Source organism: Jannaschia pohangensis (assembly GCF_900113875.1).
Taxonomy (GTDB): Bacteria; Pseudomonadota; Alphaproteobacteria; order Rhodobacterales; family Rhodobacteraceae; genus Jannaschia; species Jannaschia pohangensis.
Genome location: NZ_FORA01000003.1, coordinates 110,841 through 164,673, shown reverse-complemented (window position 1 = coordinate 164,673; position 53,833 = coordinate 110,841). Strand labels below are relative to the sequence as shown.

Below are 53,833 nucleotides of genomic sequence, written 5' to 3'. Positions count from 1 at the left end.
GATGGCCATGCCGTCGAAAAGGGCCTGTTCAAATGGTCCCTTGTCTATCTGTTCGCGCATTTCGCCGTCTTCGTGGTCGAGGTCGCGCTTGGCCCCTGGGGAGGTTGGTGATGCACCAGGATCATGAGATGCATATCCGCCGTCGCGGCCGGAACTTCGGCCTTTTGGCGGTGCTTCTGGGGTTCATCGTGATCATTTTCGGGGTGACCGTGGTCAAGATCCGGACCGGCGGCTTCTCCGAAGGTTTCGACCATGTCGCGCGCCCCGCGCTCGTTCCAATCGAGGAGGCCGATCAATGAAACGTTGGTGGCGCAGCTTGACCGACAATGGACGTGTCGTGGCCATGACCGTGGCGACCGTGCTGGGCATGGGATCGCTCGGTTGGGCATCCGTTCCGCTCTATGACCTCTTCTGCCGGGTGACCGGATATGGCGGCACCACGTCGCGCGCCGACGCGGGCGTGGACCGGGTGCTGGAAGAAACCGTGCTGGTGCGGTTCGACGCGTCGAAGGAGCGGGGCATGCCCTGGGACTTCAAGCCGGTCCAGACCAGCATGCGCGTCCGCATCGGCGAGACGAACCTGGCCTTCTACGAGGCGCACAATCCCACGGATGCGCCCGTGGCGGGCACGGCGAGTTTCAACGTCGCCCCCTTTGTGGCCGGTCCGCATTTCGTCAAGATCGCCTGCTTCTGCTTCGAGGAGCAGATCCTGCAACCCGGCGAGACCATCTCGATGCCCGTGACCTTCTTCGTCGATCCAGAGATCCTCGACGATCCCGAAGCCAAAGGCATCCCCGAAATCACCCTGTCCTATACGTTTCACGTAACGGACTTGCCCGACGATTACGCCGCGCTTAACAGCAATACTGACGCGGCGACGCAGACCAACTGAGAGGCGACGACATGGCCCACGCCAAGAACCACGATTACCACATCCTTCCGCCCTCGATCTGGCCGTTCCTGGGGGCGGTTGCCGGTTTCATCATGCTGATCGGCGCGGTGTTCTGGATGAAGGATCATTCCAACCCTTGGATGTTCGCCGTGGGCTTCGTCGGCGTCTTGGGCGTGATGTTCGCCTGGTGGGCCGATGTGGTGCGCGAATCCAACATGGGCGACCACACCCCGGTCGTCGTGATCGGCCTGCGATATGGCTTCATCTTCTTCATCATGTCCGAAGTGATGTTCTTCGCAGCCTGGTTCTGGAGCTTCTTCAAGCACGCGATCTATCCCATGGGTCCCGCGTCGCCTTCGGTTGACGGCGTCTGGCCGCCGGTCGGGATCGAGACGTTCGACCCCTGGCACCTGCCGCTGATCAACACGCTGATCCTGCTCTGCTCGGGCGCGGCGGCGACCTGGGCGCACCACGCCCTGGTGCACGAGAACAACCGTCAGGACATGAAGTGGGGCCTGATCCTCGCCATCGCCTTGGGCGCGCTCTTCACCGGTTTCCAGATCTATGAGTACAGCCACGCGGCCTTCGGCTTTGCGGGCAACATCTATGGCGCCAACTTCTTCATGGCGACGGGCTTCCACGGCCTGCATGTCGTGATCGGGACGATCTTCCTGGCCGTCTGCCTGCTGCGTCTGCAGGCCGGGCATTTCACGCCCGAAAAGCACGTCGGCTTCGAAGCCGCCGCCTGGTACTGGCACTTCGTGGATGTCGTCTGGCTGTTCCTCTTTGCCGCGGTCTACGTCTGGGGCGGCTGATCCCCCCGACATCCGGTTTTCGACGGCGCGGGTTGCCCCGCGCCGTTTCCCGTTCTGAGAGGTCTCCATGCGCCTGATCCTTCCCCTTCTGTTCGGTTTGGGCGGCTTTGCCGTGCTGGTGGCGCTCGGGCTGTGGCAGGTGCAGCGGCTCGACTGGAAGGAAGGCGTCATCGCCGAGATCGAGGGACGGATCGGGGCCGCACCTGTCGCACTGCCGGCCGAGCCTGACCCCGATGCCGACAATTACCTGCCGGTTGTCCTGACAGGGACGGTCGCGGGCCCGCCACTCAGGGTTCTGGGGTCGTGGCGGGGTGCGGGAACCGGGTTCCGCATCGTCGTCCCGCTCGAGACCGACGGGCGGCGGATCATGGTGGATCTGGGCGTCGTGCCGCTGGACTTCGGTGAGACGATCGATTTGCCGGACGAGCCTCTGGCCATCACCGGCAACCTGAACTGGCCCGACGATCAGAACGATGGCACCCCCCCGCCCGAAGGCGACCTGTGGTATGCGCGCGACCTGACGGCCATGGCCCCGGTCCTGGGGACCGAACCCGTGATGGTCGTGGCGCGCAGCGTGGCACCCGAAACAATCCCCCTGCCGACACCCGTGGGCGTCGAAGGGATACCCAACAGCCACTTGGGCTATGCGATCCAATGGTTCGGGCTGGCGCTCGTGTGGTTGGGGATGACAGTCTTCCTGCTGTGGCGTATCAGGCGCCGGACCATCTGACATGCCCCAAGCGACCGAAGGCTGACATGCGCTATATCTCTACACGTGGACAGGCTCCGGTTCTGGGCTTCGAGGACACGATGCTGACCGGGCTGGCCCGGGACGGTGGCCTCTATGTGCCCGAGGAAGTTCCGGCGCTCAGCCATGGGGACATCGCGGCGCTGGCCGGCCTGTCCTATGAAGAGGTCGCGGTCCGCATCATGGCCCCCTTCGTGGCCGACGCCTTCGACGAGGCGACCTTCGCGGATCTGGTGGCCAAGGCCTATGCCGGGTTCGGGCACGATGCGCGCGCACCGCTCAAGCAACTGGCCCCCAATCACTTTCTCCTGGAGCTGTTTCACGGGCCGACCCTGGCGTTCAAGGATTTCGCCATGCAGCTGATCGGGCAGATGTTCCAGCACAGTCTGGCGAAGCGCGGCCAGAAGGTCACCATCGTGGGCGCGACCAGTGGCGATACCGGATCGGCGGCGATCGAGGCATTCCGGGGTCTCGAGGCGGTCGACGTCTTCATTCTCTATCCCCACGGCCGGGTGTCGGATGTGCAGCGCCGCCAGATGACCACGCCGTCCGAATCCAACGTCCACGCGCTGGCCCTCACGGGTCATTTCGACGACTGTCAGGCGCGGGTGAAGGACATGTTCAACGACTTCGACTTTCGCGACCGGGTCGCGCTGGCCGGGGTCAATTCGATCAACTTCGCCCGGGTTCTGGCGCAGGTTGTCTATTTTTTCACCGCCGCGGTCAGCCTTGGGGCGCCGCATCGCAAGGTGTCCTTCACCGTGCCCACGGGCAATTTCGGCGACATCTTCGCCGGGCACATCGCCAAGCGCATGGGCCTGCCGATCGAACACCTTGTCGTGGCGACGAACCAGAACGACATCCTGCACCGCTGCCTGACCACCGGGGAATATCGCACCGGAGAAGTGCATCCCTCGATCAGCCCGTCGATGGACATCCAGGTCTCGTCGAATTTCGAGAGGGCGCTGCATCTGGCCTATGACGGCGACGGCTCCGCGATTGCGCAGCTGATGGCGGAACTGAAGACCGGCGGTTTCACCGTCAGCCAGGGTGCGTTGCAGGCCCTTCGGGAGGTCTATGCCTCGGGTCGGGCGTCCGAGGCCCAGACATCGGCGGCGATCACCCGGACGCTCGCGCACGGGGCCGAGCTTCTGTGCCCGCATTCCGCCGTGGGGGTCGAGGTGGCCGAGGCGCATCTGGGCACGACACCCATGGTCACGCTTGCCACCGCGCACCCGGCCAAGTTCCCCGACGCGGTCGAGGCCGCGACCGGCATCCGCCCCCCCCTGCCGCCGCGCATGGCCGACCTGTTCGACCGCCCCGAGCGGATCACCCGGGTCGACAACGACCTGACCGATATCGAGACGCTGATCGACGAGGCGCGCGCCGCATGACCACCCCCCAGTTGCACCGCCTGTCGAACGGCTTCCGCGTCGTCACCGAACACATGCCGGGCCTTGAATCGGCCAGTGTCGGCGTGTGGGTCGGGGCCGGTTGCCGTCACGAAGCCATCGAGCAGAACGGCATCGCCCATTTCCTGGAACACATGGCCTTCAAGGGCACGGCCCGGCGCACCGCGCTCCAGATCGCCGAACAGATCGAGGACGTGGGGGGCTATATCAACGCCTATACCTCGCGCGAGGTGACGGCCTATTACGCGCGCGTTCTGGCGGGCGACGTGCCATTGGCCGCCGACCTGATCGCCGACATCGTGCTCAACCCGACCTTCGATCCGCGCGAGATCGAGGTGGAGCGGGGCGTCATCTTGCAGGAGATCGGTCAGGCCCTCGATACGCCCGACGACATCATCTTCGACTGGCTTCAGGAAGCGGCTTACCCAGAGCAGCCCATGGGCCGCACGATCCTGGGTCCGACCGAACGGGTCGCCGCCTTCGACGAGGCCGACCTGCGTCATTTCACCGGGCAGCATTATGGCCCCGGCCAGATGATCCTGTCGGCAGCGGGGGCGGTCGATCACGACGCGATGTGCCGCATGGCCGAGGATCTGTTCGGGCACCTTGCCCCAAGTCCGCAGGCCCTGCCGGACCCAAGCCGGTTCCGGGGCGGCGAATACCGGGTCGAGAAGGCGCTGGAGCAGGCGCATTTCGCGCTCGGCTTCGATCAGCCGGGCTACCGCGACGACGACATCTATGTGGCGCAGATCTTTTCGAGCGTGATGGGCGGCGGCATGTCGTCCCGCCTGTTCCAGGAAGCCCGCGAAAAGCGCGGCCTGTGCTATTCGATCTTCGCCAGCGTCGGGGCCTATTCCGACGCCGGGATGCTGACCGTCTATGCGGGCACCGGCGGCGAGGATGTGGGCGATCTGGCCCGGCTGACCATCGACGAGCTGAAGCGCGCCGCCGACGACATGACCGAGGTCGAGGTGGCCCGCGCCCGGGCGCAGATGAAGTCGGGCATGCTGATGGGGCTGGAAAGCCCGTCGAGCCGCGCCGAACGTCTGGCCCGTGTCGTCGCCATCTGGGACCGGGTTCCGCCACTGTCCGAGGCGATTGCCCGGATCGATGCCGTCGATTGCGCCGCCGTCCGCGCCCATGCGGGCAAGCTGATCGGGGCCAACCCGGCTCTTGCGCTCTATGGCCCGGTGGGGCGCGCGCCCGATGCGGCGACCCTGCGCGACAGGCTGGCCGCGTGATCTTCGGGTCGCTGCGCAAGCCGCGGATCGAGACGGAGCGGATGCTGCTCCGCCTGCCGCAGCACAGCGACTATCGCAATTGGGCGGCCCTGCGCGAAAGCTCCGCGCGGTTCCTGAAACCCTGGGAGCCGGAGTGGGCGCCCGACCATCTGGGCCGCAAGAGCTTCACCAACCGGGTGCAGTGGGCCAGCCGCAGCTTCGGGCAGGGGGCGGCGCTGGCGCTGTTCCTGACGCGCAAGTCCGACGGTGCGCTTCTGGGGGCGCTGACGCTCGACAACATTCGGCGCGGGCCGTCGCAGACCGGGACCCTGGGCTATTGGATCGGCGAAAGCCACGCGCGGCAGGGTTACATGCGCGAGGCGATCCTGGCGGTGTCGCACCACGCCTTCGCCCGCCTCGACCTCAGCCGACTGGAGGCCGCCTGCCTCGAGGAGAACGCGCCGTCGCGCGGTCTGCTGGAGCGGTCGGGTTTCAAATACGAAGGTGTCGCGCAAAGCTATCTCCAGATCGGCGGCCGCTGGCGCAACCACGTCCTCTACGCGATGCTGCGGTCGGATCGCCGGGGGCGCACGGACGCGGGCTGACGGGATTGGCGCGCCGCGCCTTCGTGCTACCTTCCCCGAGGTAACAGGAGGACCGACATGCTGCGACTGACCCTTGCCCTGCTTGCCCTCGCCGCGCCCGCCGCCGCGCAGGAGCGCATCCCGAGCCATTGCATCGCCCTGGCCCAGGCGCCGGGCGTGGAATACCTGCATCGCGCCAGCTTTGGCACGCCGCTGCCCGACGCCAATACCGTGCGGCTCAACTACATCGACCATTCCATGTGGATGCTCGAGACGGCGGGCGGGTTGCGGGCCGTGACCGACTACAACGGCTTCATCGGATCGGTGCCGCCGCCCGATGTGGTGACGATGAACCGGGGTCACATCACCCACTGGACGCCCGACCCGGATGCGTCGATCCCCCACATCCTGCCCGGCTGGTCCGACCGCGCGGGTGAGCCGGTGGATCACTACGTCGATCTGGGCGAGATGCTGGTCCGCTCCGTCTCGACCGACATTCGCCCGGGGCGTGGCGGCGAGCAGAACGGCAATTCCATCTTCGTTTTCGAGGCGGGCGGCCTCTGCATCGGCCATCTGGGCCACCTTCATCACGAGCCGACGCGGGAGCAGTACATCGCCCTGGGTCGTCTCGACGTGGTCATGGCGCCGGTCGATGGCGGGCTGACCCTGCCGCACGAGACGCTGGCCCGGGTGCTCGGGCGGTTGCGGTCGTCGGTTGTCTTGCCGATGCATTGGTTCGGCGAGGGGACGTTGACGCCGTTTCTGGACGCGATGGAAGGCTACGACTTTGAGGTGGACCGCCGCGACGCATCGTTTATCGAGGTGTCGCTGACCACCCTGCCGCGCCGTCCGACCATCGTCGTGCTGCGCCCGAGTTTCCTGTCTGGATCCGAATGACCCCTGCCACGACGATCGAACCCGCCCTGCGCCGCGACCTGCCCGAAGCCGCATTCCGCCCGCTGGAGGCCCGCTATCTGGAGGAGCCGCGCGGGCGTTGGTCGGGGCAGGGTGGTCTGCTGCTTACGCCCGCCACGACCCAAGAGGTGTCGGTGATCCTGCGCGCGGCCTCTGCTGCCGGGGTGCCGGTCGTGCCCTACGGCGGCGGGACGGGTCTGGTCGGGGGGCAGATTTCGGGCGATCTGACCACGCCCGTCATCCTGTCGCTGGAACGCATGACCCGCATCCGCAGCGTAGACGCGACCGAAAACGCCATGACGGTCGAGGCCGGCGTGATCCTGCAACAGGTGCAGGAGGCCGCCAAGGAGGCCGGTCGCCTGTTCCCCCTGACCATCGCGGCCCAGGGGTCGGCGCGGATCGGCGGCATCCTGTCGACCAACGCGGGCGGCGTGAATGTCCTGCGCTACGGCAATGCGCGCGACCTGTGCCTGGGTCTGGAGGCGGTGCTGCCCGACGGCTCGGTCCTCAATGGCCTGAGCCCGCTGCGCAAGAACAACACCGGTTATGACCTGCGCCACCTTCTGATCGGCGCCGAGGGGACATTGGGCATCATCACGGCGGCTACGCTGAAACTGCTGCCGCGTCCGGTCCACACCGGGGCGGCGATTATGGCGGTGCGCGACCCTGCGGCGGCGCTCGATCTGTTGAACCTCGCACGCGACCGGATCGGCGAGGGCGTGTCCGCCTTCGAGTTGATCGGACGGATGGGACTGGAATTCCTGGCAGAGACGATGCCGGATGTGCGCCTGCCGATCGGGCGGCCCGACTGGTCCGTGCTGATCGACCTTGGGCTTGGCGCGTCCGGCGATCCGCAGTCCGCGCTGGAAGACCTGTTCGCCGCCGCGTCCGAGGCCGGGCTGGTCAGCGACGGTGTCATCGCCCAATCCGAAGGCCAGCGCCGCGATTTCTGGACCGTGCGCGAGTCGATCCCCGAGGGGAACCGCCGGATCGGGTCGGTCAGCAGCCACGACATCAGCGTGCCCACGGCGTCGATCCCCGACTTCATCGCGCGGGGCACGGATGTCATCGCGAAAATCGGGAATTTCCGGATCAATTGCTTCGGCCATGTGGGCGACGGCAACCTTCATTACAACGTCTTCCCGATGCCGGGCCGCAACCGGGCGGACCACGACGCCGAACGCGACGCGATCAAGACCGCCGTGCATGACCTTGTCCACGAGTTCGGAGGATCGGTCAGTGCGGAACACGGGGTCGGTCGGCTCAAGGTCGGTGATCTGGAACGCTATGTCGATCCGACGAAACTGGCCGCGATGCGGGCCATCAAGTCGGCGTTGGATCCCAAGGGAATCATGAACCCGGGCGCGGTCTTGCGCCAGGTAACCTGAGCCGCAGGATCTCGGGCTCAAGGGTGTGGTGCACCCCACCGGGGTAATGGCGGGGCGCACCTTCTGCCATGCAAGCAGCAATCGCCCGAAGGTGATCATTGACAACTTTACGCAAAACAAATTCCTACACAACCTAAAGTAGAAAAATGTTTAGTTAGAGCGCTTTGTGATCGTTCAGGGCAGGGGAGTGGGTGCGCCCTGCCGGGGGAAGCAGGGCGCGGGGGGGAATGGTGGCTGTCTGCAAGATGCCACGCTCTCTCTTAGTCGCTGAAAGGTTACCAAATGGTTACGATTGGGAGAGTGCGGGAACTATTATCGCGTTATGGGTCTGTCGCCCGAAGGATCACGCGCCGTCGAAGCTGCACAATGTGTGGATCGGCATCCCCATCTGTTCCAGCGCGGCGCGGCCCCCCAGTTCCGGCAGGTCCACCACGAAGGCGCAGCCGATGACCTCGGCCCCCAGACGCTCCAGCAGGGCGATGCCCGCCTTCGCCGTTCCACCCGTGGCCAGAAGATCGTCGACCAGCAGGACACGCGCGCCCGGTTGGAGCGCGTCGACATGCACCTCGACCGTGGCGGTGCCGTATTCCAGCGCATAATCCTGTTCAAACGTCTTGCCGGGCAGTTTGCCCTTCTTGCGGATCGGAACGAACCCGGTGCCCAGTTGGTGCGCCACCGCCCCGCCCAGAATGAACCCCCGCGCCTCGAGCCCCGCAACCGCGTCGAACCGGTCGCCGGCAAAGGGCGCGAGCAACTGATCGACGCAGAGCCGCATGCCACGGGCATCCGCAAACAGCGTGGTCACATCGCGGAACATGATCCCCTCGTGCGGGAAATCGGGGATGGTCCGGATATAATCGCGGACGGTCTTGGCCTGGAGCGGCTTGGGGGTCATGGGTCAGCTTTCTTCGGGCGGCAGCGCCGCGTAATGTCGGCGCAGGGCCATGGCGTCCTGACCTTGCAGGCGCACGACGGAATTGCCGTCTTCGGAAAACAGCGACCGGCGGAAGGCCGGGCCGCGAATGTCCGTCATCAGGCCCAGACCCTGCACGATCTCTTCGAGAAGGATGGAGGCGATTTCCCGGCGCCGCGCCTCGATCGAGACGGCGATCAGGGCTTCGCGGATCGTGCCGTCGCGGGCCCGCAGGGCGACACGGCCAAGGGGCAGGATCGCGCCGTCCAGATCGGGCACGCCGGTGTCGCGCATCACGTCGCCAGGGGGGGTGGAAACCACGTGGATCTCGATATCGGCCTCGGTCGTGCCCCGGATCAGGCGAATGCCCGCATCGGCCGCGTTGATCTGGGCCAGCGCCGCGTCCAGCCCCTCTTCGTAGAGGGCGCGCTGGTAGGGTTGCAGGGCTTCGCTGGTCGAGGCCAGTGCGACCGTCAGCCCGCCGCGCTTGTCTTCGGGCCAGTGCAGGAACGGCTTGCGGCAATCCTCGCCGGGCATGGCGGCGCAGGCGACCGCGCGATAGAAATCTTCGTCGTCGAGCGGTCCGGGCACGGTTACGTATTCCTGCGCCATCGCGGGCAGGGCCGTCATCAGGACCAGAAGGGCCGCCTTCACAGAACGCGGCCCGCAATCGGGCGCAGGCGTTCGATCATCCCGGGGTCGCGCGCCTCGGGGGCGGTCATGATCGCGTGTTCCAGCGCCGTGTGGCATCCCGCCTCGCAGGGGGCGGTAACGAGGCGGGGCAGGGCCGCGACCATGGCGGCGGCGCGCGCCGCATTGCCGTGCAAAGTCTCGATGATCTCGGTGATCTGCACGGCTCCGTGGTCGGGATGCCAACTGTCGTAGTCGGTGATCATCGCGACGGAGGCGTAATGCAGTTCGGCTTCGCGGGCCAATTTGGCTTCGGGCATGTTCGTCATGCCGATGACATCGCAACCCCAGACGTCGCGGTAGAGGCGGGATTCGGCCAAAGTCGAGAACTGTGGCCCCTCCATCGCCAGATAGGTGCCACCTTCGTGGACGGTGGCCCCGCCCGCGCGGGCGGCGGCGGCACAGGCCGACGACAGCGCCGGGCAGACGGGATGCGCGACCGAGACATGGGCCACGAGACCCGGGCCGAAGAAAGTCTTGTCGCGGGCGAAGGTGCGGTCGATGAACTGGTCGACGATCACGAATTCCCCTGGCGCCATGTCGTCGCGGAACGACCCGCAGGCCGACACGCTGACCAGATGGGTGACGCCCGCCGCCTTCATGGCCGCGACATTGGCGCGGTAGGGGACGGACGTCGGCGTATGGACGTGACCGCGTCCGTGGCGCGGCAAGAACACCATCGGGGTGCCGTCCAGTTCGCCATGAAGCAGATCGTCCGACGGGGCGCCCCAGGGTGTCGTCGCGCCACGCCATTCCGCCCCTTCCAGACCCGCGATCTGATAGAGGCCCGAGCCACCGATGATACCAATCACAACGTCCGACATGGGCCTCTCCGTGGGGTCGCGGCGACCCTAGCAGGCTTCGCGAACGATTCCAGTCATCCGTCGCGCCGGATGATCCCGGTGATGGCCGCGGCCCCGAGCGCCGTGACGATCCAGCCCGCGATATTGAGAAAGAACCCCGCCCGCCAGAGCCAGCGGCCCCAGGGGCCGCGGCTGGTCGACACGGCCCAGGCGTCGGTCTGGTTCAGGTCGATGATCGGAATGACCAGGTCGGCGGCCCAGGCATAGCGGTTGAACGTCTCCCAATCGCGGCCCGGTGCGGTCGACGACCAGACGGCGGCGGGTTGCGGACCCGAGGCGAGGGTCTGCCAGTCGTTCGACACCAGAATGGGCGCGGCATTCGGCGCGAAATCCCCCGCCTCCCAGGCCAGATGCGCCAGCGTGGTGGTCAGCAGCCACAACAGGGCCAGCACGATCAGGCTGCGGAACGGGGCGTAGCCATAGCCGGTCGTCGCCCTGAGCACACCGTCGCAGGCCGACCGCCAGAGGTTACCGACCAAGGCGCCCGCACGGGCCATCCCGGTCAAGGGCGCGCCGTCCGGGCCGCGCAGCCTGCGGCGACGGTTGTCCTGTCGCAGGTGACGTTCGCGCATCCGCAGCACGCGGCGCGCATCGCCGTCGCGCCCCATTTCGCGGTAGAGCCGGGACAGGGCGCTGAAGGGTTGGGGATGGAAGCGGTCATCGACATAGCTGCCCGCCTCGGCCCAGGCGAGGCGACCCGCAAGATCCATATCCCCCACGATCTGCTCATAGATCAGACCGTCGAGGATCAGGTCGTCGCGGCCCGGCCAACTGGCCAGATCATCCGCCAGCACGCCGATCCGCGCAGAATGGAGCGACACGGTGCCGCGCCGGACCCGGACATCGCGCCAGACCAGACCTTCCTCCACGGTCAGGCGCTGCGCCATCAGGGCCGCACCCTGCGCGCCGTCGAAGATGGCCCCTTCGCAATCGAGCTGCCCGCCGATCCGCGCGCCCGCCATCAGAACGTCGCGCCGGGTTTCGGCCTGCCGCAGAAAGACATCGCCAGTGATATGCGCGCCCTGAAGGTCCAGCCGGTCCAGCAGCGACCGCCGCAGTTCGAGCGAGCGCAACTTGGCCTGCCGGGCCACCAGAGGCGCGTCGAAATGGCAGTCGATCATGACGGTGGCGCCTGACGTTTCCTGAAACGACAGGTCGATCTCGCCCTCGATGAAGGCCCCGCGCAGCTGGAGGCCGCGCCCGCGCACGACGCAGTCTGGACAGCCGCCCAGGATGAGATACCGCAGGACATTCGCGCGGATGCGACGCTCGGGCCCGGCGTCGTCGGGATCAGGGCGTTTGCCCCCCTGCAGCCGACATTCGACGCCCCTCCGGCAGGCCTCGATCAGCGCCGTCTCTGCCGGTGTCAGCCAGCTGTCGCCGCCCAGGGCCGCGATGTCCGCCCATGTCCTGATGATCGCCACGCCGCCGTCCCCCCAGATGCCGCTTTGAGCCTTCCACATCCCCCGGGGGGTGTCACCCCGGCGCGATCCCTGTTATGCGCCTCGCAACATCCGCACTTTTCGAAAGTCCTGACCCTTGAGCAGCTCCCTGCTGGCAAGATTTGCCTCCCGTTTCGACAGCCCCGACCTTCGCGTCGCCCCGACCTCTACCCTCACCATCGGCGGTCTGCGGGTCGAGGTGCTGGCGGGCCTGACCGTGGCGCTGGCGCTGGTGCCCGAAGCGGTGGCCTTCGCCTTCGTGGCCAAGGTCGACCCGCTTGTGGGGCTTTATGCGGCCTTCATCGTCGGGCTGATCACGGCCCTGATCGGTGGGCGGCCCGGCATGATCTCCGGCGCGACGGGGGCTCTGGCCGTTGTCATGGTCTCGCTCGTGACGGCCTTTCCGCCGGCGGTGGGGGTGCAATACCTGTTTCTGACGGTCATCCTGATGGGGCTGATGCAGATCTTCGTGGGCATCATGCGGTGGGGCAAGTTCATCCGCCTGGTCCCGCATCCGGTGATGCTGGGCTTCGTCAATGGCCTCGCCATCGTGATCGGCAAGGCGCAGCTCGACTTCTTCAAGACGGCCGACGGCACCTGGATGTCGGGCGGCCAGCTGGTTCTGGTGCTGTCGCTGGTGGCGCTGACCATGCTGGTCATCTGGGGCATGCCCAAGATCACCAATGCGATCCCGGCACCGCTGGCGGGCATCGCGATCACGGCGGGGGTGGTCATCATCTTCGGCCTGCCGGTGCCGAATGTAGGCGATCTGGCCTCCATCTCGGGCGGCTTGCCGTCGTTCGCCTTGCCGGATGTGCCGCTGAACTGGGAGACGCTGGAAATCATCCTGCCCTATGCGCTGATCCTTGCGGCCATCGGCCTGATCGAGAGCCTTCTGACCCTGAACCTCGTGGGCGAGATCACGGGCCAGCGCGGCGGTGCCTCGCAGGAGTGCATCGCCCAGGGCGCAGCCAACACGGTCACCGGATTCTTCGGCGGCATGGGCGGTTGCGCCATGATCGGCCAGTCGATGATCAACGTGAAATCGGGCGGGCGCACGCGCATCTCGGGCATTTCGGCAGCGCTGTTCCTGCTGGCCTTCATCCTGGTCGCGTCGCCGCTGATCGAACAGATCCCGCTGGCGGCCCTGGTCGGGGTCATGTTCATGGTGGTGATCGGGACGTTCGCGTGGAACTCGCTCAAGATCCTGCTGATCGTGCCCAGGGTCGACGCGGTTGTCATCATCCTTGTGACCGCCGTCACTGTCCGCTTCGACCTCGCCATCGCTGTCATCGTCGGCGTGATCGTCAGCGCGCTGGCCTATGCCTGGCAGAACGCGCGCCGTATCCATGCCAAGTCGCACATCACGCCCGAGGGGGCCAAGGTCTATGCGGTGCAGGGGCCTTTGTTCTTCGGGTCGGCCACGGGGTTCGTCGAGCTGTTCAAGCCCAAGGAAGACCCGGCGATGGTCATCATCGACTTCGCCGACAGCCGTGTGGCCGACCAATCGGCCCTGCAGGCGATCGAGGCGGTCGCGGCCAAATACGAGGCCGAGGGCAAGGCCATCCAGCTCCGGCATCTGACGCGCGATTGTCACCGACTGCTGACCAAGGCCGGTCACCTGATGGTCGACAGCGACGATGACCCCGATTACGCGGTCGCCGCGAACTACGGGGTGCGCACGGGCATTCTGGGCAGCCACTGAATAGCGGCGCGCCCCGGGACGGGCGGGTTCACTCGTCCGGGCGCGCCAGCGAGAAGAGCGAGTCGACGCGGGTGTAATCCTTGTAGCCGAGACGCGCCAACGGCGAGAAGGACGTGACATCGAACATCCCGTCGCGCAGGCAATCGTCGCGCATGTGGATGCCGGTCACCTCGCCGAAGACGGCGAAATTCGCCTCGCCCGGCAGTCGCACGATCTGCGTCACCTTGCATTCGAGGGCCGCCGGCGCGCCGCTGACACGGGGGCAGTCGATGGTGTCGCATTCGACCTTGTCGATCCCGGCGGCGGCGAATTCGTCGGTGCCCGCCGGATGGGCCGCGCTGCTGGCGTTCATCGCGTCGCGGGCCGCGTATTCCACGACGTTGACGCAGAACACGCCGGATTCGCGGGCCTGGGCCACGCTGTCCTTGGTGCCGTCGCGGTCGGGCTTGGCGCTGGTCGAGGCGAACATGACCTGAGGCGGAAAATAAGCGACCGCGTTGAAGAACGAATAGGGGGCCAGGTTGTCTCCCAGGCTGCCGCGCGTGCTGATCCAGCCGATCGGCCGGGGTGTCACGATCGCGTTGAACGGGTTGTGAGGCAGGCCGTGGCCGTCTTCGGGGCGATAGAACATCGAAATCCTCTCTGGTGTCTGGGCGGGAACCTAGGGTGCGCCCGACCCATGCGAAAGCCCCAATCCCGCCCCGCCGGGGGGCGGACACGACTCGTCGATATTTCTGCGGTTTGCGGGGTGCGAAGGCTGGCCACGGCGCCCGGATCGGGCAAGAAGGTGGGAATGGAGTTGCACCGCGAAGCCCCCGACGACTTCTGGGAAGTCGAGGCCTTGATGGACCTGTGCTTTGCGCCGGGGCGCACGGCCCTGTCATCCTATCGGCTGCGGGACGGCGTGCCGCCCGCCCTTGACCTCTGCCTTGTCGCGCGCGGCTCGGCCGGAGAGGTGGCGGGCGCCATCCGCTTCTGGCCGGTGCGCGTCGGCGCGGCTCCGGCCATGCTTCTGGGCCCCGTCGCCGTCCACCCGACGCGGCAGGGCGAGGGGCTGGGCGCCTTCCTCATCCAGTCGGGCCTGGACCGGGCGGATGCGGCGGGCGTGCCGCGTGTCTTGCTGGTGGGGGACGCACCCTATTACGGGCGGTTCGGGTTCACCAAACTCGACGGGGTCGAGATGCCGCCGCCTACCAATCCGGACCGGGTGCTGGGATGCTGGGACTGGGACGGGATCAAGGGTCCGGTCGAGCAGCACTTGTCATGACGCGGGCCCGTGCCCACATCCTTTGCCATGAATGACACCCTTCGCTCTCCGTCGCGTCAGCAGATCTTCCCGCCCATGGACCGGGAGGCGGAGCTTGATCGCCTGTCGCTGAAGTTGCGCAACGCCTCAGGTGTGGGGATGCAGGTGCTGAGCCTGCTCGGAAGCCAGGCCGACGGCCTTCTGGACATGCTGCCGACCAGCGTGCGCAGCGGTCTGGAAAAGGCGACTGCCGCCGCTCTGGAGCAATCGTTCAACGCCGCCGCCGCCTCGCGCGGGGGGCGGCTGGGCGACGGGTCCGACTGGCTGACGCGTGCCATCACCATCGGAACAGGGGCTGCCGGCGGGTTCGGCGGGCTTCCCTCGGCCATGGCGGAACTGCCGGTCACGACAACGATCATCCTGCGCGCGATCCAGAGCATCGCGGACGAACACGGCTTCGATCCCGCCAAGCCCGAGGTGCGCGCCGCCTGCCTTCGGGTGTTTGCCGCCGCCGGACCGCTGGACGGCGATGATGACCTCGACCTCAGCTTTCTGACGCTCCGCATGACCGTCACGGGGGCGTCGATCAAGTCGCTGATCTCCAAGATCGCGCCCCGTCTGGCCATCCCTTTGGGCCAGAAGCTCGCCGCGCAGAGCGTGCCCGTCCTGGGGGCCGCCGCCGGGGCCGCCACCAACTATGCCTTCACCAGCTATTATCAGGATGTGGCGCGGGTGCAGTTCGGGTTGCTGCGCCTCGCCGAACAGACCGGCGAGTCCCCCGAAAGCCTTACCGCCGATCTGAAACGACGTCTCGCCTGATCCCCGGGGGCTTTGCCACCGACATCGCCACTGCTTCCGGTCATGCTTTCGCGCCCCGTCGCCAGCTGGCCCGGGACTGCGCCGAAACCAGACCGTCGCCCGCGCGTTGATCCGTAATCCAATCGAAGGACGGAGAGACACCATGGCTGACGGCAAGACCCTTTTCATCACCGGCGCATCCTCGGGCATCGGGGCGCAGACCGCGCGGCAAGCCGTCGCGGCGGGCTGGAACGTCGGCCTCTTTGCGCGGTCCGAAGACAAGATCACCGCCCTGGCCAAAGAGTTGGGCGATGCCGCGCTGGCCTTGCCCGGAGACGTGGCCGACCGTGCGGCCCAAGCTGCCGCATTGGACAAGCTGGCGGACAAGTTCGGCGGCATCGACGCGGTCTTTGCCAACGCGGGCACCGGGGTCGAGGCGCCGGGCACCCAGAACGGCGATCCCGACGAATGGCACGACATGATCCACGCCAATGTCATGGGCGTGCTCTATACCGCCCATGCTGCCTTGCCCCATCTGCGCAAGACCAAGGGGCACTATGTGGTCACCGGATCGGCGGCGGGGCGGCGACATATCAAGGGGTCGATCTATGGCGCGACCAAATGGTTCGTGCATGGCTTTGCGGGCAACCTTGCCGAAGAGATGACCGAATGGGGCGGGCGCTGCACCGTGATCTCGCCCGGGATGGTCGACACGGAATTCTTCGACGAGGCGGACGATAGCCGCCTGCATCCCTCGGACGTGGCCGATGCGGTGATGCATGCGCTCATGGCGCCGGGTCGGGCGGATGTGCGCGAAATCCACCTCATGCCGAACCGGAACGCAGACTAGTCCCCGGGGTTCGGGTCGCCCAACAGGGCCTCCAGCGCATCGAGGTCCAGATCGTCGAATTGCCCGAATCCCTGCATCCAGGCACTGGCCCCGCGCATCGCGTCGGGGTCCAGTTTGCACCAGACGACGCGCCCGCGCTTTTCCTGCTGGATCAGACCGGCGCGGGCCAGAACGCCCAAGTGCTTGCTCACGGCGGCAAGCGAGATCGACAGGGGGGCGGCAACATCCGTCACGGCCATGTCGTCTTCGAGCAGCATCGCGAGGATCGCGCGGCGCGTCGGGTCGGCCAGGGCCGCGAAGACTGGGGAGAGCGCGTCGGACATGACCCTGCGATGCACCGGCCCGCGACAGGCGTCAACGACGTTCAACCCCGGGGTTGAATATCGCGCCGACGACATCGGGCATTGTCGGGCCACCAAATCGCGCAACAGGACATTGAAATCATTGGCTTTCTGATGCCGTTGACTCGGCTGGTCGCGCCCCCTAAACCACCGACGACTTCCGGGGGTGCCCCATGTCCGACGAAACCGACGCAGACCGTCTTGCCGCCCTCGAGGCGAAGCTGGCCGCGAAGCGCCCGAACGACGACAAGCACCACATGGAGGAGCATTATTCCCAGGCGCAACTGGCCTGGCGGATGGTGATCGAGCTGGTGGCGGGCCTGGGGATCGGGTTCGGGATCGGCTACGGGCTGGACTATCTTCTGGGCACGCAGCCCTTCCTGATGGTCGTGTTCGTGCTTCTGGGCTTTGCGGCCGGTGTGAAGACGATGATCGCCTCCGCGAAAGAGATACAGGGGCAGATCTCGGCAGAGGCTGCTTTGAAAGAACCGGGCGCAGGCGCGCCGAACGATGGGGACAGACATGGCTGAAGACGCACACGCCGAGGGCGGCCTCACCTTCCACCCGATGGATCAGTTCATGATCAAGCCGCTCTTTGGCGAGTATGGCGATCCTGTCCATTGGTATACGGTGACCAACCTGACGCTGTGGATGGCGCTGGCGGTTCTGTGCGTTCTGGGCCTGTTCGTCTTCGCGACGCGGGGTCGTGCCGTGGTTCCGGGCCGGGGGCAGTCTGTGGCGGAACTGGCCTATGGTTTCGTCTACAAAATGGTCGAGGATGTGACGGGCAAGGATGCGATCCGCTACTTCCCCTACATCTTCACGTTGTTCCTCTTCATCCTGTTCGCCAACTTCCTGGCGCTGATCCCCACGTCCTTTTCGACGACGAGCCATATCGGCGTGACGGCAGTTCTGGGTTTCGGCGTGTTCTTCGCCGTGACGATCCTGGGCTTCGTCAAGAACGGTGCATCGTTCCTCGGGCTGTTCTGGGTGACCTCGGCGCCGCTGGTGCTGCGCCCGATCCTCGCTCTGATCGAGGTGATCTCCTATTTCGTGCGGCCGGTCAGTCACTCCATTCGTCTGGCGGGCAACATCATGGCGGGTCACGCCGTGCTCAAGGTTTTCGCGGGCTTCGCCGCCATCACGGCCATCGCGCCGGTGTCGGTTCTGGCCATCGTCGCGATCTACGGGCTGGAGGTGCTGGTCGCCGGCATCCAGGCCTATGTCTTTACCATCCTCACCTGCGTCTATCTCAGGGACGCGCTGCACCCGTCGCACTGACGGTCCGCAGGAAACCACTTCCAAAGCTTCCATCGTAAGGAGAAAACACATGGAACTCGAAGCCGCTCAAGCCCTCGGTCAGTATGCCGGCGCCGGTCTGGCCGCCATTGGCTCCGGCCTCGCCGCCATCGGTGTGGGCAACGTCGCCGGTAACTTCCTGGCGGGTGCGCTGCGCAACCCCTCGGCTGCCGGTGGGCAGACCGCGACCCTCTTCATCGGTATCGCCTTTGCCGAAGCCCTGGGCATCTTCGCCTTCCTGGTTTCGCTGCTGCTGATGTTCGCCGTCTAAGACGACGGAACGATCCTTACGATTGGCGGGCGGTCCTTCGGGGCCCCCGCCAAAGCCGAAAACCGATCTGACGGGATTTGATCATGGCCACCACACCGATCGAACAAGAACTTGCGGGCGCCTGCGTCAACAGTCTGGGCAATGCCATCGGCATGCCGCAGCTGTGCGATGCCTGGTTCGGCAATCAGGTTTTCTGGCTGCTGGTTGCACTCGTCGCGATCTATCTCATCCTGACCAAACTCGCCCTGCCGCGCCTGTCGGCCGTGCTGGCCGAACGGACGGGAACCATTTCCAACGACCTCGCCGCGGCCGAAGACCTGAACCGTCAGGCCAAGGACGCCGAAGCCGCCTATGAAAAGGCGCTGGCCGACGCGCGCGCCGAGGCGCAGCGCATCTCGGACGAGGCGCGCGCCGCCATCAAGGTCGACCTCGATGCCGCCATCGCGACCGCGGATGAGAAGATCGCCGCCAAATCCGCAGAAAGCGAAAAGCAGATTTCCGAAATCCGCGCCGGTGCGACGGCCAGCATTGCCGAAGTCGCCAAGGACGTGGCCGCCGAAATCGTCAAGGCGCTTGGTGGCAAGGTCGATCAGTCCAAGGTCGACGCCGCTGTCGTCGCCCGCATGAAGGGGAACTGAACCATGCGCTTTCTTCTGCCCCTTGCCCTTCTGAGCGCCACCCCGGCCCTTGCCGCGACAGGCCCGTTCTTCAGCCTCGCCAATACCGACTTCGTGGTGACGCTCGGCTTCCTCGCCTTCATCGGCCTCGTCGTCTACCTCAAGGTGCCGGGCCGGTTGATGGGGATGCTGGACGACCGCGCCGCGGGCATCCGCAAGGACCTGGAGGAGGCCCGCGCCCTGCGGGACGAGGCTCAGACGATCCTTGCCTCCTATGAGCGCAAGACCCGCGAAGCCCAGGAACAGGCCGATGCGATCGTGGCCGCCGCCAAGACCGACGCCCAGGCCGCCGCCGAGCAGGCCAAGGCCGACCTCGCCGTATCGGTGGAGCGTCGCCTGCGCGCCGCCGAAGACCAGATCGAAAGCGCCCAGGCTGCCGCCGTTCGCGAAGTGCGCGACAGTGCCGTTTCCGTGGCCATCGCCGCCGCGGGCCAGGTCGTTGCCGGTCAGCTGTCGGCGACCGAGGCCAACAGCCTGATCGACGAGTCCATCGAAACGGTGTCCGCCAAGCTTCACTGAGCGGCGATGACATGACATCACCTAGGGGACGTCCGGCAGCGGGCGTCCCCTTTTCTCATTCCGGAGGAGGCCCCATGGACGGTTGGGAGAACATGGATCGCGCGGCACTGGACGACGCCTATGCCAATGCGGATTACATCGCCGGGGCGGCGGACTATCCGCCCCGCTGGCAGGCCCAGGCCGCTGCATTCCGGGCGACCGCCCGCGCCGAATTGGACCTCGCCTATGACGCGGGTCCGCGAGCGACTTTCGACCTGTTTCATCCCGAAGGATCACCGCAGGGCCTCGTGGTGTTCGTCCATGGCGGATACTGGCGGCGCTTCGGCAAATCGGACTGGTCGCATTTCGCAGGGGGCGCCTTGGCCCGGGGGTATGCCGTCGCCATGGTCGGCTATCCGCTCGCCCCGACGGTGCGCATTTCCGACATCACGCGCCACGTCACCCGTGCGGTCGATGCCGCCGCCGCCCGCGTGCCGGGGCCGATCCGGCTGACGGGGCACAGTGCCGGGGGCCAGCTGGTCGCCCGCATGATCATGGGGGACGCGCCCCCGGCCTGCGCCGCGCGCATCGCGACCTGCGTGCCGATCAGCCCGGTCGCCGATCTCCGGCCCCTTGTGCCGCAGAGCATGAACGCCGATCTGCGCCTCGACCCGGCAGAGGCCGCCGCCGAAAGCCCCGTCCTGGGTCACCCGATGTCCGGACCGCGCATCGTCGTTCACGTCGGCGCAGAGGAACGCCCCAGCTTCCTGTGGCAGGCCGAGGCCTTGGGCAGGGCTTGGGGGGCGCCGGTTCATGTGGCCGAGGGCAAGCACCATTTCGACGTGATCGATGCGATGCTCGACCCCGAGTCAGCGCTGGTGGCCGATATCTGCGCCTGAGAGCGCGGCTCAGGTCCCGCGCGGCTTGGCACGGGTCGTGGGGGCGGCCTCGGTCGGGTCTTCGGGCCAGGGGTGGCGCGGATATTGGCCGCGCATGTCCTTGCGCACGTCCGCATAAGTTCCGGCCCAGAATCCGGGCAGGTCCTGGGTGATGGCAATCGGGCGCTGCGCCGGGGACAGAAGCTCCATCCGCAGCGGCACCTCGCCCACCATCGGATGGCGCGTTTCGCCCAGTACCTCCTGCAGGCGAAGGGAAATGGTCGGGATTTCGGGCGCATAGTCGATGGGCACACTCCGCCCGAGCGGCGTGCGATAATGCGCCGGTGCGATCCGGTCCAACCTCTGGGCGTCGTCCCACCCGAGCCAGGCCTGCAAGGCGTCGAAGGGGTCGAGGCGGCCCAAACCGTCCGCGTCACGCACACCGTCCACGAAGGGCAGCAACCAGGCCTCAACGGATGCCAGCAGTGCCGCGTCCGACACGTCCCGCAGGCCCGCCGCCGCGATCCGCGCCCGCAGGAACCTTGCCCGCCGCGTCCAGGCCAGACAACCAAGCCCGAGCGACCGCACCCCCGCAAGGACGGCGGCAGCCATCGCCTCGGGCGGCGCGTCGACCCAGGGGCGGTCGTCCAGCGCGATGGCCCCCAGCTTTTCCTGTCGACGCGCTTCGACCCGGCGGTAGCGGTCGGACCAGTGGCAGTGCTCGACCCATGCGATGCGGTCGCCCAGAACCTCGCGCAGCTCCGCCTCGCTCAGGGACAGGGCGCGGCGCACACGGGCTTCGGTGAGGTCACCGTCAAGGTCGCAGGCCACGATCAGGCGGGATGTGGCCAGCGCATCGCCCTTGTCCATCCGCGCGCCCTTGCCGCCCGACAGAAGCCAGCGTGGCGCGTCGCCGGGCCGGCGCAGGCCAATCCGGTCGGGATAGGCGAGGGCGAGTTGCTGGGCCTGCGACAGGTCGGGTCCGGCCTCGTGACGGCGCAGACGTTTTGCCTCGGCCCGCGCTTCGACCGTCGGTTGGCGCAGGGCCTCGGTCAGATCCACCGACCCGGGCGGCAATCGCGTCCCGAGCGCGCCCGCCAGGACCGCAGACCCCTTGCCCCCGCGCAGGAGCATGTGGCCAAGCCGGGGATGCAGGGGCAGCCGGGCGAGGGCACGACCGTGGTCGGTGATCCGCCCCCCCTGCAAAGCGCCCAAATCGTCCAGCAGGGCGCGGGCCTCGATCAGGGCGCCCGGCGGGGGCGGGGTCAGGAAGGCCAGGGCCTCCTCGACCCCGTCCGATCCGCCGCCCCAGACGGCCAGTTCAAGCGCCAGCCCCGTCAGATCCGCGTTGGCGATTTCGGGGTCCGGGAAGGCCCGCATCCCGCCGTCTTCGCCCCGCGTCCAGTTGGCGAAGGCGATGCCCTCGGCGACACGGCCCGCGCGGCCCGCCCGCTGCGTCGCCTCGGCCCGGGTGACCCGCTCGGTGACCAGCCGGGTCATGCCGCTGCCGGGATCGAAGCGTGCGCGCCGGGACAGGCCGCCGTCGACCACGGCGCGCACCCCCTCGATCGTCAGCGAGGTTTCGGCGATGGCGGTGGCCAGCACAACCTTGCGCCCGGGGCCGGGCCGGATCGCGGCCTGTTGCGCCGCGAAGGGCAGGGCGCCGTAAAGCGGGTGAACCTGCGCCTTGATCCCGTCCAGAAGGGCGGCACAGCGGCGGATCTCGCCCTCGCCCGGCAGAAAGGCCAGCACATCGCCGTCGACGGTACCCAGGGCCTCGACGATGAGGGCCGCCACCTGTGCCTCGAACCTCTGTCCGGCGGGGGGCGGGCGGTCGCGCCAGCGCCGCTCGACCGCAAAGCTTCGGCCTTCGGAGGTGATGACGGGCGCGCCGAGCATCTGCGCCACCGGCCCGGCGTCCAGCGTGGCCGACATGACCAGCACGGCAAGGTCGGGGCGCAACGCCTGCCGCACCTCCCAGGTCAGGGCCAGGCCCAGGTCGGCGTTGAGCGAGCGTTCGTGGAATTCGTCGAAGATGACGGCGCCGACCCCCGGCAGATCCGGGTCGGTCTGCAACATGCGGGTCAGGATGCCTTCGGTAACCACTTCGATCCGGGTCGCGCCCGAGACCTCGCTCGCCCCGCGCATCCGGAAGCCGACGGTCTGGCCAACGGGTTCGCCCAGTGTCTGCGCCATCCGAACGGCGGCGGCGCGGGTGGCAAGGCGGCGCGGCTCCAGCATCAGGATGCGTCCGTTCATCCGGTCCAGCAGGGCCAGCGGCACGCGGGTCGTCTTGCCCGCACCGGGCGGGGCCTGCAGCACGGCGACGCCACCGCTGGTCAGGGCATCCCGGACCTGCGGTAGGACATCGTCGATGGGAAGCGGCGTCTGGGTCACGCGCCCCTTATCCCGAAGGATGGGGCGCGCGTCCATGTCGGTTCGCCGGTCACGGGGCGAGACCGTCCGCGCTGTCGGTTGCGATCGCGACTCCCGCTCAGCGGCGGCGCAGGACCGCGTCCCCGAGCGGGGTGGGCGCGCGGATCTCTGTCACTTGCACCCGGTCGCCGTCGAGGGTGCCGTAGACGAAGGTCATATCGACCGACGGACGCCTGGCCAGTTCTTCCGCGGAGTAGCCCGCGATCCGGCGATAGGCGCCGATGCAGACGATCGTCCCATCCGCCTGAGGCTGTGCCGGGCCGAGCGTCAGGCGGGAGACGTGGCGGCCGTCGAACAGGTTCTGGTCCAGGTCACAGGCCGCAGCCCGGGGCACCGGACGCATCATCTCGTAGAGCGAGGAGAGCGGGTCCATCACGCCCCGCTGTGCGGTCGGATCGATGTCATGGGGTTCGGGATCGCGGGCCGGGGTCACCGTCACCGATTGCGGGCGGCCATCCTGGAACCGGATCTCGGTCACCGTGGTCTCGCCGTTGTCATCCTCGGTTTCGCCATAGACCGAGCTTTCGAGGCCGCGCCGGGTCACGCGACCCTCGGCGCGCCCGTCATAGCCGTATTTTACAAGCGCACCCGCCGCGCCCGTCGCCTTGGCCGCCGCGACGACCGAATAGCGCCCGCCGCCCTCGCGCGCGCGCAGGGCGATCTGACCCGCCGTGATGCCGCGCAGGGACATGTCATAGCGAGCCTCGAACGTCTGGGCGTGGGCCGGGCAGGACAGGAGCAGCAGGGCGAGGAAAGGGCGCAGGGACATCGTGTCGGGCTCCGGGGGGTGCAGGTGTAACTGTAGATAGGGCAACCGGGGTGCGGGCACACCCCCGTTCGTGCGCGCTGCCTTGCAATGGCGAGCCACCGCGGGCATCCCCTTGGCATGAGTGACGATCCCCTGTTCCACCCCCTGCTGGAGGGCGACCGCCGGGCCCTGGCCCGCGCCATCACGCTGGTCGAGAGCACCCGCGCCGATCACCGGTCCCGTGCGACGGCCCTGCTGGAGGCCTTGCGCGGCCACGGTCGGCAGGCGCTTCGCATCGGGCTGTCCGGCACGCCGGGCGTGGGCAAGTCCACCTTCATCGAGGCCTTCGGGATGATGCTGATCGGCGCAGGCAAGCGCGTCGCCGTTCTGGCCGTCGATCCGAGCAGCGCGCGTACCGGCGGATCGATCTTGGGCGACAAGACGCGGATGGACCTGCTCAGCCGTGAACCCGCCGCCTTCATCCGCCCCTCGCCCGCCGCGAACCAGTTGGGCGGCGTCGCCCGTCGGTCCCGCGAGGCGGTGGCGCTCTGCGAGGCGGCGGGCTTCGACATCGTCCTGATCGAGACGGTCGGCGTCGGCCAGTCCGAGACGATGGTTGCGCGCATCGCAGACCTGTTCGTCCTGTTGCTCGCGCCCGCAGGCGGGGACGAGTTGCAGGGTGTCAAGCGCGGCATCATGGAAATCGCGGACCTGATCCTGGTGAACAAGGCGGATGGCGAATTGCGCGCGACGGCGACCCGGACTGTGGCCGATTATGCCGGTGCGCTGCGCCTGCTGCGCAAACGACCCCGCGACCCCGAGGGGTTTCCCAAGGCGCTGCCGGTGTCGGCCCTCGAATCGGCGGGGCTGGATCGCGCCTGGTCGGAGATGTCGGATCTGGTGAACTGGCGCCGCGACAACGGCCACTGGGACGCCACCCGCGCCGAGCAGGCCGCCCATTGGTTCGAGGAGGAGGTCCGATCCGGCCTTCTGGCCCGTCTGGACACGCCCGAGGCGCGTGCGCGCATGGCCCGCTTGGCCGCTGACGTCGCGTCGGGAGAGCGGGCGGCCCTGGCGGCGGCGCGCGAGATGCTCGAATCGCTCGGGAGTGCTTGACGGCAGGTGCAGGGAGGGCTATTCCGCCGCGACCGCGGGGCCGTTTTCGGCCCTGCATTCCTTTAGAAACCCTTCAAACCGAGGTCCCGCCATGTCGCGCGTCTGCGAACTCACCGGAAAAGGCCCGATGACGGGCAACAACGTCAGCCACGCGAACAACAAGACGCGTCGCCGGTTCCTGCCCAACCTCAATGATGTGACCCTCCAGTCGGAGACCCTGGGCCGCAGCTTCAAGCTGCGCATCTCGGCCGCGGCCCTGCGGACGGTCGATCACCGTGGCGGCCTCGATGCCTTCCTCGCCAAGGAAAAGGACGTGAACCTGTCCGACCGGGCGCTGAAGATCAAGAAGGACATCTCCAAGTCGTCCACGACGGCGGCCGCTCTGGAAGCCTGAGCGCGACCAGATGAATTGAGACGGGGGCCTTTCGGCCCCCGTTTTCGTTTGCGGTGATGGTCGGGGGTCAGGCCGCGATATGCGCGAAGAGCCGCGCGACGGCCTCGGCCCCGGGGTCCTTGTGGCCCTGCAATTGCGCTTCGTTCACGTAAGACGCGCGGCCCGCGTTGGCGCGGGTCATGTCGGCGGTGGCATCGGCACCTTCACGGGCCGCCTTCGATGCAGCCTCCGGTCCGTTCGCCAGGGCGTCGAGGGCCGGGGCAAGCGCATCGACCATCGTCCGGTCGCCCAGTTGCGCGCCGCCGATCTCCTGCATCCGGCGCAGGCCGGCCTGAAGCGCGTTGCGCATGGGCAGGCCCGAAGAGGCCGCGTCACCGGCGGCGGCAAAGAAGATCGCCAGCAGCACGCCCGAGGAGCCGCCCATCGTCTGGGTCAACTCCTGACCGACGGCGCGGAAGAGCTGCGTGTGGTCCGCCAGCGGCAGGGTGTCGACCGCCGAGATGAGCGCGCGGGACGCATTGGCCAGCGTCGACCCGGTGTCGCCGTCCCCCGATTTGGCGTCGAGCGCATTGAGGTCGTCTTCGGCGGCGATCAACGTCTCGCAGCAGCGCACCAGGAACGTCCGCGTCTCCTCGTGGGTCGAGGGCATCGCCCGGATCGGGGTCAATCCGTCGGGTAGGGGCACGCTACGGGCGGGAACCATGTCGCGGCATCCGGGCCAGGCCATGACCGTCACCGGCGCGGTCAGCAGGGTTCGGTCATCCTCGACCAGCGCATGGAGCGAGACGGAGAAACCGCGCATGTCGAGCGAGGTCATCATGCTGGCCGGACCGACCAGCAATTCGATCTGTCCCGCAATGTCCGACCGCATCAGTTCGTGCGCCAGAATCGACATCTCGAGGCCCGAGAGCCCGCCCAGATTGTTCAGAAGCGCCACATGCGGCCCGGCACGCAGGCCCGGGGACAGCTTCGCGACCACGGCGGTCATCGCCTGCCGGGCACTGGCAAAGGCGATCTGCTCGACCCCCGGCTCGTTGTGGATGCCGAGACCCAGTTCGGCCTGACCCTCGGGGATGCGGTCTTCCTTGGGCGAGCCGGGGATGGTGCAGACGTCGAGGGCCATGCCGATGGTCCGGCTGCTGTCGACGACGCGGGTTGCGGCGCGTGTCACCGTCTCCAGATCGGCGCCATCTTCGGCCAGCGCGCCTGCGATCTTGTGGACCAGAAGCGTGCTGGCCAGACCCCGCGCCTGTGCCAGGTCGGGCAGGGCGACGTCATCGTCGACGATGACCATCGACACATTGAGGCCGAAGGCGCGGGCCCGTTCCGCCGCAAGACCGAAGTTCAGCCGGTCGCCGGTGTAGTTCTTGACCACCAGCAGGCAGCCGCCCGGTCCGGTCACGGCCAGGATGCCCGCCAGGACCGCATCCACCGAGGGCGAGGCAAAGACCTCGCCGCAGACGGCGGCGGTAACCATCCCCGCGCCGACAAACCCCGCATGCGCCGGTTCATGCCCCGACCCGCCGCCGGTGACGATGGCGACGCGCGACTTGTCCCAATCGGCGCGCAGCACGACCTTGATGTGCGGGAAGCCGTCCAGCCGGGTGAGCGTCCCGCCCGAAGCGGCGATCGTGCCTTCGATGGCGTCGGTGACCAGGTCGGCCTTGTCGTTAATGAAATGTGCCATCTGTCCTCCCTCAGGCGATGCGCTGACCGGCGGCGTCGAAATAGAACGCGGCGGTCGGTCTGATCTTGACGGTGTCACCATCCCTGAGCGCGGTGTGTGCGTCAGTGACAGTGATGATCTCGTGGTTTCGGAACGCGAGGTGCAGGCGGGTCTGGTCGCCCAGGCGTTCGACCCGGCGGACGGTCGCATCCTCGCCCTCGCCCTGATGGATCTGTTCGGGGCGCAGACCGATGGTGCTGGCCCCCTGCGGCGCACCGGCGAAGACATCGGCAGGCAGGACATTGATGCGAGGCTGGCCCAGACGGCTGGCGGCATAGACGCTGACCGGGTTTTCATAAAGGTCGCGCGGCGTGCCGAATTGCACGAGCCGACCCTTGTCCAGAACGCCGACATGGGTCGCCATGGTCATCGCCTCGATCTGGTCGTGGGTGACATAGAGCAACGTCGCGCCCGAATTGGCCTGGATGCCCTTCAGCTCTACCCGCAGGTCCGAGCGCAACTTGGCATCCAGAGAGCTGAGGGGTTCGTCCATCAGGTAGACGGCAGGCCTGCGCACGAGGGCGCGGCCGATGGACACGCGCTGCATCTCGCCGCCCGACAGGGCCGTCGCCTTGTTGTCGAGCTTGTGGGAAATCTGTAGGGTTTCGGCCACTTCGGCCACCTTGCGCGCGATTTCGGCCGCCGGTGTCCTCAGGATCGGAGAGCGGAGCGGAAACGCCAGGTTCTCGCGCACCGTGAGATGCGGATAGAGCGAGTATTGCTGAAAAACCATCGCCACATCGCGCTGCGCCGGGGTCAGGCCCGCCATGTCGCGGCCCCCGATGAAAACCGACCCGGTATCGGGCAGATCCAGCCCCGACACCATGCGCAGGGTCGTGGTCTTGCCCGCCCCCGTCGGCCCGAGCAGGACGACGAAGGACCCGTCGGGAACCGTCATCGTGACATCATTCAGGCCGTAGTCATCGCCGAATTTGCGGGTCACCCCGGTCAATCGAACCTCAGCCATGGGACAACACTCCCTCGTTGGCACGGCTGTGCAGGGCGAGGCCGGTGGCGTTGTCGAACAGGGTGATCGTGCGCGGATCGAGGCGCAGGCCCGTCGTCTCGCCGGTGCGGACCGCCGTGGCCGAGGGCAGGCGCGCCTTGATGCGGCCATGGGCCGTCTCGACGGTAACGATCTGGGTTGTGCCCAGGTATTCCGTGGCCACGATCCGACCCCGCAGGGGGGCGGCGTCGTCCAGTGTCACGAATTCGGGGCGCACGCCCAGGGCCAGCGACCCGCGCGCGCCCTGGACAAGGTCGGGCATCCGGACGGGAGTTTCGGCCAGCATCACGGCGCCATCCCCGGGCGAGACGGCCCCGTCGAAATCGAGGAAGTTCATCGGCGGATCCCCGATGAAGCGGGCCACGAATTTGGTGGCCGGCCAGTCGTAGATGTCCTGCGGCACGCCGAATTGCTCGACCACGCCGTGGTTCATCACGACGATCTTGTCGCCCATCTGCATCGCCTCCAGCTGATCGTGGGTCACATAAACCGTGGTCGCCCCCATCCGGTCGTGCAGGGCGCGCAGCTCTTCGGACATGTGTTCGCGGAATTCGGCGTCGAGCGCGCCAAGCGGCTCGTCCATGAAGAAGGCCTTGGGGTCGCGCACGATTGCACGGCCCAGGGCCACGCGCTGCCGGTCACCCCCCGACAGGCCGCCGACGGGTCGGTCGAGGATGTCGGTGATGCCCAGGATTTCGGCCACCTCGCCAACCTTCTGCCGGATCCGGGCCTTGGCCATGCCCTGCGACTTGAGGGGATAGGAGATGTTCCCGCGCACGTTCATGTGCGGATAGAGCGCAAACATCTGGAACACGAAGGCGATGTCGCGCTGGCTGGCGGGTTTCTGGCCCACTTCCTCGCCGTCGATAAAGATCTCGCCTGACGTGGGCAGTTCCAGCCCTGCCATCATCCGGAGCGTCGTCGTCTTGCCGCAGCCCGAGGGACCGAGCAGCATGAAGAACTCACCGTCCTCGATGGTGAAGGTCGAGGATCTGACGGCATTGAAGGCGCCGAAATCCTTGCGCACGTTCTCGATGCGGATCTGTGCCATGGTCCTACTCCCGGAAGTGGCTGACGATGATGAACATCACCGTGCCGACCAATGTGACGACGAAGGACCAGGTGTAGAGCCAGAGCGCGAAGGGCTGCATCAGCATGACCACGCCCGTGGCGATCAGGACGGAGGCCAGCAATTCCCAGGCCCCGCGCCGAAAGCCGACGATCCCCTTGATGAACTCGATCATTTGCGCACCGCCCCGAACGTGATGCCCCGCAACAGGTGTTTGCGCAGCAGAATGGTGAAGATCATGACCGGGACGAGGAAGATCGTCGCCCCGGCGGCCACGGCGGGCCAATCCTTGCCGCCGACCCCGATGATGGTCGGAATGAAAGGCGGCGCGGTCTGCGCCGTGCCCGACGTCAGCAGAACGGCGAAGGCGTATTCGTTCCAGGCGAAGATCAGGCAGAAGATGGCGGTCGACGCGATGCCCGTCGCGGCCTGTGGCAGCACGACCTTGTAGAAGGCCTGAAACCGCGTGTAGCCGTCGATAAGCGCCGCCTCTTCGTATTCGATGGGGATCTCGTCGATGAACCCCTTCAGCAACCAGACCGACAGCGACAGGTTGACCGCCGTATAGAGTAGGATCATTCCCAGATGCGTGTCGTTCAGCCCGATCTGCCGGAACATCAGGAAGATGGGGATGGCCACGGCAATCGGCGGCATCATCCGCGTCGACAGGATGAAGAACAGCAGATCATCCTTGAGCGGCACCCGGAAGCGGCTGAAGGCATAGGCGGCGGCGGTGCCCAGGATCATGCAGAGCGCGGTGGAGCCGAAGCCAATGATCACCGAGTTGAGGAACCGCGCGCCGTAGCGGCTGGGGCCCGAGATCACCATGTCCTGTCCGCGCACGATCTCCTGATACCAGGTTTCGGGCGGCCCGGCGGCCTCCAGCATCTCGGGGGTGGCGCGGGTGCGTTCGGTGAAGAGGTTCACATAGCCCTCCAGCGTCGGCTCGAAGATGACCTTGGGCGGATAGGAGATCGCATCGGCGGGCGACTTGAACCCGGTCGCGATGATCCAGATCAGCGGCAGCAGGGTGACGATCGCATAGCCGACGACCATCACACCGGCGAACCACTTGGTTTTCGGGCTGGGTTCGGTCACGGAAAAGCTCATCTGTCTTTCACCTTGTTGAGGGCCTTCACATAGATCGAGGCCAGGCCGAAGACGGTGACGAAGAGGATCACGGCATAGGCCGAGGAGTATCCGGTACGCCATTTCTCGAAGGCTTCCCGCTTGAGGTCGATGGAGGTCAGGGTCGTGGTGTTGCCCGGCCCCCCTCCGGTCAGCTGCACCACAAGGTCGAACATCTTGAAGTTCTCGATGCCCCGGAACAGCACGGCCAGCATCAGGAAGGGCAGGACCATGGGCATGGTGATGGTGAAGAACTGCCGCAGCTTGCTGGCCCGGTCGCATTCCGCCGCCTCATAGATGCTGTCGGGAATGGAGCGCAGGCCCGCGAGGCAGATCAGCATCACGAAGGGCGTCCACATCCAAGTGTCCGCGATCACGATGGCCCAAGGGGCCAGATGCACGTCCCCGATCATCGAGAAGCCCGCCGGGTCCGCCCCGGTGAAGAAGGCCACCACGTAGTTGAACAGGCCGATCTGGGGTTGATAGAGGAACGTCCAGAAATTGCCGACCACCGCGGGCGACAGCATCATCGGAAAGACGATGATCGTGGTCCACAGATCGTTGCCGCGGAATTTCTTGTTGATGAGAAAGGCAAGAAAGAACCCGATCAGGACCTGCAACAGGATCGTCCAGATCAGGAAATGCGCCGTCGCCTGCATCGTCTGCCAGACGTCGTCATCGGTCAGGATGCGCTGGTAGTTCCGCAGGCCGACCCATTCCATGTCGTTGTTCGGACGGTTCACGCGGAAGTCGGTGAAGCTGAGCCGGATCGTCCAGATCAGCGGAAAGATGTTCACGGCCAGAAGCAGGAAGATCGACGGCGCCACGAAGATCCAGGCGATGGTCCTGTCGGACAGGCCACGGATGCGGCGGGCGGCGGCGGCGGGTGTCGCCCGGGCCACGCGGTCGATGGGGGACGTCGTCATGGGCTGTCCTTCGGAAGGGCCGGAGAGGGAGCCGTCGCCCGGCTTGCGGGCGACGACAGATCGGGACGCGGCGGGGAAGAGGTCACCGCGCCCCGATGCGGGATCAGAGCTTGCCTTCGTCCTCGAAGACCTCGGTCCAATCCTCGACCAGCTTGTCCAGTGCTTCCTGCGCGGTGCCTTCGCCCGCGATGACATAGGCGTGCATCCGGTCCTGCATCGCGATCAGCAGGTCGGCATAGGCGGGCTCGGCCCAGAAGTCCTTCACGATGGCCATGCTGTCGAGGAAGGTCTGGGCATAGGGCTGGCTGGTGGCGAAACCCGGGTCTTCGACGACGGCTTTCAGCGCGGAATAGCCGCCCAACTCCCACCATTTTGCCTGGATTTCCGGCTGTGCGAACCACTGGATGTATTCCAGCGCAGCGTCCTGCTTGTCCGAATAGGACACGACCGAAATGCCCTGGCCACCCAGTTGGGCGAATTGTCCGGCGGGGCCTGCGGGGTTCGGGAAATAGCCCGACTTGCCGCCGCCCACGTTCGGGTCGGCCTCGACCCCCGGCCAGATGAAGGCAAAGTTCATCTGCAACGCGACCTGTCCCGATTTGTAGGCGTCGATATTTTCGCCCATGTACCAGTTGGACGACCCCGGCGGCGTGCCCGCGTCATAGAGCGACTTGTAGAACTCCAGCCCCGCCACGGCCCCGGCGGAATTGACGAAACCGTCGAGGACATAGGGCTGGTCGGGGTCCTCATAGAGGAAGCCATAGTTGTAGAGCGCGTTGGTCACGCCCATCGTGATCCCTTCGGAACCGCGCTCGGTATAGATTGCGGCGCCGTAGACCGTTGTTCCGTCGATGTCGCGGCCCTGGAAGAATGTCGCGATATCGCGCAGCTCCTCGAGCGTGGCTGGCACATCGAGCGGGCGGCCATAGGTGGACTGGAATTCGGCCTGAAGCTCGGGCCGCTCGAACCAGTCCTTGCGGTAGGTCCAGCCCACGACGTCGCCGAAGGCGGGCAGGGCATAGTAGTTCGGCGTGCCCTTGGGCCATTCGGCATAGCCGGTGACGGTCGCCGGGATGAAATCATCCATTGTGATGCCATTGGCGTCGAAGAAATCGTTCAACTTCACATAGTGCCCGTTCTCGGCGCCGCCGCCGATCCACTGGCTGTCACCGATCATCAGGTCACAAAGTTGCCCGCCGGAATTCAATTCGTTCAGCATCCGGTCCGCGAAGTTGGGCCAGGGGACGAATTCGAAATTCATCGTGTGCCCCGACGCTGCCTCGAAATCCTTGGACAGCTCGATCAGGGCATTGGCGGGGTCCCAGGCGGCCCAGCAGAGCGTCAGGTCGGTGGCATGGCCATCGGCGGCGGCAGGCATCGTCGCGGCAGCCATCAGCGCACCGCCGGCTACGCCCGCAAGCAGAATTCTATTCATGGTGTCAGATCTCCCTGATGCCAACGATGCGACCTCCCTGTCGGCACCTTCTGGCTGGAACAGGCATATTTGAGGCACGTGCCTCAAATCAAGTGAATTCTGAGGCACGTGTATCAAAAGAGTGGATTCACCATAAAAACCGGGCTATTCCCCCCGAAGATCGAGACAGGACAGCACCCGCATGGACGACAGTTCCGACGACCTCCTCCGCCCGACCACCAAGGATCTGGCCCGTGTTGCCGGGGTGAGTCGCGCGACCGTCGACCGGGTTCTCAACAACCGCGAGGGGGTCCGCCAGAAGACCGTGGACAGGGTGAATGCCGCGATCCGGGACCTGGGTTTCGTGCGCAATATCGCCGCCGCGAACCTCGCCAAGAGCCGTCGCTACCGTTTTCTGTTCATTCTGCCGCGCACGGGCGATCTGTTCCTGCAAGAGCTGTCGGATCGGATCGAGGAGGGGGCCGCCGCCTTCGCCAACGATGCCGTGTCGGCCGAGTTGCAGCGTGTCGATACCAACGATCCGCACATCCTGTCGCAATACCTGACCGATCTGTCCGCCGACCGCTGGGACGGCGTTGCGATCATGGCGCCCCAGTCCCCGCAATTGCGCGACGCCGTCACGCGCCTTCTGGAGCGGGGGATTCAGGTGCTGCCCTTCGTCGCCAATCAGGAGGGCACGATTTCGGACGATTTCGTCGGCATCGACAACAAGACCGCCGGGGCCACCGCAGGGCTTCTGATGGGGCGCTTCGTGGGCCGATCGCAGGGCAAGATCCTGGTGGTGGCCGAGACGATGAACGCCCAGGACAGTCTGGAGCGGCGGCACGGTTTCGACATGACCCTGCACCGGAAGTTCCCGAACCTGCGGGTGCTGCCGTCGCTTGAAACCTATGGCGCGGACAGCCGGGCCGAGGCGGTGCTGACCACGACGATCGCCCATCACCCGGATATTCTGGGCGTCTACATCCTCAGCTCCGAAGCGCGCGTGCCCCTGCGGATCCTGCAGCAACTCAACATGCCCGACCACGTCGTCCAGATCGTGCACGAGCGGACGGCCTCCACCGTGTCGGCCCTGCTCGACGGGTCCGTCGATGCGATCATCACCCAGGATCCCGGTCATCTGGCACGCAGCGCCCTGCGCCGTCTCAAGGCGCGCTGTGACGGGTCGGAAATTCTGGCATCGCAGGAAAGGATCAGGACGGAAATCCTTCTGGAAACGAACGTCTAGGCCTTGGCGGCGCAATCGACGTCTCCAGTCACCTGACGGCGGCCTGCTCGTGCAGCCAACGGCGCAGCTTGCGCAACCGGGGCGAAACCTGATCCGGCTGGGTCACGATGTAATAGGCCAGCGGCCCGCTGCTCAGTTCGCAGATCTTCACGAAGTCCCCCGCCTCGACCTGACGGTCGACCAGAGACTTGGGCTGAACGGTCAGGCCATGGCCCGCCTGCGCGGCGCTCAGCACCATCCAGTTCGTCGCCATCAGCTGAATCCGCACCTGTTCCAGGTCGATCCCCTCCTGCTCGATCATGGCGCGCCGTTCCATCATGTAGTGCTCCAGAAGCCAGGGCAGGTCTGCCACGTCCTGCAGGCAGTTCGCCGTGCGCCCCGCCATCAGCCTCGGGTGCGCGACCACCCAGTATTGCCCGTCGGTCAGCAATTCGACGTCCAGCCCGGGCCATTGCCCCGCACCGTGGCGGATCGCCATGTCGATCCCGTCGCGCCGCAGGTCAAGGATGTCGATGCTCGGGCTGATGTTGAGCGGGATGTCGGGATGGCGGGTCCAGAAATCCCCGATCCGGGGCATCAGCCAGTTGGTCGCGAAGGCGGGCGTCACCGACAGGACGAGCGGCCGGGTCTCGGCGTCGTTGCGAAGTGCGGCAACCGCCTCGGCGATGGTGCCGAAGCCATCGGTCAGTGCGTCGGCCAGTTGCAGGCCGGTGGGGGTCACCGCGATGCCGCGCCCCTGACGCACCACGAGGCTCTGGGACAGGAGCGCTTCCAGCTTGCGGACATGCTGCCCGATGGCGGCATGGGTCACGTTCAATTCGCTCGCCGCCTCCGACAGGCTGCGATGGCGCGCGGCGGCCTCGAAGGCACGAAGGGCGGCAAGGGGCGGGACGTCTTTCCAGTTCACGACATGATACCTGAGCTTACATATGAGATTTCATACTGATTTCCCTGCAGGGCTATCATCATGCAGTATTGACCCATAGACCAAATGTCAGAGGTTGATATGAAACTCTCCGTAAAGAAAATCTTCGCCCGTGCGTTCCGTGAAACCAAGGTGCGGCCGCTGCCGGGTTTGCCCACCGAGGATGACATGTATCTCGCCCATATGCGCCGAAAGGCCGACGATGCGCCGCGCAGCCACGGCAACTATGAGCGTCGCATATTCTGAAGAGGTCCGGGCGGCGTTCAGGCGTCGCCCGTGATCTCTGCCACCCATCCGGGCACCACGTCGGTCGCAGACCCCTCTCGGACCGTGTCGAAACGCCCGCCCGATCCTTCGAGGTTCAGTTCCAGCGTTTCCGCGCCGACCGCCCGGGCCAGTTCGACAAAGCCCGCTGCCGGATAGACGGTGCCCGAAGTCCCGATGCTGACGAACAGGTCCGCCTCGGTCACCGCCGCCTCGATCGTCTCCATGTGATAGGGCAGCTCTCCGAACCAGACGATGTCGGGCCGCGTCGGACCCGCCGCGCAGGCGGGGCAGGGCGCGTCCGGCGTCATGACGTCCGGAGCCGTCCAGCGGTGACCGCAAGCGGCACAAAGCGCGCGGTCCAATTCGCCATGCATGTGGATGACGCCGCTTGCGCCCGCCCGCTCCAGCAGGTCGTCGATGTTCTGGGTGACCAGCGTCACACCCGGACTCTGGGACAGACGGGCCAGCGCCGCGTGGGCGGCGTTCGGGGCCGCCGCCCGCATGTTGGCCCGCCGCGCGTTGTAGAAATCGTGGACCAACGCGGGGTTGCGCGAAAACCCCTGTGGCGTCGCGACCTCTTCCAGGTCGTATTTTGTCCATAATCCATCGGTATCGCGAAAGGTGCCCAACCCGGACTCTGCGCTCAACCCTGCGCCCGACAACACGACGATCCGTTTCATGGTTTGCAGGCTAGCGTCAGCTGACGGCCTGTGCCATCCCGAACCAAAGGCCGTTCGATACGGCTCACAAAAGACAAAAAAGACCCCGAGGCCCAGATGCTCGACACCGCCGCCCAACCCCTTTTCAGCTTCCGTGGCCCCATGGGCGTTCGCGTCGATGTTGTGCCCAGTTTCCTGCTGCTGGCCGGGGTGTTCGTCCTGTTCGATCCATCGGTGCGGGCGCTGGGGTTCTTCGCGATGATCGCCGTCTCGATCTTCCTGCACGAATTCGGCCATGCCTGGGGTGCGCTGGTACAGGGCGTGTCGGTCCAGCGTGTCGTCATGTGGGGCGGCGGTGGGCTTTGCTATCACGGCGGCACCCCCGATCCGCGCAAGCGCGAGTTCATCACGATCATGGGGCCGCTGGTGAACCTTGCGCTCTGGGCCATCGCGTCGCTCGCCTCGACCTGGCTCTACGGGCAACTCGATCAGGGGGCGTTCAACGGCTTCTCGTCCGACACCGGCTGGGAAATCGCGTGGCAACTGCATCTCTTTGCATGGATCAACCTGGTGCTCTTCGGGATCAACATGATCCCGGTCAATCCGCTGGATGGCGGGCGGCTGTTCTTCTTCATGCTGTGGCGCGTGACCAAGCTGGAAACGGCATCCAGGATTGCCGGGGGCCTCGGCGTCGTCGCCTCGGTCCTGTGGATCCCGGCGGCGATCTACGTCTTCATCACCTGGGGCTATATCCTGTTCTTCATTCCGTCGGTGCAGCACCATCTGGCGATATATCGGGGGCAGTCACTTCCGTGATTTCGGCGCAGCCGGTTTCGTCACACAGCGTCACGTCGCGCAACCAGGCCGACCAGTTCAACAGGTCGTCGCGCGGCGGGCTCTCGCTCCAGGCGATCTGCACCGCATAGAGCCCTTCCTTCCCTTCCAGCACCCGCAGGATGGCCACTTCCGACCGGCCCGTCGGCTCCAGGTTCTGACAGGCGTGGATCGACATGGTGACCGAGCGGTCCTCCATCATCGTCACTTCCGGGTCCATGCGAAACGCCGCCGGACAGGCCAGCGTCATATCCGCCGACAGGATGTCCACGAATTCCATTGCACTGACCTTCGATCCCGGCATTTCGGCCACGGTGATGGCCTGTGACCAGAAGGCCAGGTTCTGCCCCTCCGTCACATATTCCACCAGACGCAGGCCGGGCGTCGCGCTGGCGTGAACGCCCTCGACCCCGGCAGGCGGGAAGAACCGCAAGACCTCCTCCGCACTGACCACACTCGGGCCAAGCACCAGCAAGGCCGCCGCAATCGCCCTACGCACAGCTGCGCTCGGCGGTTTCGACGAACGCGCGGTAGCGCTTCCAGTAACGCTCATCCCCGGGCCGGTCCGACTGGCGGGTTTCCTGCGCAAGATGCGGGTCGCGGAAGAACCGGGTGGCCCGGCTCTGCTCGCCCCGGGTCAGCGATTGATCCGCCGACGCCTGGACGCAGCCGCACAGACTGCGCGACGCGGCGGTCCGGCCCGCCCGCAGGCAGGCGTCGAAAATGGGTCCGGTCGCGAAACTGCGCGCCGCCGTCGGTGTATCGAGACGTCCACCCCCGCCACAGGCCGACAGGCCCACGACAAGTCCGAGGAGTGCGATTGTCTTGATCGGATTCATGCTGCTCAGGCCTCCGGTCATGTGTTTTGGGCAACATGACAGAGGCGGGGGAATGTGACAAGAATCCTCATCCCCCGACCCGGGCTTTTCGTCGTGAAATCAGGCGGACTTGCGCGGTCCGCGCCGACGGTTGCCGCCCGACGGCTTGGCCGCGGCCCCGCCCGACGGCGCGCCATGACGCTGGCCACCACCACCGCCACCACCGCTGCGCCGACGATTGCCGCCGCCCCGCTGCTGCTTGGGCTTCGCCTCTTCCTGCGACGGGGACCAGCGGCGCCCGGTCGCCACGGGGATCTCGCCCTTGATGACCTTCTCGATGTCCTTCAGTTCGCCCATCTCGTCGGGGGCACACAGCGTGATCGCGGCCCCTTCGCGGCCCGCGCGGGCGGTCCGGCCGATCCGGTGGACGTAAGTCTCGGGCACGTTCGGCAGTTCGTAGTTGTAGACGTGCTTGACCACCGGGATATCCAGACCCCGGGCCGCCACATCCGTCGCCACGAGAACTGGTGCTTCGCCCTTGGTGAAGGCCTCCAGAGCGCGGGTCCGCTGCCCCTGGCTGCGGTTGCCGTGGATCGCGACGGCGTTGACGCCGGCAGAGGTCAGCTGCTTGGCCAGACGGTCGGAGCCGTGCTTGGTGCGCGCAAAGACCAGCGCCGCCTCGCCCTCGTGAGCGCGCAGCAGATCCAGCAACAGGCCGGGCTTCTCCGCCTTGGCGATGAAGTGGATCGACTGCTCGATCTTGTCGGCGGTCTGGCCACTGGTTGCGACCTGCACCCGCACCGGGTGGCTCAGATAGGTCGCGGCCAGCTTTTCCATGTCCTTGGGCATCGTCGCGCTGAACAGCAGTGTCTGACGATCCTTGGGCAGTTTCGGCTCGATCTTCCGCAGGGCGTGGATGAAGCCCATGTCCAGCATCTGGTCAGCCTCGTCCAGGACCAGGAAATGCGTCTGCGACAGGTCGACGGCGCCCCGGTCCATCAGGTCGATCAGGCGGCCGGGCGTGGCCACCAGAAGGTCGACACCGCGCTCCATGCGCTTGATCTGCGGGGTGATGCCGACGCCGCCGACGACTTTGGCGACCTTCAGGTGGCTGCCCTTGATGAACCCGTCGAGGCTTTCGCCGATCTGGCTGACCAACTCGCGGGTCGGCGCCAGGATCAGCGCACGGGCGCAGCGCTTGTCGGGGCGGGCATCGTCGGCCAGCAAGTGCTGAACCAGCGGCAGGCCGAAGGCGGCGGTCTTGCCGGTGCCGGTCTGGGCCAGGCCCATGACGTCGCGCCCTTCCAGAGCGGGGGGAATGCCCTGCTTCTGGATCGGGGTCGGGTCCTTGATGCCCATCTCGGTCAGGGCGGCGATGAGGCGGGGCTTCAGCCCCAGCATGTCGAAATCCATCGTGTATCTTTCTGCGTCACGCGGACGCATCTGCCGCGCAGGCGCGCGGAATTCGGGGTCACGGGCCAGTCGCCCGCGCCTCCCTGGCGTGATCCTTGGGAAAGCGGCCTGCCGATCGTGGTGGCTGTCCCGTATGGACACCCGGCTCACGCGGCCCGAAGGGCAGGGTTGGATGTCATGTGGGCGAAGGGCCGAAGTCTGTCAAGCGCCGCGTGCCGCGCCGCGGCATTCAGTCCGCCGTCGGCCCGGGGTTGATCCGGCATGAAAAAGGGCGCGCCATCGCTGGCACGCCCCTCGAAACCTTGGTCTGGCTCCGGATGAACCGGAGCTGACGCTCAGGCCAGTGCGATGTTGGTGGCGCTTTCGCGGCCGTCGCGACCGGGCTCGATATCGAAGGTCACCTTCTGGTTGTCGGCCAGACCGGTCAGGCCCGCGCGCTCAACAGCCGAGATGTGCACGAACACGTCCTTGCTGCCGCCATCGGGGGCGATGAATCCGAAGCCTTTGGTGGTGTTGAACCATTTGACGGTACCAGTGGCCATTGTCGTTCTCCTAGTGGTCTTCTGTCCGCGGTATGCGACAGATCGGCTTTTTCAGTGCTAGATCGGAGCACTGATGCCAAGAGGAGCAGCGGTCGCGATAGAGATAATGTAGCCAGCCTGACATTGGTGATCAGAACGAAAATTTCCAGTGTTATTTTGGGGATTGTAACAATCGGGTAAGCGAACGCATACGATTTCAAAGCTGGAAAATATATTTAGATCAGTATATTGATCCGCAGTCGGCAAAGTCCCGCCCGTTCGGTGAAGATCGGCCAGATCACGCAGGGATGCGGCCCGGAACCCCGCCTGAAGCGTTTCGGCGCGCGACGCGGTGTCGCCCCGGCGACTCGATGGTGCCTCACCCCTTTCCGCGCGGCCCCCGGCGGTATATCTGCGATCAGACCCCATTTCCCAAAGGCCGCCCCTCCATGACGACCGACCTCGCCCGTATCCGGAACTTTTCCATCGTCGCCCACATCGACCATGGCAAGTCCACCCTGGCCGACCGCCTGATTCAGGAGACGAACACCGTCTCGGCGCGCGACATGAAGGCGCAGATGCTCGACTCCATGGATATCGAGCGGGAACGCGGGATCACCATCAAGGCGAACACCGTCCGTATCCAGTTCACCGCCGCCGACGGTCTGGAATACACGCTCAACCTGATCGACACCCCGGGACACGTCGACTTCGCCTATGAAGTCTCGCGCTCCATGCGCGCCGTCGAGGGCTCTCTCCTGGTCGTCGACAGCACCCAGGGCGTCGAGGCGCAGACGCTGGCCAACGTCTATCAGGCCATCGACGCGGATCACGAGATCGTCCCCGTCCTCAACAAGATCGACCTGCCCGCGTCCGAGCCCGACCGGGTGCGCGAACAGATCGAGGATGTCATCGGCATCGACGCCTCCGAGGCGATGCTGGTCTCGGCCAAGACCGGCGAGGGGATCCGCGAGACCCTCCAGGCCATCATCGACCGCCTGCCCGCGCCCAAGGGCGACATCGACGCGCCCCTCAAGGCCATGCTGGTCGACAGCTGGTACGACAGCTATCTGGGCGTCATCGTCCTTGTCCGCATCATCGACGGCCGCCTGAAAAAGGGCGAGCGTGTCCGCTTCATGTCCAACGACACGGTTCACCACGTCGACCGCATCGGCGTCTTCCGCCCCGCCATGACCGAGATCGACGAACTGGGACCGGGCGAGATCGGCTTCCTGACCGCCTCCATCAAACAGGTGCGCGACACCCGCGTGGGCGACACGATCACCCATGAAAAGCGCAGCGCCGACAAGGCCCTGCCGGGCTTCAAACCGTCCCAACCCGTGGTCTTCTGCGGCCTGTTCCCGGTCGATAGCGCCCTTTTCGAAGACCTGCGCGATGCCATCGACAAGCTCGCCCTCAACGACGCCTCGTTCAGCTTCGAGGTCGAATCCTCCGCCGCCCTCGGCTTCGGCTTCCGCTGCGGCTTCCTCGGTCTTCTCCACCTCGAGGTCATCCGCGACCGGATCGAACGCGAATACGATATCGACCTGATCACCACGGCCCCCTCGGTCGTCTATCACATCCACATGCGCGACGGCACGATGCAGGAGCTGCACAACCCCGCCGACATGCCTGACCTGACCCACGTCGACCACGTGGAGGAGCCGCGAATCAAGGCCACCATCCTCGTCCCCGACGATTACCTCGGCGACGTCCTCAAACTCTGCCAGGACCGGCGCGGCATCCAGATGGACCTGACCTATGCGGGCCCCCGCGCAATGGTGGTCTATGACCTGCCGCTCAACGAGGTGGTCTTCGACTTCTACGACCGCCTGAAATCGGTGACCAAGGGCTATGCCTCCTTCGACTACCAGATGATCGGCTACCGCGAGGATTACCTGGTCAAGATGCAGGTGCTGGTGAACGAAGAGCCGGTCGACGCCCTCTCGATGATGGTCCACCGCGACCGCGCCGAAACCCGCGGCCGCGCCATGGTGGAAAAGCTCAAGGAACTGATCCCCCGCCACATGTTCAAGATCCCGATCCAGGCCGCCATCGGCGGCCGCGTCGTCGCCCGCGAAACCCTGTCCGCCATGCGCAAGGACGTGACCGCCAAGTGTTACGGGGGGGATGCGACCCGGAAGAAGAAGCTGCTGGAGAAGCAGAAGGCGGGCAAGAAGAAGATGCGCCAGTTCGGGAAAGTGGAGATCCCGCAGAGTGCGTTTATCAATGCGTTGAAGATGGATAGCTGATTGATGCATGATCCGAGATCAATTGCTAACTTCATAATCGATGTAAGGCGCTTCCTGAACGCTGAAACTACGTCACTTGAACTTCAAAAGCTATTATATTTCTGCCATGCATCGTACTTAAAGAGATATGGTACGCCGCTAGTTTCAGGAAATTTCGAGGCATGGGATTTCGGCCCGGTGCATCCTGTAGTCTACAAGGCGTTTAAAAGCTTTGGAAGATCAGCAATAATAAGCCGTGCAAAATCGATAAATGCTGTGACAGGCGAAGTGCGACCGATCCCCCGTCCAGATAAACCAGTTCAAAGGCATGTAATTCAGACCGTAACGTCACTCTTCGATATGACTGCTGGTCAGCTAGTTGATCTGAGTCACGCCAAAAACGCTCCTTGGGATGTTGTTTGGCGTCACAAGGACTCGCGGGGGACGATCATATCTGATAGAACAATCGATGAACACTATCGATTCCACCATTTGCCGCGCATAGCTAGTGAGAAAACTGATGCTTCAATCGCCTTCGAAGACGTACCACCTTACGACCATTGACCTTGCTAACCTTTGTGCCAAGACAATCGGAGAGCGTTATCGGGCACTTCGGGCTTGGGAAAAACCGAGAGTTTGGATGTCGTATCAACCGATCCGTCAGAACTGGGCAAAGTTGATAGCGAGGGAACCGTCACTTAACATGGCGCTCGTCGGTGATTGCAAGGATAGCTTGCTGAACCACATTTCGCGGTCCTGTCGATATGGTGAGGGTGATGTTGCGGCAAATATTGCGGTGGCGACTGCAATTTGGGACTGGGCAGAAGAAAAGAAGGCTACCAGTATCGCGCATCAATTCGAGCCTTACCGCCTTCCGTTGTCTACAAACAGCTTTTTTGAATCTGGCATTATCTGTGTTGGTGCCAAGGGATATGGATTACTGCTAGATCCTCGTCGGTCTTCGAGCGGCTTAGATCACGGCGGTCGGGATTTCGCCTTTTCTGCGATGTACTGGAAGGTGTTTGGAAACGCAGACTATGTTGACCTCGACCTTGCAATCATGAAGGTCACGGACAGTAAAAAGCAGCGTCGCGTCAAGCTTGTTGAGTTTGATGGTCAGCCTGTGTTCACGAACGAAGAAGTCCTTTCTAGGATCGAAGAAACCCAGAAAATCTGGCTTGATGTGCAGCTTGAGCGTCGACATGCAGCGAGCAGAGGCGGTGAAGCTCTCTAATGCCTTTGGACGGGCTTATTCCCCCCTTGACCCAAATCAAGGCCCCCACCCCCCGACGCCGCCCATACTCCCCCCGAAAGGAGCGCATCATGACCGACCCGAAGACCCTTCTCCTCGCCCGCAAGGCGGAGCTCATGGACGACCTGGCCCATATCGAGGATCAGCTGGATGACCCGGCCCCCAAGGATTGGGAGGATGCGGCCTCCGAGCGGCAGGGGGACGAGGTGCTGGAGTCGCTGGGCATGCACGACCAGACGGAACTGCGCGCCATCGACGCGGCCCTCGCCCGGATCGAGGACGGCACCTATGGCACCTGTGCGAAATGCGGCGACCCCATCTCGACCGAGCGGCTGGAGGCGGTGCCGACCGCCGCGCTGTGTCGCAACTGCGCCACCTGACGGCGGGCGCAGGGGGAACCCGGGCCGGGGGCTTCACGTTGATCGGGGAATGACAACGCAGAGGAGTCCCCGATGACCACCCCCGACAAGCTCGAATCGAAATTCTGGAAAGCGCTCAAGTCCGACAAGACGGTCATGCTGTCCTGCGACGGCGCGCTGCCCCGCCCGATGACCGCCGTGGCCGAGGACGATCACGCGCCCATCTGGTTCTTCACCGCCTTCGACACCGACCTCGGCAAGGTCCTGAAAAACGGGCCGCGCAACGGTCAGCTGACGCTGGTGTCCAAGGGGCATGACGTCTGGGGGTCGGCCTCGGGCCAGTTGGTCGTCGACAACGACCGCGAGGTGATCGACCGCCTCTGGAACCCCTTCGTCGCCGCCTGGTACGAGGGCGGCAAGACCGACCCGAACCTCTGCCTTGTCCGCATGGACGCGCGCGAGGCGCAGGTCTGGGAAAACGGCTCCTCCCTTGTGGCCGGGATCAAAATGTTGATGGGGTCCGACCCTAAGCAGGACTTCGAGGACAAGACGGCAACGGTCAGCCTGACCGACTGATACGATCCTGTGAAGGGGGGCGATGCGTTGCCCCCCGAAACACGTCCGACGCAGATCACCCATTGGTCACCCGTGGATCATACGTCGATTTTCGCCCTCAGACGCGGCCGTTGATCTCGATCAGATTGCCCTCGGGATCGTTGACATAGACGTGCCGCAGACCCGGAATCGCGAATTCTCCGGTCACCGAAAACGGCACCCCCGCAGCCGTCAGCCGCGCGATCACCGCATCCAGATCATTCACCTGAAACGCCACGTGTCCGCCCACCGAAGGGTTATGTATCAGGTTGTTTTTGCTGGCGAACTCCGGGTCCGGCGCGATCAGGTGCAGGCCCGAATGACTGTCCCGCCCGTCCCCCATCAGCGCCAGCTTGTCGGGATCGCCGGGCAGGTACCCGCGCGTTTTCGGAAAGGCCCAGGGCGCCTCCTTCATCCCCAACACATTGGAATAAAAGGCTGCCGTCGCGCGCACGTCCTTCGCCTGCAGGTTCACGTGATGAATTGACCAAGACATTTGAAATCCTCCCTCTCCTCAACACTAGCAACCCCCACCCGTCAGGCCTAGCTTGTCCGTCAAAGGAGATTTCGATGACAAACCCCCTGCTGACCGACTGGTCCGGTCCCTTCGCCCTGCCGCCCTTCGCCGATCTGGACGACGCGCATTTCGCCCCCGCCCTCGACGCCGCCATGAGCGATGGCCGCGCCGCCATCGCGGCCATCGCCGACAACCCCGACGCGCCCACTTTCGCCAATACCGTCGAGGCTTTGGAGCAGGCCGATGCCCTCCTCGACCGGGTCGCCGGCGTCTTCTACAACCTCGCCGGTGCTGACAGCACCCCCGCCCGCGAGGCGCTGCAACGGGACATGGCGCCGAAACTTTCGGCCTACAGCTCGGAAATCACCAACAACACCAAGCTTTTCGCCCGCGTCGAAGACCTGTGGCAGCGGCGCGATACGCTCGACCTGACCGACGAACAGGCGCGTGTCCTGATGCTGACGCACCGGGGGTTCGTGCGGTCGGGGGCGGGGCTGCAAGGCGATGCCGCGGCCCGGCTGACGGACGTCAAGGCCCGGCTCGCCACCCTGGGGACGACGTTCAGCCAGAACCTGCTGGCGGACGAGCGGGACTGGTTCATGGACCTCTCCGACGCCGATCTGGCCGACCTGCCGACCTTCGTGCAGAACGCCGCCCGCGCCGCCGGGAAGGAACGCGACCGACCCGGTGCCGTGGTCACACTGAACCGCTCGTTGATCGTGCCCTTCCTGCAATTCTCCCCGAACCGGGCCTTGCGCGAAAAGGCTTATGAGGCATGGACCGCGCGCGGTGCCAACGGGGGCGAGACCGACAATCGCGCCATCGCGACCGAGACGCTGAAACTGCGGGAAGAGCGGGCGAACCTTCTGGGATACGCCACCTTCGCCGATTTCAAGCTGGAAACCGAGATGGCCAAGACGCCCGACGCCGTCCGCGATCTGTTGATGCAGGTCTGGCACCCGGCGCGCACCGCTGCCCTGGCCGATGCCGAACATCTGGCCCGCATGGCCCGCGCCGATGGCATCACCGGCCCGCTGGAGCCGTGGGACTGGCGCTACTACAGCGAAAAGCGGCGGGTCGAATTGCAGGATCTGAACGAGGCGGAGCTGAAACCCTATTTTCAGCTCGACCGGATGATCGACGCGGCCTTTGCCTGTTCCAACCGGCTGTTCGGGCTGGAGTTCGCGCCGCTGGATGTGCCGCTTTATCACCCGGACGCCCGCGCCTGGGAGGTGACGCGCGATGGCGAACATGTGGCCGTTTTCATCGGCGACTACTTTGCCCGGCCTTCCAAACGCTCGGGCGCGTGGTGCAGTGCGATGCGCAGCCAGCAGAAACTGGCGGGTGACGTTCGCCCCATCGTCGTCAACGTTTGCAACTTCGCAAAGGGCGATCCGGCGCTTCTGTCCTATGACGACGCGCGCACGCTGTTCCACGAGTTCGGCCACGCCCTGCACCAGATGCTGTCCGACGTAACCTATCAGTCGATCAGTGGCACATCCGTCGCGCGCGACTTCGTGGAATTGCCGAGCCAGCTTTATGAACACTGGCTGGAGGTGCCCGAAGTGCTGGCCGAATTCGCCACCCACGCCGAGACCGGCGCGCCGATGCCGGACGCCCTGCGCGACCGGCTTCTGGCGGCGGCGACCTATGACATGGGGTTTTCAACGGTCGAATATGTGGCCTCGGCCTTGGTCGATCTGGCCTTCCATGACGGTCCTGCCCCGGCGGACCCGATGCAGAAACAGGCGGAGATCCTGGAAACCATCGGCATGCCCCGGGCGATCCGGATGCGCCATGCGACGCCGCAGTTCGCCCATGTCTTCTCGGGCGACGGCTATTCTTCGGGCTATTACAGCTACATGTGGTCCGAGGTGATGGACGCCGATGCCTTCGCCGCCTTCGAGGAAGCGGGCGATCCGTTCGACCCGGCACTGGCCGAAAGCCTGCGGGCGAACATCCTGTCGGTCGGCGGATCGGTGGACGCGGGCGACCTCTATACCCGCTTCCGGGGCCGTCTGCCGGGGGTCGAGGCGCTGCTCAAGGGGCGCGGTCTGGACACGGCTGCCTGATGCCGCTGACCCCTGCGCAATCGGACGCCATCGTCGCCGCCGTCCGCGAGGTGGCGGCGGCGGAAATCATGCCGCATTTCCGCAACCTTCAGGGCACGACCATTGACGCCAAATCGACCTTCGACGATCTGGTCACCGTTGCCGACCGCGCCGCCGAGGTTGCCCTCACGGCGCGCATCCACCGGATCCTGCCCGGCGATACCGTCATCGGAGAGGAGGCCGTGTCCGAAGACCGCAGCCTTCTGGACCGCGTGGGGCAGGGCCGTGTGACCATCATCGACCCCATCGACGGGACTTGGAACTTCGCCCATGGCGTCGCCAATTTCGGCGTCATCGTCGCGGTCGTGGAAGACGGCGAGACGGTCTGGGGCATGCTTTATGATCCCGGGTTCGACGACTGGATCGTGGCCCACCGGGGGCAGGGGGCGTGGTTTCACCGGGGCGGGCAATCGCGTCGCCTGACCGTGTCGCAAACCGAGGAGCCCTTCGACCGCCTGCGCGGCAACGTGGCCGACTACATGTTCCCCGACCCCGCGCGCCGGGGCCTGGCCACGACCAAGGTGCAGTTTCGCCGCGCGTCCTCCTTCGGGGCCAGCCTGCACGAATACCGGGTGCTGGCGCTTGGCGGGTCCGACTTCTGCCTGAACGGGATGCTCAACGTCTGGGACCACGCCGCCGGCGTGCTGATCCTGGCCGAGGCGGGGGGCGTGTCGCGCCTTCTGGACGGGCGCGCCTATCTGCCAACGATGACCCAGGGTCACCTGCTCAACGCCCGGTCGGAGCCCCTGTGGGAGGCCCTGGCCGAGACGTTCAACGGTGCCATCGCGCCCTAGGGGTAGGCGACCACCTCGATCTCGACCCCCTCGGGTCCCTCGAAGTAGAAACGTTTGCCGGGCGCGTATTCCGCGTGGCTGTGCGGGACATAGCCGTGCTCCGTCACCCGCGCCTCTGCCGCCACGATGTCATCGACGACGACGCCGATGTGGTTGGCACCCGAATGCGTCTGATGGCGCGGCGCCGTCGGGTCCGTCACCCCGCCCTCCGGTCGGTAGAGCGCGACATAGGCGTCGTCTGTGCCCACGTGCACCGACCGCCCCTGTCCGAGCGCCGGACCGGCCCACCGGATGCGCCAGTCGAGCAGGGTGCAAAGTTCCTCCGCGACCGCATCGGGATCGCGGACCGTGATGTTGAGATGTTCGAGCCGGGCCATGCCGTCCTCCCCTTGGTTTGCGTTTCCGCCATGGGTGTGCGACCTCGACCTTGGTTCAGGTCAAGAGGGAAATACCCATGCTTCCAAGGGAGTTGTCGATCGGGCAGGTGGCCGAACGCACCGGCCTCAGCATCAGCCAGATCCGGTTCTACGAGGCCGAGGGCCTGATCGCGCCGCCACGCAACCGGGGCGGGCAGCGGCGCTTTCCGCGCGCCGAATTGCGCCGACTGGCCTTCATCCGGGTGGCGCAACGCCTTGGCCTGCCGCTGGCGCGCATCCGTGCGGCCCTTAGCCCCGCCACGGCGCGTCCGCCGACACCGGCCGAATGGTCCCGGATCGCCGCCGATATCCGCGATGAGCTGACCGACCGGATCGAGGCGCTGACCCGCCTGCGCGACAACCTCGATGGCTGCATCGGCTGCGGCTGTCTGTCGATGGAAGCCTGCGCCCTCTACAACCCCGAAGACGCCCGCGCCGTCGAAGGTCCGGGTGCGCGCCGAGTCGCGGGTTGACCGCGAAACGCTTCAGTCCCGCGCCTCGTCGGGCTCCACACCCCAGAGCGCGCTGATCGGGGCCCAGCCTTCCGTGCCGCGCACGTCGAGCGCGCACCAGCCGTCATGACATTCACCCAGCCAGGCCACGACCCCGGCCTGCAATCTGGCGATGACGCGCGCGTCCGCGCTGGCGCTGCGCCGCAGATGCAGATCGTCCTGCTCCACGATCACCGTGCGGTTGCCCGACAGCAGCGAATAATGCATCCAGCCGCCCGCGCCGTCTCGGTCCTGCACCCGGCGCCAATGGCCGTACTCGTCGGTCACGACCAGCGGCATGTGGCGACGCTTGAACACCCAGTCGATGCGGTGCGTCGACGACGGCCCGCGCCGGGCGAATCCTTCTGCCGCCTTCATCGAGACGAACCGCGGCAACGGCAGCCCGGTGACCGAGCCATTGAGCGTCTCGCCGGTGTCGATGCTGGCGACGGGGGTGACGGCCGGAGTTGCGGTCTGGGCCTGCCCCGGAGCGGGGGCCGACATGGTAAAACAGGCGGCAAGGGCCGCCAGTGTCATCGTAAATCGCATGGACTGCTCATCCTGCCTTTGTTTCTGCGGGGTCTGACGCCCCTTGCTTGTGCCGCCGATGATGCCATCTTGTGGGCCACGCTCAAAGGGGGGACCTGCCGCCGTGCAAGTAAAACGTCTGACTGTTGTCGTGACGCGACGCCTTCCCGCCCTTGTCGAGGCGCGGATGTCCGAGTTGTTCGACGTCCGCCTGTCCGAGACCGACGCCCAGATGTCGCGCGAGGAGCTGATTGCCGCGATGCAGTCGGCCGACATCCTGGTCCCCACGATCACCGATCAGATCGATGCGGCGATGATGGCCGCCGCGGGTGACCGTCTGCGCCTGATCGCCAACTATGGTGCGGGTGTGGACCATCTGGATGTGGCCACCGCGCGGCAGCGGGGGATCCTTGTGTCCAACACCCCCGGCGTGCTGACCGAGGATACCGCCGACATGGCCATGGCCCTGATGCTGGCGGTGCTGCGGCGCATGACCGAAGGCATGGCCAAGATGCAGGAGGGCGTCTGGGAGGGGTGGGCCCCCGATGCCCTTCTGGGGACGCGGATCAGCGGCAAATCGCTCGGCATCCTCGGAATGGGTCGGATTGGTCAGGCCCTTGCCCGCCGCGCCCGCGCCTTCGGGATGGAGGTGCACTATCACAACCGTCGCCGCCTCCATGCCGGGTTGGAGGAGCCTCTGGGCGCGACCTACCACGACCGGATCGACGCGCTGGTGACCCAGTCTGACGTGATTTCGGTGAACTGCCCGCATACGCCGTCGACGTTTCACCTGCTCAACGCGCGGCGGCTTAAGCTCATGAAGCCCACGGCGGTGATCGTGAACACATCGCGCGGCGAGGTGATCGACGAGAATGCCCTGACGCGGATGCTGCGCGCGGGCGAATTGGCGGGCGCAGGCCTCGACGTCTACGAACGCGGGCGCGGCGTGAACCCGCGCCTGCGCGAATTGCCCAATGTCGTCCTGTTGCCCCACATGGGGTCCGCGACCCACGAGGCGCGGCGGGAGATGGGCGAAAAGGTCCTGATCAACATGCAGACCTTTGCCGACGGCCACCGCCCGCCCGATCTGGTCGTGCCGTCTATGTTGTGACCGCCATGGCCGGCGATGCGCCTGTCCCGGAGGGGGAGGGGGGCCAGCCCCCCGTCGCCGATGGCGACTCCCCCCGGAGTATTTCGAAAGCAGAGAAGACAGGGGCGTTTCGCGTTCTGGTCATCGGGGGGCGCGGGGTGTTCGGATCGCGGTTGGCGGCGATGCTGCGGGCGCGGTCGGGGTTCGAGGTTCTGATCGCGGGGCGCAGCGCCGGGAGCGATGTCGTTCTGGATCGCAGCGCGCCCGATCTGGCCGCCCGGATCATCGCCATTGGCCCCGATGTCGTGATCGACGCGGCGGGGCCGTTTCAGGACTATGGCGATGACGGCTATGCCGTGGCCCGCGCCGCGATCGGGGCCGGGGCGCATTACCTCGACCTGTCCGATGACGCGGGCTTCACGGCCGGGATCGCGGATCTGGACGCGCAGGCCCGGGCAGCGGGGGTCGCGGTCATTTCGGGCGTGTCATCTGTCCCCGCCCTGTCCTCGGCGGCGGCTGCGGCGCTGTGCGAAGGGCTGGACGATGTGCACCTGATCGAGAGCGCCATCCTGCCCGGCAACCGCGCGCCCCGGGGCCTGTCGGTGATGCAGGCCATCCTGGCGCAGGTCGGGCGACCTCTGTCCGTGTGGCGTGCCGGAGAGACGGTCGCGCGCCCGGGCTGGTCCGGGCTACGCCGTGACCGGCTTCCGGGGCTGCCGCCACGTTGGAGCAGCCTGATCGGTGCGCCCGACCTCGCCCTGTTTCCGGGCCATTTTCGCGCCCGTTCCGTCAGCTTCCGCGCCGGTCTGGAACTGCCGATCATGCATCTGGGCCTCTGGGTGATGAGCTGGTTGCCGCGCCTTGGCCTGGTCCGAAGTCTGGCACCCGCCGCCCGCCCGTTGCGGCGCATGGCGGATCTGCTCGAAGGCTTGGGCAGCGACCGGGGCGGCATGTTCACGCGGGTCGTCGGCCGCGATGCATCGGGCAAGGCCCGGGACCGGCGCTGGACCCTGGTCGCCGCCGCCGGGGATGGGCCGCACATCCCGGCCGTGCCCGGCGACGTGATGGTGGCGCGCCTGGCCGCCGGTCAGGTTCCCGCCGGCGCCCGCGCTTGCATCGCCGAATTTCCCCTGTCCGAGGCAGAGACCGCTTTGGCCCGCCTGACCACGACCACCACGCGGGAGGAGACGCACATGATGCCGATGTTCGAGGCGGCCCTAGGGGATGATTTCGCCCGCCTGCCCAAAGGCGTCCGCGATCTGCACGATATCCTGCATGTCCGCCGCTGGCGGGGGCGCGCACGGATCGACCGGGGGACGGGCCTTTTGTCGCGGCTGACCTGCGTGCTGTTCCGGTTTCCGCCCGCGACCGAGGATGTCGCCGTCGAGGTGACGATGATCCGCACGGATGCGGGCGAGACCTGGGTCCGCGACTTCGGCGGCCGCAAATTCCGCTCCCGTCTGGCGTGGAAGAACGGCGAGGTGACCGAGCGCTTCGGCCCGATGTCCTTCACCCTGGGCCTGGCGGTCGAGGGGGAGGCGTTGGTCTATCCGGTGCATCGGGGACGTTGTCTGGGCTTGCCGATACCCGCCTTCGCCCTGCCGAAATCGGACGCCTTCGAGCGGGCCGAGGGCGACCGCGCTACCTTCGACGTGCATCTGTCGACGGGACCGACGGGCCTTCTGGTCCACTATCGGGGCTGGCTTCTGGCGGCGGATGACCCGCCGGACGACGCGGCAGACTAGTCGCTCAGCCTTGCGTGCAACTCGTTCATGTCGATCTCGCCCTTTGGCATCTTGTTGCCCGGGTTCTCGAAATCATAGCCGAACAGTTTGAAGTCGCGGTGATACATTTCCCAGACCAGGTGCATCGACAGGTCGTCGAAATAGTCCTGCACCGGGTGCAACCGTTTGGGACCATGCCCCTCGGATTCGTTGAATCGCGGCACTTCGGCCAGAACCACCGGCACCGGCGTCTCGATGCGGTCCAGAACCTTCTGCATGCCGTCGTTGAACGCCTCGGTGAAGATCACGTGGTCATAGCGCCCGCCGTTGGCGACATAGGTGCCCACATGGCCCGACATGGCCGACCAGTGGATATCGGGGTCCATCGGGCGGCGGAACCGGATGGTGTCGCGCGCAAACAGCAGGAACCGGCGGAACGACGCGATCTGGTCGAACTCGAACCCGTTGTCGGGCGATCCGACCTCGATCCCGTATTTCTGGGTCAGCATCGGGACGAGGTTGCCGCGATACCGTTTGCCGTTGCGCTGGATGCCCGCGATCTTGTCGAAGAACGACGACAGGATGCGGGTATAGGGGTTGCGCACGCAGGTGAAGGCGAAGGACTTGTGCCCCTTGGCATTCGCCTCGATCAGAGGCTGGCTCTCCTCCTGCGCCCATTTGTGCAGGCCTTCGGTGCTGTCGTGGATGTCGCCGTCGAAAAAGCGGCCATGGTCGGAATAGAACATGATCTGACCGATGGACGAACAGGCGCATTTCGGCACCACGCGGTACACGACACTTTCGCTTTCGGTCATCCAGGTGCCCGGAAACCCCATCTTTACCCTTCCCAAATCATGACTGTGCCATCAAACCCGCACTGCCCGGTTTCTTCAACGGGTTGGCCACGCTATGCAAGCGATGTGTGGCCCAAAGGGGATTAACAGACTGTTCATGGCGAAGATTGCCTTTCTCCTTTTGTGCCACCGCGACCCCGCTGCGATCATCCGGCAGGCCGAAGGGCTGACCGGCGCGGGGGACTATGTGGCGATCCACTTCGATGCCCGTGCCCCTGCCGCGGCCTTCGCCCAGATCGTCGAGGGGACGCGCGACAACCCCAATATCACCGTGGTGCGCAAGCGTGTGAAATGCGGCTGGGGCGAGTGGTCGCTGGTCCGCGCGACGCTCAACACCATCGACACCGCGCTGGACACGTTCCCGCGCGCCACGCATTTCTACATGGTGTCGGGCGATTGCCGTCCGATCAAATCCGCCGAACATGCCCATGCGGTGCTCGATGCCCGCGACACCGACTATATCGAGAGTTTCGATTTCTTCACCTCCGACTGGATCAAGACGGGGATGAAGGAAGACCGGCTGATCTATCGCCACCTGGTGAACGAGCGGAAGAACAAGACGCTTTTCTACGGCCTGCTCGGCTTGCAACGAAAGCTGAAGCTGGAGCGCAAGGTTCCCGCCGACATCGACGTGATGATCGGGTCGCAGTGGTGGTGCCTGCGCCGCGCCACGCTCGAGGCGATCTGCGCTTTCCTGCGCGAACGCCCCGACGTGCTGCGCTTCTTCTCGACCACCTGGATCCCGGACGAGACGTTCTTTCAGACCCTCGTGCGCCACCTCGTCCCCCGGTCCGAGATCGACAGCCGCACGCTGACCTTCCTGATGTTCACCGACTACGGGATGCCCGCGACCTTCTACGACGATCACTACGACCTGCTGCTCAGCCAGGATTTCCTCTTTGCCCGCAAGATTTCCCCCGAGGCGGCGACCCTGAAAGAGGGGCTGGATACCCTCTGGACGTCCGGGCGGCGCGACTTTCCCATCGCGGGCGACGGGCGGCGTCTGTTCACCTTCCTGACACAGAGGGGTCGCGAGGGGCGGCGCTTTGCGCAACGCTTCTGGGAACGCGAGAGCACCCTCGGCCGCGACCGCGAACTGGTCGTCATCGTCTGCAAGAAATACCACGTGGCCAAGCGCCTGGCGCAATCGGTCCGCGATCATCAGATCATGCCCGCCGTCGACTACCTCTTTGACGAGGAGGCGACGCCGATGCCCGACCTCGGCGGGATCGAAAGCACGCTGGCCAAGCGGCACCGGCATCGCCGCGCGCTGGTCCGGATGCTCTATCGCCGGATGGACACGGATGCGCTGGCCATCTGTCTGGACCCGGTGCAATTCGACCTGCTTCAGGATTTCTATGCCGACCGGGCCGCGATCCGCACCCTTCTGGTCGATTGTGACTATGACGCGAACTATCTCGAGGGGCATGCCGCGCGGATCGGCCTCATCGGCGATCAGACGCCGCGCACGACGATCGACCGGCTGATGCCCACGGTCGCCCAGGATTTCGCCACCGAATCCCTCCGCATCCGCGAGGCGGACCTGCCCCACATCCACCGCATCCAGCAATCCGCCCCGCCCGACGCGAACGCCGCCGTGCTGGCCGAGGTCTTCGGCGTGGACGCGGAAACGGCGCAGGCGCTGGCCGAGACACCGTTCCTCTTTGATGACTGACGGCCCGGAACCGGAACGCGTCCTATGACCGATGCGCCTGTCCTTGTCCTCGGAGCTGCAAGCTGGAACCGGATGGTTCACGTCTCCGACCTGCCGCAGGGCA

Annotated in this window: 62 protein-coding genes (2 of these 62 only partly in view); 37 read left to right on the top strand and 25 right to left on the bottom strand. The window is 66.0% G+C overall.

Annotated elements, in window-relative coordinates; all coding sequences use genetic code 11:
- From cyoE to BM002_RS11865, 10 genes are all read left to right on the top strand, one after another.
- Positions 1-111, top strand: partial view of a heme o synthase gene (gene cyoE / locus BM002_RS11910; RefSeq protein ID WP_092781146.1) — the end only. It extends 831 nt beyond the left edge of the window; the window shows 111 of its 942 coding nt (coding positions 832-942); its start codon lies off the left edge, out of view; it ends in the stop codon at positions 109-111.
- On the top strand, positions 111-299 hold the full coding sequence (locus BM002_RS11905) for a hypothetical protein (protein WP_342707321.1): 189 nt from the start codon (positions 111-113) through the stop codon (positions 297-299). The genes cyoE and BM002_RS11905 overlap by 1 nt, the downstream gene beginning before the upstream one ends.
- The gene (locus tag BM002_RS11900) at positions 296-892 is read left to right on the top strand and encodes a cytochrome c oxidase assembly protein (RefSeq protein WP_092781139.1); all 597 of its coding nucleotides are present in this window, start codon (positions 296-298) and stop codon (positions 890-892) included. Before BM002_RS11905 ends, BM002_RS11900 begins: the two co-directional genes overlap by 4 nt.
- Positions 893-903: 11 nt before the next feature.
- On the top strand, positions 904-1,707 hold the full coding sequence (locus BM002_RS11895; RefSeq protein WP_092781136.1) for a cytochrome c oxidase subunit 3: 804 nt from the start codon (positions 904-906) through the stop codon (positions 1,705-1,707).
- Positions 1,708-1,774: 67 nt separating this feature from the next.
- Positions 1,775-2,437: an SURF1 family protein gene (locus BM002_RS11890; RefSeq protein ID WP_092781133.1), complete on the top strand. Its 663-nt coding sequence runs from the start codon at positions 1,775-1,777 to the stop codon at positions 2,435-2,437.
- Positions 2,438-2,463: 26 nt separating this feature from the next.
- Complete coding sequence (gene thrC, locus BM002_RS11885; RefSeq protein ID WP_092781130.1) at positions 2,464-3,849, top strand: threonine synthase; 1,386 nt, start codon at positions 2,464-2,466, stop codon at positions 3,847-3,849.
- Entirely contained in the window at positions 3,846-5,108 is a 1,263-nt protein-coding gene (locus BM002_RS11880; protein WP_092781127.1) for a M16 family metallopeptidase, read from the top strand. Before thrC ends, BM002_RS11880 begins: the two co-directional genes overlap by 4 nt.
- A complete protein-coding gene (locus tag BM002_RS11875; protein WP_092782150.1) occupies positions 5,108-5,692 on the top strand; it encodes a GNAT family N-acetyltransferase in 585 nt (194 codons plus the stop codon). The genes BM002_RS11880 and BM002_RS11875 overlap by 1 nt, the downstream gene beginning before the upstream one ends.
- 57 nt (positions 5,693-5,749) lie before the next feature.
- Complete coding sequence (locus BM002_RS11870; RefSeq protein WP_092781124.1) at positions 5,750-6,568, top strand: MBL fold metallo-hydrolase; 819 nt, start codon at positions 5,750-5,752, stop codon at positions 6,566-6,568.
- Positions 6,565-7,974, top strand: a complete 1,410-nt coding sequence (locus tag BM002_RS11865) for an FAD-binding oxidoreductase (RefSeq protein ID WP_092781121.1) — start codon at positions 6,565-6,567, stop codon at positions 7,972-7,974. Before BM002_RS11870 ends, BM002_RS11865 begins: the two co-directional genes overlap by 4 nt.
- 343 nt (positions 7,975-8,317) lie before the next feature.
- Here BM002_RS11865 and BM002_RS11860 read toward each other — a convergent pair whose 3' ends face one another.
- Genes BM002_RS11860 through BM002_RS11845 form a run of 4 tightly spaced genes read right to left on the bottom strand, consistent with a single transcriptional unit; the run spans position 8,318 to position 11,903 of the window.
- On the bottom strand, positions 8,318-8,869 hold the full coding sequence (locus tag BM002_RS11860; protein ID WP_092781118.1) for an adenine phosphoribosyltransferase: 552 nt from the start codon (positions 8,867-8,869) through the stop codon (positions 8,318-8,320).
- Positions 8,870-8,872: 3 nt separating this feature from the next.
- Positions 8,873-9,541: a DUF2927 domain-containing protein gene (locus BM002_RS11855; protein WP_092781115.1), complete on the bottom strand. Its 669-nt coding sequence runs from the start codon at positions 9,539-9,541 to the stop codon at positions 8,873-8,875.
- Positions 9,538-10,401, bottom strand: coding sequence for an S-methyl-5'-thioadenosine phosphorylase (locus BM002_RS11850; protein ID WP_092781112.1), 864 nt, complete (start codon positions 10,399-10,401; stop codon positions 9,538-9,540). Before BM002_RS11850 ends, BM002_RS11855 begins: the two co-directional genes overlap by 4 nt.
- A gap of 53 nt (positions 10,402-10,454) precedes the next feature.
- Complete coding sequence (locus BM002_RS11845) at positions 10,455-11,903, bottom strand: hypothetical protein (RefSeq protein WP_092781109.1); 1,449 nt, start codon at positions 11,901-11,903, stop codon at positions 10,455-10,457.
- 76 nt (positions 11,904-11,979) lie between these two features.
- Here BM002_RS11845 and BM002_RS11840 point away from each other — a divergent pair, with 76 nt between their 5' ends.
- On the top strand, positions 11,980-13,587 hold the full coding sequence (locus BM002_RS11840; RefSeq protein WP_092781107.1) for a SulP family inorganic anion transporter: 1,608 nt from the start codon (positions 11,980-11,982) through the stop codon (positions 13,585-13,587).
- Positions 13,588-13,615: 28 nt separating this feature from the next.
- Here the strand turns inward: BM002_RS11840 and BM002_RS11835 are convergent, their stop codons facing one another.
- Positions 13,616-14,218 carry a flavin reductase family protein gene (locus BM002_RS11835; RefSeq protein ID WP_092781104.1) on the bottom strand — a complete coding sequence of 201 codons (603 nt, stop codon included), beginning with the start codon at positions 14,216-14,218 and terminating at the stop codon, positions 13,616-13,618.
- 162 nt (positions 14,219-14,380) lie between these two features.
- Between BM002_RS11835 and BM002_RS11830 the strand changes: the two genes are divergently transcribed.
- The 3 genes from BM002_RS11830 to BM002_RS11820 all read left to right on the top strand — a co-directional run bounded on the left by BM002_RS11830 (position 14,381) and on the right by BM002_RS11820 (position 16,481).
- Positions 14,381-14,854, top strand: a complete 474-nt coding sequence (locus BM002_RS11830) for a GNAT family N-acetyltransferase (RefSeq protein WP_092782147.1) — start codon at positions 14,381-14,383, stop codon at positions 14,852-14,854.
- A 27-nt stretch (positions 14,855-14,881) separates the two neighbouring features.
- Entirely contained in the window at positions 14,882-15,652 is a 771-nt protein-coding gene (locus BM002_RS11825) for an EcsC family protein (protein ID WP_092781101.1), read from the top strand.
- 142 nt (positions 15,653-15,794) lie between these two features.
- Positions 15,795-16,481 carry an SDR family oxidoreductase gene (locus BM002_RS11820; RefSeq protein WP_092781097.1) on the top strand — a complete coding sequence of 229 codons (687 nt, stop codon included), beginning with the start codon at positions 15,795-15,797 and terminating at the stop codon, positions 16,479-16,481.
- Here the strand turns inward: BM002_RS11820 and BM002_RS11815 are convergent.
- Complete coding sequence (locus tag BM002_RS11815; protein WP_092782144.1) at positions 16,478-16,804, bottom strand: ArsR/SmtB family transcription factor; 327 nt, start codon at positions 16,802-16,804, stop codon at positions 16,478-16,480. The genes BM002_RS11820 and BM002_RS11815 overlap by 4 nt on opposite strands.
- Positions 16,805-16,995: 191 nt before the next feature.
- Between BM002_RS11815 and BM002_RS11810 the strand changes: the two genes are divergently transcribed.
- From BM002_RS11810 to BM002_RS11785, 6 genes are all read left to right on the top strand, one after another.
- Positions 16,996-17,352, top strand: coding sequence for an AtpZ/AtpI family protein (locus BM002_RS11810; protein ID WP_092781094.1), 357 nt, complete (start codon positions 16,996-16,998; stop codon positions 17,350-17,352).
- A complete protein-coding gene (locus BM002_RS11805; RefSeq protein WP_092781091.1) occupies positions 17,345-18,103 on the top strand; it encodes a F0F1 ATP synthase subunit A in 759 nt (252 codons plus the stop codon). The genes BM002_RS11810 and BM002_RS11805 overlap by 8 nt, the downstream gene beginning before the upstream one ends.
- Positions 18,104-18,152: 49 nt before the next feature.
- Positions 18,153-18,392 (top strand): F0F1 ATP synthase subunit C, encoded by a 240-nt coding sequence (locus tag BM002_RS11800; RefSeq protein WP_092781087.1) that lies wholly within the window; start codon positions 18,153-18,155, stop codon positions 18,390-18,392.
- Between the two features lie 83 nt (positions 18,393-18,475).
- Complete coding sequence (locus tag BM002_RS11795) at positions 18,476-19,030, top strand: F0F1 ATP synthase subunit B' (RefSeq protein ID WP_092781084.1); 555 nt, start codon at positions 18,476-18,478, stop codon at positions 19,028-19,030.
- A gap of 3 nt (positions 19,031-19,033) precedes the next feature.
- Positions 19,034-19,588, top strand: a complete 555-nt coding sequence (locus BM002_RS11790) for a F0F1 ATP synthase subunit B (protein WP_092781080.1) — start codon at positions 19,034-19,036, stop codon at positions 19,586-19,588.
- Between the two features lie 74 nt (positions 19,589-19,662).
- Positions 19,663-20,466, top strand: coding sequence for an alpha/beta hydrolase (locus tag BM002_RS11785; RefSeq protein ID WP_245749232.1), 804 nt, complete (start codon positions 19,663-19,665; stop codon positions 20,464-20,466).
- A gap of 9 nt (positions 20,467-20,475) precedes the next feature.
- Here the strand turns inward: BM002_RS11785 and hrpB are convergent, their stop codons facing one another.
- Positions 20,476-22,842, bottom strand: coding sequence for an ATP-dependent helicase HrpB (hrpB, locus tag BM002_RS11780; RefSeq protein ID WP_175484884.1), 2,367 nt, complete (start codon positions 22,840-22,842; stop codon positions 20,476-20,478).
- A 97-nt stretch (positions 22,843-22,939) separates the two neighbouring features.
- Positions 22,940-23,650, bottom strand: a complete 711-nt coding sequence (locus BM002_RS11775; protein WP_175484883.1) for a DUF3108 domain-containing protein — start codon at positions 23,648-23,650, stop codon at positions 22,940-22,942.
- 117 nt (positions 23,651-23,767) lie between these two features.
- Between BM002_RS11775 and meaB the strand changes: the two genes are divergently transcribed.
- Complete coding sequence (meaB, locus tag BM002_RS11770) at positions 23,768-24,745, top strand: methylmalonyl Co-A mutase-associated GTPase MeaB (RefSeq protein ID WP_092781072.1); 978 nt, start codon at positions 23,768-23,770, stop codon at positions 24,743-24,745.
- A 91-nt stretch (positions 24,746-24,836) separates the two neighbouring features.
- Positions 24,837-25,139, top strand: coding sequence for a 50S ribosomal protein L28 (rpmB, locus tag BM002_RS11765; protein WP_092781069.1), 303 nt, complete (start codon positions 24,837-24,839; stop codon positions 25,137-25,139).
- Positions 25,140-25,206: 67 nt separating this feature from the next.
- Here the strand turns inward: rpmB and BM002_RS11760 are convergent, their stop codons facing one another.
- The 7 genes from BM002_RS11760 to BM002_RS11730 form a co-directional block, all read right to left on the bottom strand.
- Positions 25,207-26,826, bottom strand: coding sequence for a dihydroxyacetone kinase subunit DhaK (locus BM002_RS11760; RefSeq protein ID WP_092781066.1), 1,620 nt, complete (start codon positions 26,824-26,826; stop codon positions 25,207-25,209).
- Positions 26,827-26,836: 10 nt separating this feature from the next.
- Positions 26,837-27,832: an ABC transporter ATP-binding protein gene (locus BM002_RS11755; RefSeq protein ID WP_092781063.1), complete on the bottom strand. Its 996-nt coding sequence runs from the start codon at positions 27,830-27,832 to the stop codon at positions 26,837-26,839.
- On the bottom strand, positions 27,825-28,922 hold the full coding sequence (locus BM002_RS11750) for an ABC transporter ATP-binding protein (RefSeq protein ID WP_092781060.1): 1,098 nt from the start codon (positions 28,920-28,922) through the stop codon (positions 27,825-27,827). The genes BM002_RS11755 and BM002_RS11750 overlap by 8 nt, the downstream gene beginning before the upstream one ends.
- Positions 28,923-28,926: 4 nt before the next feature.
- Positions 28,927-29,115: a hypothetical protein gene (locus BM002_RS11745; RefSeq protein WP_092781057.1), complete on the bottom strand. Its 189-nt coding sequence runs from the start codon at positions 29,113-29,115 to the stop codon at positions 28,927-28,929.
- Positions 29,112-30,050, bottom strand: coding sequence for a carbohydrate ABC transporter permease (locus tag BM002_RS11740; RefSeq protein WP_092781054.1), 939 nt, complete (start codon positions 30,048-30,050; stop codon positions 29,112-29,114). The genes BM002_RS11745 and BM002_RS11740 overlap by 4 nt, the downstream gene beginning before the upstream one ends.
- Positions 30,047-30,994 (bottom strand): carbohydrate ABC transporter permease, encoded by a 948-nt coding sequence (locus BM002_RS11735; RefSeq protein WP_092781052.1) that lies wholly within the window; start codon positions 30,992-30,994, stop codon positions 30,047-30,049. Before BM002_RS11735 ends, BM002_RS11740 begins: the two co-directional genes overlap by 4 nt.
- 103 nt (positions 30,995-31,097) lie before the next feature.
- The gene (locus tag BM002_RS11730; RefSeq protein ID WP_092781049.1) at positions 31,098-32,387 is read right to left on the bottom strand and encodes an ABC transporter substrate-binding protein; all 1,290 of its coding nucleotides are present in this window, start codon (positions 32,385-32,387) and stop codon (positions 31,098-31,100) included.
- 223 nt (positions 32,388-32,610) lie between these two features.
- Between BM002_RS11730 and BM002_RS11725 the strand changes: the two genes are divergently transcribed.
- Positions 32,611-33,657 (top strand): LacI family DNA-binding transcriptional regulator, encoded by a 1,047-nt coding sequence (locus BM002_RS11725; RefSeq protein ID WP_092781046.1) that lies wholly within the window; start codon positions 32,611-32,613, stop codon positions 33,655-33,657.
- A gap of 28 nt (positions 33,658-33,685) precedes the next feature.
- Here BM002_RS11725 and BM002_RS11720 read toward each other — a convergent pair whose 3' ends face one another.
- A complete protein-coding gene (locus BM002_RS11720; protein WP_092781043.1) occupies positions 33,686-34,564 on the bottom strand; it encodes a LysR family transcriptional regulator in 879 nt (292 codons plus the stop codon).
- Positions 34,565-34,663: 99 nt separating this feature from the next.
- On the opposite strand from BM002_RS11720, the gene BM002_RS19315 reads away from it, so the two are divergent.
- Positions 34,664-34,828 carry a hypothetical protein gene (locus tag BM002_RS19315; protein WP_175484881.1) on the top strand — a complete coding sequence of 55 codons (165 nt, stop codon included), beginning with the start codon at positions 34,664-34,666 and terminating at the stop codon, positions 34,826-34,828.
- A gap of 17 nt (positions 34,829-34,845) precedes the next feature.
- On the opposite strand, the gene BM002_RS11715 is transcribed toward BM002_RS19315, so the two are convergent.
- Positions 34,846-35,529, bottom strand: coding sequence for an NAD-dependent deacylase (locus BM002_RS11715; RefSeq protein WP_092781040.1), 684 nt, complete (start codon positions 35,527-35,529; stop codon positions 34,846-34,848).
- 96 nt (positions 35,530-35,625) lie between these two features.
- Between BM002_RS11715 and BM002_RS11710 the strand changes: the two genes are divergently transcribed.
- Complete coding sequence (locus BM002_RS11710) at positions 35,626-36,324, top strand: site-2 protease family protein (protein WP_092781037.1); 699 nt, start codon at positions 35,626-35,628, stop codon at positions 36,322-36,324.
- Here BM002_RS11710 and BM002_RS11705 read toward each other — a convergent pair.
- The 4 genes from BM002_RS11705 to BM002_RS11690 all read right to left on the bottom strand — a co-directional run bounded on the left by BM002_RS11705 (position 36,269) and on the right by BM002_RS11690 (position 39,115).
- Positions 36,269-36,841: a hypothetical protein gene (locus BM002_RS11705; protein WP_139212358.1), complete on the bottom strand. Its 573-nt coding sequence runs from the start codon at positions 36,839-36,841 to the stop codon at positions 36,269-36,271. The two genes, BM002_RS11710 and BM002_RS11705, sit on opposite strands and share 56 nt — an antisense overlap.
- Entirely contained in the window at positions 36,834-37,181 is a 348-nt protein-coding gene (locus BM002_RS11700; RefSeq protein WP_175484901.1) for a hypothetical protein, read from the bottom strand. Before BM002_RS11700 ends, BM002_RS11705 begins: the two co-directional genes overlap by 8 nt.
- A 99-nt stretch (positions 37,182-37,280) precedes the next feature.
- Positions 37,281-38,573 carry a DEAD/DEAH box helicase gene (locus BM002_RS11695; RefSeq protein ID WP_092781031.1) on the bottom strand — a complete coding sequence of 431 codons (1,293 nt, stop codon included), beginning with the start codon at positions 38,571-38,573 and terminating at the stop codon, positions 37,281-37,283.
- Positions 38,574-38,908: 335 nt separating this feature from the next.
- Positions 38,909-39,115: a cold-shock protein gene (locus BM002_RS11690; RefSeq protein WP_055683189.1), complete on the bottom strand. Its 207-nt coding sequence runs from the start codon at positions 39,113-39,115 to the stop codon at positions 38,909-38,911.
- 428 nt (positions 39,116-39,543) lie between these two features.
- Here BM002_RS11690 and lepA point away from each other — a divergent pair, with 428 nt between their 5' ends.
- From lepA to BM002_RS11665, 5 genes are all read left to right on the top strand, one after another.
- On the top strand, positions 39,544-41,346 hold the full coding sequence (lepA, locus tag BM002_RS11685) for a translation elongation factor 4 (RefSeq protein WP_092781028.1): 1,803 nt from the start codon (positions 39,544-39,546) through the stop codon (positions 41,344-41,346).
- A 3-nt stretch (positions 41,347-41,349) separates the two neighbouring features.
- Entirely contained in the window at positions 41,350-41,889 is a 540-nt protein-coding gene (locus BM002_RS19750; protein ID WP_092781025.1) for a Panacea domain-containing protein, read from the top strand.
- Positions 41,846-42,559, top strand: coding sequence for a hypothetical protein (locus BM002_RS19130; protein WP_483867454.1), 714 nt, complete (start codon positions 41,846-41,848; stop codon positions 42,557-42,559). The genes BM002_RS19750 and BM002_RS19130 overlap by 44 nt, the downstream gene beginning before the upstream one ends.
- A gap of 89 nt (positions 42,560-42,648) precedes the next feature.
- Positions 42,649-42,957 (top strand): TraR/DksA family transcriptional regulator, encoded by a 309-nt coding sequence (locus BM002_RS11670; protein WP_092781018.1) that lies wholly within the window; start codon positions 42,649-42,651, stop codon positions 42,955-42,957.
- A 72-nt stretch (positions 42,958-43,029) separates the two neighbouring features.
- Complete coding sequence (locus tag BM002_RS11665) at positions 43,030-43,512, top strand: pyridoxamine 5'-phosphate oxidase family protein (protein WP_092781015.1); 483 nt, start codon at positions 43,030-43,032, stop codon at positions 43,510-43,512.
- 97 nt (positions 43,513-43,609) lie between these two features.
- Here the strand turns inward: BM002_RS11665 and BM002_RS11660 are convergent, their stop codons facing one another.
- A complete protein-coding gene (locus BM002_RS11660) occupies positions 43,610-44,026 on the bottom strand; it encodes a VOC family protein (RefSeq protein WP_092781012.1) in 417 nt (138 codons plus the stop codon).
- Positions 44,027-44,100: 74 nt separating this feature from the next.
- Between BM002_RS11660 and BM002_RS11655 the strand changes: the two genes are divergently transcribed.
- The gene (locus tag BM002_RS11655; RefSeq protein ID WP_092781007.1) at positions 44,101-46,119 is read left to right on the top strand and encodes a M3 family metallopeptidase; all 2,019 of its coding nucleotides are present in this window, start codon (positions 44,101-44,103) and stop codon (positions 46,117-46,119) included.
- Positions 46,119-46,952 carry an inositol monophosphatase family protein gene (locus BM002_RS11650; RefSeq protein WP_092781004.1) on the top strand — a complete coding sequence of 278 codons (834 nt, stop codon included), beginning with the start codon at positions 46,119-46,121 and terminating at the stop codon, positions 46,950-46,952. Before BM002_RS11655 ends, BM002_RS11650 begins: the two co-directional genes overlap by 1 nt.
- On the opposite strand, the gene BM002_RS11645 is transcribed toward BM002_RS11650, so the two are convergent.
- Positions 46,949-47,329: a VOC family protein gene (locus BM002_RS11645; RefSeq protein ID WP_092781001.1), complete on the bottom strand. Its 381-nt coding sequence runs from the start codon at positions 47,327-47,329 to the stop codon at positions 46,949-46,951. The two genes, BM002_RS11650 and BM002_RS11645, sit on opposite strands and share 4 nt — an antisense overlap.
- 77 nt (positions 47,330-47,406) lie before the next feature.
- On the opposite strand from BM002_RS11645, the gene soxR reads away from it, so the two are divergent.
- The gene (gene soxR / locus BM002_RS11640) at positions 47,407-47,841 is read left to right on the top strand and encodes a redox-sensitive transcriptional activator SoxR (protein WP_092780998.1); all 435 of its coding nucleotides are present in this window, start codon (positions 47,407-47,409) and stop codon (positions 47,839-47,841) included.
- 12 nt (positions 47,842-47,853) lie between these two features.
- Here soxR and BM002_RS11635 read toward each other — a convergent pair whose 3' ends face one another.
- Positions 47,854-48,408, bottom strand: a complete 555-nt coding sequence (locus BM002_RS11635; RefSeq protein ID WP_245749231.1) for an SH3 domain-containing protein — start codon at positions 48,406-48,408, stop codon at positions 47,854-47,856.
- A gap of 61 nt (positions 48,409-48,469) precedes the next feature.
- Here BM002_RS11635 and BM002_RS11630 point away from each other — a divergent pair, with 61 nt between their 5' ends.
- Both BM002_RS11630 and BM002_RS11625 read left to right on the top strand, forming a co-directional pair.
- Positions 48,470-49,498 (top strand): 2-hydroxyacid dehydrogenase, encoded by a 1,029-nt coding sequence (locus tag BM002_RS11630; RefSeq protein WP_425431866.1) that lies wholly within the window; start codon positions 48,470-48,472, stop codon positions 49,496-49,498.
- A 137-nt stretch (positions 49,499-49,635) separates the two neighbouring features.
- Positions 49,636-51,222 carry a saccharopine dehydrogenase family protein gene (locus BM002_RS11625; protein WP_217641169.1) on the top strand — a complete coding sequence of 529 codons (1,587 nt, stop codon included), beginning with the start codon at positions 49,636-49,638 and terminating at the stop codon, positions 51,220-51,222.
- Here the strand turns inward: BM002_RS11625 and BM002_RS11620 are convergent.
- Positions 51,219-52,037: a sulfotransferase family protein gene (locus tag BM002_RS11620; RefSeq protein WP_092780989.1), complete on the bottom strand. Its 819-nt coding sequence runs from the start codon at positions 52,035-52,037 to the stop codon at positions 51,219-51,221. The genes BM002_RS11625 and BM002_RS11620 overlap by 4 nt on opposite strands.
- Before the next feature lie 115 nt (positions 52,038-52,152).
- Here BM002_RS11620 and BM002_RS11615 point away from each other — a divergent pair, with 115 nt between their 5' ends.
- Together BM002_RS11615 and BM002_RS11610 are read left to right on the top strand one after the other, a co-directional pair.
- The gene (locus tag BM002_RS11615) at positions 52,153-53,730 is read left to right on the top strand and encodes a DUF5928 domain-containing protein (RefSeq protein WP_092780986.1); all 1,578 of its coding nucleotides are present in this window, start codon (positions 52,153-52,155) and stop codon (positions 53,728-53,730) included.
- Between the two features lie 24 nt (positions 53,731-53,754).
- Positions 53,755-53,833, top strand: the start of a protein-coding gene (locus BM002_RS11610) for a carbohydrate kinase family protein (RefSeq protein ID WP_092780983.1). 821 nt of this gene lie beyond the right edge of the window; 79 of the gene's 900 nt are visible here — the first part of the coding sequence; the start codon lies at positions 53,755-53,757; its stop codon lies off the right edge, out of view.

What these genes read in the sequence shown, in the direction of transcription:
- BM002_RS11905 (WP_342707321.1), top strand. Translation starts at nt 111, where the DNA reads ATGCACCAGGATCATGAGATGCATATCCGCCGTCGCGGCCGGAACTTC.
- BM002_RS11900 (WP_092781139.1), top strand. Translation starts at nt 296, where the DNA reads ATGAAACGTTGGTGGCGCAGCTTGACCGACAATGGACGTGTCGTGGCC.
- BM002_RS11895 (WP_092781136.1), top strand. Translation starts at nt 904, where the DNA reads ATGGCCCACGCCAAGAACCACGATTACCACATCCTTCCGCCCTCGATC.
- BM002_RS11890 (WP_092781133.1), top strand. Translation starts at nt 1,775, where the DNA reads ATGCGCCTGATCCTTCCCCTTCTGTTCGGTTTGGGCGGCTTTGCCGTG.
- thrC (WP_092781130.1), top strand. Translation starts at nt 2,464, where the DNA reads ATGCGCTATATCTCTACACGTGGACAGGCTCCGGTTCTGGGCTTCGAG.
- BM002_RS11880 (WP_092781127.1), top strand. Translation starts at nt 3,846, where the DNA reads ATGACCACCCCCCAGTTGCACCGCCTGTCGAACGGCTTCCGCGTCGTC.
- BM002_RS11870 (WP_092781124.1), top strand. Translation starts at nt 5,750, where the DNA reads ATGCTGCGACTGACCCTTGCCCTGCTTGCCCTCGCCGCGCCCGCCGCC.
- BM002_RS11865 (WP_092781121.1), top strand. Translation starts at nt 6,565, where the DNA reads ATGACCCCTGCCACGACGATCGAACCCGCCCTGCGCCGCGACCTGCCC.
- BM002_RS11860 (WP_092781118.1), bottom strand. Translation starts at nt 8,869, where the DNA reads ATGACCCCCAAGCCGCTCCAGGCCAAGACCGTCCGCGATTATATCCGG.
- BM002_RS11850 (WP_092781112.1), bottom strand. Translation starts at nt 10,401, where the DNA reads ATGTCGGACGTTGTGATTGGTATCATCGGTGGCTCGGGCCTCTATCAG.
- BM002_RS11845 (WP_092781109.1), bottom strand. Translation starts at nt 11,903, where the DNA reads ATGTGGAAGGCTCAAAGCGGCATCTGGGGGGACGGCGGCGTGGCGATC.
- BM002_RS11835 (WP_092781104.1), bottom strand. Translation starts at nt 14,218, where the DNA reads ATGTTCTATCGCCCCGAAGACGGCCACGGCCTGCCTCACAACCCGTTC.
- BM002_RS11830 (WP_092782147.1), top strand. Translation starts at nt 14,381, where the DNA reads ATGGAGTTGCACCGCGAAGCCCCCGACGACTTCTGGGAAGTCGAGGCC.
- BM002_RS11825 (WP_092781101.1), top strand. Translation starts at nt 14,882, where the DNA reads ATGAATGACACCCTTCGCTCTCCGTCGCGTCAGCAGATCTTCCCGCCC.
- BM002_RS11820 (WP_092781097.1), top strand. Translation starts at nt 15,795, where the DNA reads ATGGCTGACGGCAAGACCCTTTTCATCACCGGCGCATCCTCGGGCATC.
- BM002_RS11815 (WP_092782144.1), bottom strand. Translation starts at nt 16,804, where the DNA reads ATGTCCGACGCGCTCTCCCCAGTCTTCGCGGCCCTGGCCGACCCGACG.
- BM002_RS11810 (WP_092781094.1), top strand. Translation starts at nt 16,996, where the DNA reads ATGTCCGACGAAACCGACGCAGACCGTCTTGCCGCCCTCGAGGCGAAG.
- BM002_RS11805 (WP_092781091.1), top strand. Translation starts at nt 17,345, where the DNA reads ATGGCTGAAGACGCACACGCCGAGGGCGGCCTCACCTTCCACCCGATG.
- BM002_RS11800 (WP_092781087.1), top strand. Translation starts at nt 18,153, where the DNA reads ATGGAACTCGAAGCCGCTCAAGCCCTCGGTCAGTATGCCGGCGCCGGT.
- BM002_RS11795 (WP_092781084.1), top strand. Translation starts at nt 18,476, where the DNA reads ATGGCCACCACACCGATCGAACAAGAACTTGCGGGCGCCTGCGTCAAC.
- BM002_RS11790 (WP_092781080.1), top strand. Translation starts at nt 19,034, where the DNA reads ATGCGCTTTCTTCTGCCCCTTGCCCTTCTGAGCGCCACCCCGGCCCTT.
- BM002_RS11785 (WP_245749232.1), top strand. Translation starts at nt 19,663, where the DNA reads ATGGACGGTTGGGAGAACATGGATCGCGCGGCACTGGACGACGCCTAT.
- BM002_RS11775 (WP_175484883.1), bottom strand. Translation starts at nt 23,650, where the DNA reads ATGTCCCTGCGCCCTTTCCTCGCCCTGCTGCTCCTGTCCTGCCCGGCC.
- meaB (WP_092781072.1), top strand. Translation starts at nt 23,768, where the DNA reads ATGAGTGACGATCCCCTGTTCCACCCCCTGCTGGAGGGCGACCGCCGG.
- rpmB (WP_092781069.1), top strand. Translation starts at nt 24,837, where the DNA reads ATGTCGCGCGTCTGCGAACTCACCGGAAAAGGCCCGATGACGGGCAAC.
- BM002_RS11760 (WP_092781066.1), bottom strand. Translation starts at nt 26,826, where the DNA reads ATGGCACATTTCATTAACGACAAGGCCGACCTGGTCACCGACGCCATC.
- BM002_RS11755 (WP_092781063.1), bottom strand. Translation starts at nt 27,832, where the DNA reads ATGGCTGAGGTTCGATTGACCGGGGTGACCCGCAAATTCGGCGATGAC.
- BM002_RS11750 (WP_092781060.1), bottom strand. Translation starts at nt 28,922, where the DNA reads ATGGCACAGATCCGCATCGAGAACGTGCGCAAGGATTTCGGCGCCTTC.
- BM002_RS11745 (WP_092781057.1), bottom strand. Translation starts at nt 29,115, where the DNA reads ATGATCGAGTTCATCAAGGGGATCGTCGGCTTTCGGCGCGGGGCCTGG.
- BM002_RS11740 (WP_092781054.1), bottom strand. Translation starts at nt 30,050, where the DNA reads ATGAGCTTTTCCGTGACCGAACCCAGCCCGAAAACCAAGTGGTTCGCC.
- BM002_RS11735 (WP_092781052.1), bottom strand. Translation starts at nt 30,994, where the DNA reads ATGACGACGTCCCCCATCGACCGCGTGGCCCGGGCGACACCCGCCGCC.
- BM002_RS11730 (WP_092781049.1), bottom strand. Translation starts at nt 32,387, where the DNA reads ATGGCTGCCGCGACGATGCCTGCCGCCGCCGATGGCCATGCCACCGAC.
- BM002_RS11725 (WP_092781046.1), top strand. Translation starts at nt 32,611, where the DNA reads ATGGACGACAGTTCCGACGACCTCCTCCGCCCGACCACCAAGGATCTG.
- BM002_RS19315 (WP_175484881.1), top strand. Translation starts at nt 34,664, where the DNA reads ATGAAACTCTCCGTAAAGAAAATCTTCGCCCGTGCGTTCCGTGAAACC.
- BM002_RS11715 (WP_092781040.1), bottom strand. Translation starts at nt 35,529, where the DNA reads ATGAAACGGATCGTCGTGTTGTCGGGCGCAGGGTTGAGCGCAGAGTCC.
- BM002_RS11710 (WP_092781037.1), top strand. Translation starts at nt 35,626, where the DNA reads ATGCTCGACACCGCCGCCCAACCCCTTTTCAGCTTCCGTGGCCCCATG.
- BM002_RS11700 (WP_175484901.1), bottom strand. Translation starts at nt 37,181, where the DNA reads ATGAATCCGATCAAGACAATCGCACTCCTCGGACTTGTCGTGGGCCTG.
- BM002_RS11695 (WP_092781031.1), bottom strand. Translation starts at nt 38,573, where the DNA reads ATGGATTTCGACATGCTGGGGCTGAAGCCCCGCCTCATCGCCGCCCTG.
- BM002_RS11690 (WP_055683189.1), bottom strand. Translation starts at nt 39,115, where the DNA reads ATGGCCACTGGTACCGTCAAATGGTTCAACACCACCAAAGGCTTCGGA.
- lepA (WP_092781028.1), top strand. Translation starts at nt 39,544, where the DNA reads ATGACGACCGACCTCGCCCGTATCCGGAACTTTTCCATCGTCGCCCAC.
- BM002_RS19750 (WP_092781025.1), top strand. Translation starts at nt 41,350, where the DNA reads ATGCATGATCCGAGATCAATTGCTAACTTCATAATCGATGTAAGGCGC.
- BM002_RS19130 (WP_483867454.1), top strand. Translation starts at nt 41,846, where the DNA reads ATGCTTCAATCGCCTTCGAAGACGTACCACCTTACGACCATTGACCTT.
- BM002_RS11670 (WP_092781018.1), top strand. Translation starts at nt 42,649, where the DNA reads ATGACCGACCCGAAGACCCTTCTCCTCGCCCGCAAGGCGGAGCTCATG.
- BM002_RS11665 (WP_092781015.1), top strand. Translation starts at nt 43,030, where the DNA reads ATGACCACCCCCGACAAGCTCGAATCGAAATTCTGGAAAGCGCTCAAG.
- BM002_RS11660 (WP_092781012.1), bottom strand. Translation starts at nt 44,026, where the DNA reads ATGTCTTGGTCAATTCATCACGTGAACCTGCAGGCGAAGGACGTGCGC.
- BM002_RS11655 (WP_092781007.1), top strand. Translation starts at nt 44,101, where the DNA reads ATGACAAACCCCCTGCTGACCGACTGGTCCGGTCCCTTCGCCCTGCCG.
- BM002_RS11650 (WP_092781004.1), top strand. Translation starts at nt 46,119, where the DNA reads ATGCCGCTGACCCCTGCGCAATCGGACGCCATCGTCGCCGCCGTCCGC.
- BM002_RS11645 (WP_092781001.1), bottom strand. Translation starts at nt 47,329, where the DNA reads ATGGCCCGGCTCGAACATCTCAACATCACGGTCCGCGATCCCGATGCG.
- soxR (WP_092780998.1), top strand. Translation starts at nt 47,407, where the DNA reads ATGCTTCCAAGGGAGTTGTCGATCGGGCAGGTGGCCGAACGCACCGGC.
- BM002_RS11635 (WP_245749231.1), bottom strand. Translation starts at nt 48,408, where the DNA reads ATGCGATTTACGATGACACTGGCGGCCCTTGCCGCCTGTTTTACCATG.
- BM002_RS11630 (WP_425431866.1), top strand. Translation starts at nt 48,470, where the DNA reads ATGCCATCTTGTGGGCCACGCTCAAAGGGGGGACCTGCCGCCGTGCAA.
- BM002_RS11620 (WP_092780989.1), bottom strand. Translation starts at nt 52,037, where the DNA reads ATGGGGTTTCCGGGCACCTGGATGACCGAAAGCGAAAGTGTCGTGTAC.
- BM002_RS11615 (WP_092780986.1), top strand. Translation starts at nt 52,153, where the DNA reads ATGGCGAAGATTGCCTTTCTCCTTTTGTGCCACCGCGACCCCGCTGCG.